This is a genomic window from Salipiger sp. PrR003, from assembly GCF_010500785.1.
Taxonomy (GTDB): Bacteria; Pseudomonadota; Alphaproteobacteria; order Rhodobacterales; family Rhodobacteraceae; genus Salipiger; species Salipiger pacificus_A.
Genome location: NZ_JAAGOV010000053.1, coordinates 1 through 46288, shown reverse-complemented (window position 1 = coordinate 46288; position 46288 = coordinate 1). Strand labels below are relative to the sequence as shown.

Below are 46288 nucleotides of genomic sequence, written 5' to 3'. Positions count from 1 at the left end.
TCTGCAGGAAACCCGCGCCGCGCTGCGCGGCGTGGCGCCCGAGGGGCTGCGGGCGCTGGAGAATGCGCTCGCCGCCCTGCCCGCCCCGCGCGAGATCGTCGGCGCGCCCGATCCCGAGAGCGCCGCAGAGGCGCTGCGCCGGGCCGAAGACGCGCTCGCCGCCGCCGAGACCGCCTTCGAGAGCGCCCGGGGCCGCGACGAACAGGCCCGGCTCGCCGAGATCCGCGCCCTCACCACCCGCGAGGCCGCCGCCACGCGCCTCGCCGAACTGCGCGAGACGCTCCCCGAGGACCCCGATACCGCCGCCACCGCGCTCGCCGAAGCGCAGGCCGAGGTCGAGACCGCGCTCGCGACCGCCCGCGAAGCGCTCGCGGCTCTGCAGGGCGAGGCCCCAGACCTGACCAGTGCCGAGGCCACGCTGACCCGGGCGCAGGCAGTGCTGGATCAGGCCGCGAAGCGCCAGCGCGAGCTCTCTGAACGCAAGGCGGCGCTCGACACCGAGATCACCTTGCGCGCTGGCGAAGGTGTCGAGGAAGAGCTTGCCGCCACCGAGGAAGCCCTGACCAAGGCCACCGAGCGGGCAGCGCGCTACGGCTTTGAGCGCGACACGCTGGTGCTGCTGAAGGAGACGCTGGAAACCGCCCGCTCGGAGGCGCGCGAGCATTACTTCGAGCCGGTCACCCGCGAGCTTGCGCCGCTGCTGCGCCTACTCTGGCCCGAGGCCGAGCTGGTCTTCGATGAGGACAGCGCCCTGCCGCGTGCGCTGTTGCGCGGCGGTCAGGAGGAGCCGATGGAAGTGCTCTCGGGCGGCACCCGCGAGCAGATCGCGCTGCTGGTCCGGCTGGCCTTTGCGCGGCTGCTGGCGCGCGGCGGGCGGCATGCCCCGGTGATCCTCGACGACGCGCTGGTCTATACCGACGACACGCGTATCGAGCGGATGTTCGACGCGCTGCACCGGCAGGCGGGCGATCTTCAGATCCTCGTGCTCACCTGCCGCCAGCGCGCCTTCCGCGATCTTGGCGGGCAGATGCTGAGCTACGAAAGCGGGGAGCTTCCCGAAGAAGCGCGCTAGGCCGTCAGGGTCAGGCGGCCGCGCGCTGCAGCGCCTCGCGCAGAAAGTCGAACTGGTCCTGCCCGTAGTAGCGCTTGCCGTGCAGCAGGTAGGTGGGCGAGCCGAAAATCTGCTTGGAGATGGCGTCGTCGGTCACCGTCTCGGCTTCGTCCCGGACATCTTCGGTCTGCGCCAATGCGAGGATTCGCGCTGCCGGAAGGTCGATGGATTCGAAGGCCTCTTGCAGATCGCCCGGGTCTGCGATGTTGCGGTGCTCGGCCCAGACCCCGCGCAGACAGGCAAAGGTCACGGCATCCTGATCCAGCCCCAATCGCCCGGCGGCAAGGATGCAGCGGCAGGCCAGCCGGGGGTCGGTCGGCCAACTCGGCGGCATGGCGGCCATGCGCAACCCGCGGATCGCCGCCCAGCGGGCCTGATCTTCGATCCGGTAGCTGCGGCGCGGCTCGGAGTGGTCGTAGGGCGGCGTCACCCCGGCGGCCTCGTAGACACGCGCCACCTCCATCGGCAGGAACCGCACCTTCGCTCCGCACCGCCGCGCGATCCCCATCAACTCCTGATGGCCGAGGTAGGCATAGCCCGACATCGGTGCAAAGAAGTAGTCGATCACGGGAGGCAGGCTCATTCGGGACTCCGGGATGGCTTGGTGGGCAGCATCAATGCGATCACGCCCGGCGGGGATCTCGGCTGGCAGGGCCGCGCGGGGCCGGACACTCTGTATCAATGAGGCCAAATGCCGGCGAAACGGTCAACGCTGCTGCCTCATGACGAGCCGGCGACGCGGTGAAGAGACCGCGACTGCCCAAGGCGAGCGGCAAGATCCCGCCAAGACGGCCCCGCGAAAGCCCGCATTCTCCGCAGTTTTGAAACGCTTTGAGCGCGGCCCTGGCCGGCCCTAGCCGAGGTCCTCGGAGGGCAGCGCCGCAAGCGCCTCGCGCAATGCGGCAACACGCTCGGCGACCTCCGGGCTGTGCTGCCCGGCGCGGTCAGACCAGGCGCTGAAGCGATCGAGCAGCGGCAGGAAGAGCGCGATCTCCTCGGCGCCCCAGTCCCTCAGGAAGCTGCCGAGCACGAGGAACTTGTAGGCCCGCACCGCAGAGACGATCTCGGCACCCGGCGGGGTCAGTTCGAGCACCGAGCGGCGGGCATCTTGCTGGCTCACCGCGCGGCGGATCAGCCCCATGCGGATGAGCTCCGAGGCGATACGGCTGGCGCGAGAGGGATCGATCCGCAGCCGCGCGGCGACAGTCGACACCATGGTCTCGGCATCCTCCGCACAGGCAGAGGCATCATCGAACTCTCCCTCGGGAGCACGCACCGCGAGCAGGACGTCGAGCTGCGCAAGGTCGATGGACAGCCCGAGATCGACCAGCGCGCGCTCGCCAAGCTCGCGCTTCATCACCCGCCGCCGCCACTTCTGCAGCGCCACGTCGATCTCGATCGCCGCCTGCGCAGAGGTGTCGTCTATCCCCGCCTGCCGCAGGTGCTCCCGGATTCTCGCGTCCTTGTCCGGCATGGTGGCGCGCTCCAAATTACGTGCTGTTGACATGTATATGCCTTCGGCACATATATGCCCTCAGCAATCATTTTTCGCAAGGTGCCCTCGCGACTCGCCCGACGGTCGATCGTGCGCGCCCTGCTTGCCCTGCCATGCCGCCGGGCCATCCAGCCCTTAGGAGCCCCGCGCATGAGTGACCGCGCCGATCCCGTTGATCTGTCCGAGCCCGGCGCCGCCCCCGCCACGCACGATCCGGCCGTGGTGCGACTTGCGCTGATCGCGGTGGCGGCGACGCTGCTCTTCGCCTCGCTGGGCCAGACCATCGTGTCGACCGCCATGCCGATCATGGTCGCCGACCTTGGCGGCATGGAGCATATAACCTGGGTGATCACCGCCTACCTGATGGCCTCGACCATCGGCGCGCCCATCGCCGGCAAGCTTTCGGACCTCTACGGCCGCAAGGCGGTGCTGCAGAGCGCCATCGGCGTCTTCCTTGCAGGCGCCGTGCTCTGCGGCTTTGCCACGGGCATGGGGATGATCATCGCCGGGCGCCTGATCCAGGGCGCGGGCGCTGGCGCCCTGATCGTGACCTCGATGGCCGTGGTCGGTGATCTGCTGCCCGCCCGCCAGCGCGGCCAGGCGCAGGGGCTGATGGGCGCGGCCTTTGGCGTGTCGACCGTGATCGGCCCGCTGCTTGGCGGCTTCATCGTGCAGCATTGGTCATGGCACTGGATCTTCTTCGTCAACTTCCCCGTCGGCGCGCTCGCCTTCGTGGTGCTGGGCATGGCCCTGCCGTCGCGCACGGACCGCAGCCGGAAGTCGGTGGATTACGCAGGCGCTGTGCTGCTGGCGACGATCCTCGCCTCGGCAGTGCTGATCTCGAACATGGGCGGCAGCGTGCTGGCATGGAGTCACCCCGGCGTGCTGGCGCTGGCCGCGCTCGGCCTTGCCGCGCTTGCGGGCTTCGTGCTGGTCGAGCGGCGCGCGCCCGAGCCGATCCTGCCGCTGTCGCTGTTCCGGAACAACGCCTTCGTGACCGTGAACTCCATGGGCTTTCTCATCGGCATGGCGATGTTCGGGACGATCACCTTCCTGCCGCTCTTCCTCCAGGTGGCCAAGGGCATCTCGCCGACGCAGTCGGGCCTGTTCCTCGTGCCGATGATGGGCGGGCTGCTGGGCGGCTCGATCGGCGCCGGTCGGATCATGTCGAAGCGCGGCACCTACAAGGTGATGCCGATCCTGTCGACGGCGCTGCTCTGCCTGTCGATGCTGGCGCTCACACGGCTGTCGGGCGACACACCGCTGTGGCTGCTGGCGCTCAACATGGTGGGCGTGGGGCTCGGCCTCGGGCCGGTGTTCAGCGTTGGCGTCACGGCGATCCAGAACTCGGTGCCGCGCAGCATGATCGGCGTCGGCACCGCCAGCGCCAACATGTTCCGGCTGATCGGCGGTTCGATCGGCACCGCGGGCTTCGGGGCGATCTTTGGCCTCGGCCTCGCGCGCAACCTCGAGGGGCAGCTGCCCGAAGGCATGGGCGACGGCATCCGAAGCATGAGCGCCGAGATGGTCCACGCGCTGCCCGCGGCGCAGCAGCAGGCGATCATCGAGGGGTTCAGCACCGCCCTGCACCCGGTGTTCTTCATCGCGGCGGCCGGGGCGGCAGTGGCCTGCGCAGTGGGATTCCTGCTCAAGGAGCGCCCGCTCGAGGACTGACGCGCCGAAGCCAGCGCCGCCCCAAATCAGGAGGCGAGGCCCGCAGCCTGCCCACTGGCGTCATCTTCCGTGTCCGCAGACCACGGCTCGTCGGGCGCGGTGCTTTCCAGTCGAGAGCGCAGGTAGTCCACCGCCCGAACCGGCGGGTAGACCGGCGCCCCGGTGCCGGGAAGCGCCGCGATCAGGCTCTCGGGATTGGGATCGAGGAAGAAGGCCACCGAATGGCGCGGGCGGACCGGCGGCAGCACGCGGTGGGTTGTCGAGACATAGATGTCATTGGTCCAGCGCATCAGGCAGTCGCCGATATTGACGATGAGCGCACCCGGCAGCTGCGGCACATCCATCCAGTGCCCGCCTCGGGGGCGCACCTGCAGCCCCGGCTCGCCGTCGGTCGCGAGCAGGGTCAACGCGCCGTAATCGGTGTGGGCCGAGGCCCCGCGCTCGTCCGCGGCCCCGGTGCCGGGCAGATAGCGGAGCAGACGCAGCGTCGCCATCGGTTCGCTGAAATGCGGCGAGAAGAAATCCAGCGGCACCCCGAGGTCCATCGCCACCGCCTCGTGCAGCTTCGCCCCCAGCGCCCACATCTCGGCGTAATACTCCAGCATCGAGTCGCGGAAATCCGGCAACGCCGGCCAGAGGTTCGCCCCGCGGAAGGGCTCCTTTGCGAGCACCCGCGGGTCGTCGGGCGAAAGTTCGAGCCCGATGTTGAAGGCCTCCTTGCGGTCGGGATGATCCGCCCCGTCCTGCTGCTCGGAGCCGATGCGCGCCCAGCCCCGGTTGCGCGGATTGCCCTCGATCGACAGCGGCAGCTTGGCGGACTCGGGCAAAGCGAAGAAGGCGGCTGAGGCGGCAAAGACCCGCGCGAGCAGCTCCGGCGAGATCGGCGGGTTGGCCAGCAGGAAGAAGCCATCCTCGCGGCAGGCCTGCCCGAGTGCGAAGGCAAATCCCTCGGGATCGTCGCTGAGATCTTCGAAATCGAGGACGGGGATCATCGCCGCTCTCCCTCCGTGGACCGAGCCACCCGGTGGCCTCAGGTCGCGGTCCGGGCAGGTTCCGACAATTCTCCACCTTCCGAAGGGCTTCGCAAGCGGTTTGGCTCGCGCGGTTGCGCGGATTTGTGCCAACTCACCCGGACCGGGCCGAGCGATCGGGCCAAACGCGCGCGATGCGCCGCCTGGATGGGCTCAACCGCGTCCCCGGCGGAAAAGCTGCGCCAAGCGGCCGTTCGGTGCTGGCAGGAAGCAGCAGGTCAGCACGAAACGAAACGGATCGATGACCATCATGGCACGTGTCCCCGGGGTTGAAGCGCCAGGGCGTCCCCTTGCCCCGGCGATCTCAGGATGCCCCGGCGGCATCACGGATTCGTGACGCCCAAGTGACGGTACGGTGACGCTGCAACCCGTTGGAAAGAAAGCCCCGAAAGGGCTTTTGCGAGCTCCCTCGAACGACCTCGTCAGTGCCCCTTGATGAGCACCGCGCGGAAGTCGTTGACATTGGTGCCGGTCGGCCCCGGCGCAAAGAGATCACCGATCACGTCGAAAGCCCCCCAGGCGTCGTTGCGCGAGAGCGCCGCCATGGCATCTCCCCCCGCCGCGCGCAGCCGTGCCGCGCTGCTGCCATCGGCAAAGGCCCCGGCATTTTCCTCTGTGCCGTCGATCCCGTCGGTGTCCGCGGCAAGCGCATGGATGCCCTCCACCCCGTCGATGGCATGGGCAAAGGCGAGCAGGAACTCGGTGTTGCGCCCGCCGCGCCCGCCCTTGCCGCGCAGGGTCACCGTGGTCTCGCCGCCCGAGAGCATCACCACCGGCGCGGCAAAGGGCCGGTTTCGCGTCGCCACCTCTCGCGCCATCGCCGCATGCACCCGTCCCACATCGCGTGCCTCGCCCTCCATGGCGTCCGACAGGATCACCGCCGGCAGGCCCGCCGCCTCGGCCTTCGCCGCGGCGGCTTCCAGAGACAGCCGGGCCGAGGCGACGACCTTCACCTCGTTGCGGGCGAAGACGGGATCGTCCGGCTGCGGCGCGGCAGCGGCCGCGCTGCGCATATGCGCAAGGAGGTTGTCGGGCAGCGCGATGTTCCAGGCCTCGACCATCGCCAAAGCCGCCGCCCCGTCCACCGCGTCGGGCACCGTCGGACCCGAGGCCACCTGCGCGGGATCGTCCCCTGGCACGTCCGAGACGATGAGGCTCACCACCCTTGCCGGGGCGCAGGCGGCTGCCAGCCGCCCACCCTTGATCCGGCTCGCGTGCTTGCGGATGGCGTTCATCACCCCGATCGGAGCCCCCGAGGCCAAGAGCGCCTCGTTCAGCGCCTGCTCGTCGGCCAACGTCAGACCCTCGGGCGGCGCGGGCAGCAGCGCCGAGCCGCCGCCACAGACCAGCGCGACAACCAAATCCGCCTCGGTCAGCCCCTCGACCGCCTTGAAGAGCGCCGCGCTCGCCTCGAGCCCTGCCGCGTCGGGCACCGGGTGGGCGGCCTCCATGACCCGGAGCTGCGCGCAGGGCACGGCATATCCGTAGCGGGTCACAACAACCCCCTCGATCGGACCGTCCCAGAGCGTCTCGAAGGCGCGCGCGAGCTGCGCCGCGCCCTTGCCGAGGCCGATCACGACGGTGCGCCCCTCGGGCTTCTCGGGGAGCGCGGCGCGCAAGGCCTGCTCGGGATCCGCGGCCGCCACCGCGGCTTCGAAGAGCCCGGTCAGAAAGGTCTTTTCGTCAGTCACTCGGGGTCCTCCTCCGCGCGTGGTCCGTGTCGCTCCAGGCGCGCAATTCGATGTGCCGGGCCCGGGCCGGACCGTTGTGGCCCAGGTCGAGCGCAATCTCCAGCCCCGCCACCGCCCCGTCCGAGGCGGCGACATGCGCCTGCACCGCGCCCAACAGCCCTGCCAGCGCCTCCGCCTGCCCCGCACCGAGGCCAAGCCGCGCGGCCAGATCGCGGCAGGCGCGCGGGGAGAGCGGCAGGAGGCCCGCTGCGCGCGCACCCGCGGGGGCCGCCAGCTCGGCGAGATAGCCAAAGCCCGGATCGGCACTCAGCCCAAGATGCATCGGCGCGACGCCGGGCTCACCGAGCTGCAGGTCAAGACCGAAAAGCGCCCCCACCGCCGCGCCGCCCGTCACCACCGGGGGCTCCGCCCCCGGGCGCGGCAACAGCAAAGCCTCGCCTCCGGGCGCCAGGCGGCCCGCCTCGATCGCGGCGCGCAAGGCCTCGATCGACGGGCTCAGCCCGGCCAGCGGGATCACCCCCGCCTTCAGCAGCTCGAGCGCGCGCGCCTCGGTCATCTCGGCCCGGTTCGGCGCCAGCAGCGCCAGCGGCATCCCGACATGCTCGCGCGCCAGCGCCGCGGCCTGCGCCGCCCGGGTCCAGCCCCCCTCGCCGACATGGCGGATCACCGCCAGCGAGAGCACCGCGTCGCCCAGCATCATCTCGGTAAAGACCCGGGCCAGCGCCACGGCATCGCCATCGGTCAGCCCGGCGCAGTCGAGCGGATTGTCCACGGCGCGTCCCGGAGGCAGCGCGCGGGCCAGTCCCTCGCGCTGCCGCGGCCCCAGCGGCGCAAAGCACAACCCCTGCGCGGCGGCGAGCCGTTTCGCCCAGTCCACCAGCCCCGGACCGCAGGCCATGGCGGCGAGCGCATTGGCGGGCAGCGGGCCGACCAGATGCAGGATCCACAAGGCCTCGACCAGCGCCGCGGGCCCCTCGACATGCGCGATCCCGGCGCGCTTCAGCAGCGCCGCCGGCCCCGGCCCCAGCCTCCGGCTCCAGTAAATCACCGCCTTGCCGTGCTGGCGCGCAAGCCGGCCAAGCTCGAGGCAGTCCGGCGGCGCTGGCGGGCCGTCCGCCTGGATCGCCAGCACCGTCACCCGCTCGTCCGCCAGAAGCTGCGCGGCCAGCGGCAGCAGCCCCGGCCCCGCGGCCCCGCCCAAAGGAACCGCACAGGCCAGCGGAAGGCCGTGCCGCAGCGACAGAAACCGTGCGAGGCGCCCGGTCTCCGACAGGAGCAGCGCCGGGCCGCGCGCGCTCGGCCGAATGGCCTCCACGCCGGGCCAGAGCGGCAGGCGGCTCAAGGCCGAGAGCAGCCCCCCCGCGAAGACCGGCAGAGGCAATGGGGCGAGGTCGGCAAGGCTCGAGGCGTCGAGATGCGGGCAGACGGCGCCCCCCGCCCCGCGCTCCGCGAGGGCCTCCAGCGCCGCGCGCAGCGGCGCGCCCCGCAGCCCCACATAGGCAAGATCGGGGGCTCCCGGCAAAGCCGCGATTCCGGCCACCGAGGCAAGGCCCGCCACCGCCGTCCCTGTTTCAGTCACGGGCCAGAGGTCCCACGCGTATCCAAAGGCGCGCAGCGCTCCGATCACCGCCGACAGCTCGTCGGCGGGGCCAATCATCGCGATGGACCGTGGCGAAAGGCTGCGGGACAGATCTTCGGACATGATACAAACACCGGCTTCTACTCGGGAAGTGTCACCCGAAACCTTGGCAAATTGCGAGAAAAATCCGGGTTTTACCGCTGCAATCCCGGCGTGGCGCGCAGCGTTGCAGCGCCCCACGCTGGCCGAGGCCGCCTCAGCCCGCGCCCATCCGCGATAGATCGTAGCCGTACCAGTCGAGAATCTCGCGCGCCGCCGCTCTGCGCTCACCGGGAGCGCCGCGGCGATCCATGATCCAGACCCGGCCGCCGCCCGGCTCGCCCATAGCAGCCGTGCGGTTGTCGGCGTCGATCCAGTGGACCCAGAGGACTTCCTGCCCGACCCGAAGACGCCCCGGCATCTCCTCGGTCAGCGGCAGCGCGACCCCGTCGATGCGCAGCTCGGAGCCGCTGATCTCGATCAGCGCCCCCGCGGGCATGCCGGCGCCTTCGGTCACCGTCCAATCCCCCTGCAGCCGGGCCAGACCGGCATCGGCCTGCGAGCCCACGGGCGCCGTCGGATTGCGCAGCGGTATCGCCACCGCCGCGGGCGGCGCCTTGGCCGCGCAGGCGCCCAGCAGCGCCAACGCCAGCAGCGCCGCGAGGGACTTTGAAACACGATGGATGGGCATACCCGACACACTCCCGAAACCTCGGGCGCAGCCTGTCGCGGCCGCAGCCGCAGGGCAAGCGGGCACGCCGCCTGCGGCGGAAATCAGCCCCGGAACCCGGTGGCGACGACAAATTTCTCCGACGAATCCGAACGGCTCGCCGGCGGCTTCACGTTGGCGACCTTGTCGAAACGCTGCTTGAGGATCTGCTGCAACGAGCCCTCGGCCCCGCCCGCCAGCACCTTGGCGACGAAGGTGCCGCCCTCCTCGAGCACGTCGAAGGCAAGGTAGGCCGCCGCCTCGCAGAGCGCGATGATCCGCAGGTGGTCGGTCTGCTTGTGCCCCGAGGAGGACGCCGCCATGTCGGACATGACCACGTCGGCCTTGCCGCCGAGCCACTCCTTGACCTTGTCGTCGGCGCCATCCTCCATGAAGTCGAGCTGGTGGATCTCGGCCCCGGCAATCGGCGTGACCTCCTGCAGGTCAACCCCGAGCACGGTGCCCACCGCCTTGCCCGCCTTCTCGCCGAGCGCGTTGACCCGCGGCACCGCCACCTGGCACCAGCCGCCGGGGGCGCAGCCGAGATCCACGACCCGCGCGCCGGGCACGAGGAAACGGTACTTCTCGTCGAGCTCGAGGATCTTGAAGGCTGCGCGGCCCCTGTAGCCCTCGGTCTGCGCGCGCTTCACGTAGGGATCGTTGAGCTGGCGTTGCAGCCAGCGGGTCGAGCTGAGCTTGCGCCCGCGCGCCGACTTCACCTTGACCTTCAGATCGCGCTGGCCACGTCCCGAAGTGTTCTTTCCGTCCGGTTTCTTCGCCATCGTCCCGCTCTTCTTGCAGCCAAACTTATCGTCAGGGGTCGTTTCTACAGATATTTTCCCGGCCCGCGTATCCCGGGAGTGTCTGCCACGGGCAGACGGGGGCAGCGCCCCCTTTTCCGGGCATGGACCACGAAGTCAAGCCGCTCCTATAGCGGCCCGTCCTCCAGAACACCATCCACCGACATCTGCGCGTAGAGCAGCCCCTCGCGCAGCCCCCTGTCAGCCACCGACAGCCGGTCGGTCGGCCAGATCCGCAAGAGCGCCTGCAGGATCGCCGCGCCGGACATGATCAGCGCCTGCCTGTCATGGCCGATCCGCGGGTCGCGCCGCCGTCCCGCCGGACCCATCTCGAGGTACTTGCCGATCACCGCCTCGATCTGGTCCGAGGACATGCGCAGCCCGTCCACCTTGGTCCGGTCGTAGCGCCGCAGCCCAAGGTGCGAGGCCGCCACGGTGGTCACCGTGCCCGAGGTGCCGATGATCTGGAAGCCCTCGCGGCTCTGCGCATCCTTGTAGGGCGCGAATTCCGACAGGTTCTCTTCGAAGAACCAGCTCATCAGCGCGTAGCGCGCGGCGTCGTCCTTCACATCGTTGAACTGGTCGCGCAGCGTCGCCACCCCAAGCGGCACCGAGATCCAGTCGACCACCTTGGCGGCGGGAAACGGGCTTTCCGGCGGATGGAATCCTGAATGCAGCCGCATGATGGCGCGCGGCCGGTCGCGGTTGGGCACCGACGACAGGTCGATCCACACCAGCTCGGTCGAGCCGCCGCCGATGTCGACCACCAACAGTTGCTCGGTGCGGGTCGAGACCAGCGGTGCGCAGGAGATCACCGCGAGACGGGCTTCCTCCTCGGGCTGGATGATCTCCATCTCGAGGCCGGTCTCGCGCTTGATCTGGCGGATGAAGTCGCGGGAGTTCTTTGCCCTCCGGCAGGCCTCGGTCGCGACCAGCCGCATGCGCACCACCTCGTGGCGGCGGATTTTCTGCTGGCAGACCCGCAGCGCGGCGACGGTGCGCGCCATTGAGGCACGCGACAGCCGTCCGCTCCGCTCGAGGCCATGCCCGAGCTGGACGGATTTGGAAAACGAGTCAATCACATGGAACTGGCTGCCCTTTGGCTGGGCAATCAGCATGCGACAACTGTTGGTCCCCAGATCCAGCGCCGCATAGAGCGCATTCGGATCGGGTTTGTTCGGCGCGGGGCTCTCTACCGGTTTCGGGAAAGCGCCCGCACCTCTGGGACGCCTTGGCGCCATGTTCTGCGCCTTTCCGTATATATAGTTGTGCTCAGGATACGCGGCGCAAGGAGGCGGCGCAAGAGAACCTTCCGCCCGGTTTGAACGGGTTGTTGAAGCGGGCGTTCACATATTCGTTCGCGGGGACAAGAGGCGGGACGCGCGCGGCACCTGCGCCCCGCGCGGGATCGTCTTGCGTCGCTCCCGGCCCTCATGCCGTCGAAAACCGACCGCGTCGCCGGGCGCGCGCATCCTAGACTGATGGCAACAGGCCTTGCGGACCCCGGCGGTATGACCGAAATCACCCTCCTCTACTGGCGCGACATCCCTGCGCAGGTGATCGTCGGCTCCGGTCGCCGCGCGGCAAAATGCGTGCTGCCCGCCCGTTTCGAGGCCGCCATCGACCGCGCTGCCATGCGCAGCGGCGCAAAGGGAACCGACTCCTACCTGTCGGCCTGGCGCCGCGTCCCGGCACCGCCACAGCAGGGCGACGCACAGCAGATCGCCGCGGCGCTCGCTGCCCGGCTGGACAAGGACTTCGGCCCCGAGCGTCTTGCCACGCTGGTCGATCAGGACGGCTGGGCAGACCGCCCGACCGAGGGGAAAGGACCCAGATGACGCTGCTGAACTTCCGTCGCCGACGCCCCTCCGCCCCGCAGCTGCCACCCTCGGCGCTCGAGGGCTACTCGATCGAGGTCATGCCGCGCACCGCGGCGCAGATCGGCGACTTCCGCGCCCTGCTGCCCGAATCCACCCGCATCTACATCGCCCATATCGACGGCACCCCGATCGACGAGATGGTGGCCACCGCCGCCCGTCTCGTCGCCGAGGGCTTCAGCGTCATGCCGCATTTCCCGGCCCGCTCGATCCCCGATGCCGCCACGCTCCAGGACTGGATCGCCCGCTACCAGGGCGAGGCCGGGATCACCGAGGGTCTGATCCTCGCCGGCGGCATCCCCGCGCCGCGCGGCGACTTTCACGCCTCCATGCAACTGCTCGAGACCGGGCTCTTCGACCGCGCCGGCTTCACCCGGCTGCACGTCGCCGGCCACCCGGAGGGCAACCGCGACATCGACCCCGACGGCTCGGACCGCGCGGTGATGCAGGCACTGCGCTGGAAACAGGCCTTCTCGGAGCGCACGGATGCAACGATGGGGCTGGTCACGCAATTCGCCTTCGACCCTGCCCCGGTGCTGGACTGGGCGCGCCGTCTGCGCGCCGAGACCATCTCGCTTCCCGTCCATCTCGGCATCGCCGGGCCTGCCAAGCTCCAGACCCTGATCCGCTTCGCCGTCACCTGCGGCGTCGGACCCTCGATGAAAGTGCTGCAGAAGCGCGCCCGCGACGTCAGCAAGCTGCTGCTGCCCTACGAGCCCACCGACTTCGTCGCCGAGATCGCCCGCGCCTGTGCCGCCGAGCCCGACCTGCCTATCGCGCGGTTGCATCTCTTCCCGCTCGGGGGCATCCCTGCTGCGACGGACTGGGCCGCCCGCCACGGCGGCGCCGCCGCGCAGCCGGCCGCACGCGCCGTCTGAGGGGCCTGTCCGCCGAGCCACATAACGCGCAAGGGACAGGCATGATCAAGGCACTCCTCTTCGACCTCGACGGCACGCTGCTTCACTCGGACCCGCTGCATTTCGAGGTCTTCGCCGATCTCTACGCCGAACGCGGACGCGAGCTGACAGAGGCGGGGTACCTGTCGGACATCCACGGGCGGCACAATCTCGAGAGTTTCCCCGAGATTTTCCCCGGCGAGGATGCCCACGCCCTGTCGAACCTCAAGGAGGCCCGCTTCCGTGACCGGCTCGTGGCCGGCCATGCGCCGATGCCCGGGGCAGAGGCGCTGCTGGATCACGCGCAGGCACGGGGCTGGCGCATCGCCGTGGTCACCAACGCGCCGCGCGCCAACGCCGAGGTGATGCTGGACGCCATCGGGCTGCGGGACCGGATCGAGCTTCTGGTGATCGGCGACGAATGCCGCCGCGCCAAGCCCGACCCCGAGCCCTATATCGCCGCCATGCGCGCCTTCGACGTGGCTCCCCGCGCCTGCATCGCCTTCGAGGACAGCCCCTCGGGCATGCGCGCCGCTTCCGCCTCGGGCGCGCACACGGTCGGGATCCGCTCGTCGGGCCTGAGCGTCTCGCAGCTGCGGGACGCCGGGGCGCAGACCGTCATCACCGATTACACCGACCCGGCGCTCGCCGAGCTGCTGAGCAAGCTAGAATAGGACACACCCGAGGGAGGAGAGCCCATGACCCGCACCGTACTCGAGTCGAAGGCCCGCACCGTGATCATGGGCTTCGACGAGCCCTTCTGCGTGATCGGCGAGCGGATCAATCCCACCGGGCGCAAGAAGCTGGCGGCCGAGTTGGAGGCCGGCGATTTCTCCACCGTTGTCGCCGATGCGCTGGCGCAGGTGGCGGCGGGCGCGGCAGTGCTCGATGTGAACGCGGGCGTGGTCTACAACTCCAACCCCGACCCGAATGTCACCGAGCCACCGCTGATGCGGCAGGTGATCGAGCTGGTGCAGGGCGTGGTGGATGTGCCTCTCTGCATTGACAGCTCGGTGCCCGGTGCGCTCGAGGCCGGGCTCGAGGCCGCCGAGGGCCGCCCGCTGCTGAACTCGGTCACCGGCGAGGAGGAGCGGCTCGAGCGCGTGCTGCCGCTGGTGAAGAAATACGGCGTGCCGGTGGTGGCGATTTCGAACGACGACACCGGCATTTCTGAGGACCCCGACGTGCGCTTCGCCGTGGCGCGCAAGATCGTCGAACGGGCGGCGGATTTCGGCATTCCGGCGCAGGACATCGTGGTGGATCCGCTGGTGATGCCGGTGGGGGCCATGGCCAGCGCCGGGCAGCAGGTTTTTGCCCTTGTCCGGCGGCTGCGCGAGGAACTCGGGGTGAACACCACCTGCGGCGCCTCGAACATCTCTTTCGGTCTTCCCGACCGGCACGGGATCAACACCGCCTTTCTGCCCATGGCGATCGGCGCGGGGATGACCTCGGCGATCATGAACCCCGTCGCCATGCCGGTGACCCAGGCGAAGATCGCCGCGAAGAAAGCCGAACTGGAGGCCGCCGGGGTGATCCTGCCGCCGCTGGAGGATGCGGCGTTCGTGCGGCTTTTCGGGCTGGGGGCGATGAGCGCCGGTCCCGGCGCCGAGATGCGGGCGATACGTGCGGCGAACTTCCTGATGAACAAGGACCCGCACGGCACCGCCTGGATCGCGATGAACAAGGGCGAGGAAGGCGCCGGCGAGCCCCGTGGCGGTCGGCGCGGCGGGCGCCGGCGGCGGGCCTAGCCCAACGCGAGCCGGGCGGCTCGGCGCCGAGCGCCCTCCGTCACGGCCAGGCCGCGTAAGAGGTCGCCGGCGCGCTGCGCTTGGCCATGCGGCGCCGGAATCGGCTCGGAGGAACGCCCTCCATCCGTTTGAAAAACCTGTTGAAATAAGCAGGGTCGGTAAACCCGAGCCGAAACCCCACCTGCGCCACCTGCAGCCCCGAGTTCGTCAGCAACTCCGCCGCCTCGCGGTGCAGCGCCTCGTGCAGCCAGGTCTGCGGTGAGCGTCCCGTGGCGCGACGCACCGCCCCCGCCAGCCGGTCCCGAGACACGCAGAGGGCCCGCGCGTAATCGCCCACCTCCCAGTGCTCGCGCAGGTGCAGACCCGCGAGTTGCACGAAGCCCTGCACCAGCCCGCCCGTCGCCACATCGGGCCGCGCCCGGCCCTCCTTCACCCCGCGCCAGAGCTGAATCAACAGCATCGACAGCATGTGCCCGGCCATGATCTCGACCCCCGGCGCGCTCTCCGCCAGTTCCTCGCGCAGTTCGGCCATGCGCCGGGCAACGCGCTCGCGCTGCGCAGCCAGCGCCACCGAAAGGTCTGCCGCCAGGACTTGGCTCAACTCGTCACCGAAGGCAGACCCGGGCAGCACCCGCGCCAGCGCCCCCTTCGACAAGATCACCAGCTCGCCGCGGCTGCCCGGCGAGAGCTTCAACGCCCCGTCCCGCCCCGGGGCCAGCCAGACAAATCGTGGCGCCTCTATTCCCATGTCGCGCGCGCCGATCAGCACCCGGCCGCGCCCCGATTGCAGCGCCAGCAAACAGGCGTTTCCGGCCCGCAGCCCATAGGTCGTCTCGGCCAGAGGGCTGCGGATCTCATGCGCGGTGATGCCGTGATGCGCCGAGGGCCGAAGCGGGAAGGTTTTCATCGTGCTCATGATTTGTGCGCGTAAAGGGACTGATGCGTCCAATTCATCCCCGCATACGTGCATTTTATCAACAGATTTTTCGGATAGTTTCTTCATCACCGCCACAGGACGCCTCGGGGAGAGGGCTGCCCGTGGCGCAACAGGATGCTTCGAAGGCATCGGCCGGGAGGACCACATGACACAGAACACCCGGCGCGCCCTGCTGCGCGCTCTGCCGCTTGCAAGGGTGTCCGCGCTTGCCCCTCGCGGCCACCGCCAGAGAAGCGGAGCGCGTGGTGGGCGGCGGCAGTGCCGACGCGATGCGCAATGATCCGGCGGTGCAGCGCGCTTTGCTCGCCGGCACGACAGAGCCGCTTGAAACCGAATTGACCTGACCAAGGAGACGTGAAGTCATGGACAGCCTGAACCTCTTTATCGACGGCGAGCATGTGCCCGCCGAAGACAGCCGCGAGTTCGAACGCGCCAACCCGGTGTCGGGCGAAGTCGCCACGCGCGCCGCAGCGGCCAGCAAGGCCGACGCGATCCGCGCGGTGGATGCCGCTGCCGCGGCCTTCCCCGAGTGGGCCGCCGTCGCCCCCGGCCAGCGCCGCAAGCTGCTGATCAAGGCCTCGGAAGCACTGACCGCGCGTGGCGACGACATCGTTGCCGCGATGAAGGCCGAGATCGGCGCGACCGAGGCCTGGGCCCGGTTCAACGTCATGCTCGCCGCAGACATGCTGCTGGAAGCGGCCAGCCTGACCACCCAGATCAAGGGCGAGATCGTGCCCTCGAACCGCCCCGGATCGACCGCCTACGCGGTGCGCCAGCCGGCGGGCGTGGTACTCGCCATGGCGCCCTGGAACGCGCCGGTGATCCTTGGCGTGCGCTCGATCGCGACGCCGCTGGCCTGCGGCAACACCGTGGTGATGAAAACCTCGGAGCTCTGCCCGCGCACCCATGCGCTGATCCTCGAGGCCGTGTCCGAAGCGGGCCTGCCCAAAGGCGTGGTCAACGCCATCTCCAACGCGCCCGAGGATGCGCCCGAACTGGTCGAGACGCTGATCGCCCACCCCGCCGTGCGCCGGGTGAACTTCACCGGCTCCACCCGCGTCGGCCGGATCGTCGCCGAGCTCTCGGCACGGCACCTCAAGCCGTCGCTGCTCGAACTGGGCGGCAAGGCGCCTTTCATCGTGCTCGATGACGCCGACATCCCCGCCGCCGTCGCGGCTGCCGGTTTCGGCGCCTACATGAACCAGGGCCAGATCTGCATGTCGACCGAGCGCATCATCGTCATGAACGAGATCGCCGACGCCTTCGTCGCGGCCTTTGCCGAGAAGGTCGAGAGCCTCACCGCGGGCGACCCGACCGAGGGCAAGGCCCCCCTCGGCAGCCTCGTCAACATCGGCGCCGCCGACCGCATCCGCGACCTCATCGAGGACGCCGTGCAAAAGGGCGCGCGGCTGATCGGCGGCGGCGGCGAGGGCACCATTCTCAACGCAGCGGCACTCGACGGGGTGACCCCGCAGATGCGGCTCTATTCCGAAGAGAGCTTCGGCCCGGTGTCCTCGATCATCCGCGTGGGCTCGGTCGACGAAGCGGTGCGCGTCGCGAATGAGAGCGAGTTCGGCCTGTCCGCGGCGGTCTTCGGCCGCGATCAGGCCCGCGCCATGGCGGTCGCGCGGCGCATCGAAAGCGGGATCTGTCACGTCAACGGCCCGACCGTGCACGACGAGGCGCAAATGCCCTTCGGCGGGGTGAAGGATTCAGGCTACGGTCGCTTCGGCGGCACGTGGGGAGTCGCCGAGTTTACCGAATTGCGCTGGCTGACCACGCAGGACGGCGATCTGCACTACCCGATCTAAATGGACGCGATCGGATCGACTTAAACGGGAGGAACCGTCATGAAAACCAAACTGGCAAGAACCGCAGTCGCGGCCCTGGCCCTGAGCGTCGCCGCTGGCGGCGCATGGGCGCAGGACTACACCTTCAAGCTGCACCATTTCCTGGGGGCCAAGGCCCCGGCGCAGACCGACATGCTCGAGCCCTGGGCAAAGGCGGTCGAGGAGAACTCGGGCGGCAAGGTGAAGATCGAGATCTATCCCTCGATGACCCTCGGCGGGCGCCCGCCCGAGCTGATCAACCAGGTGCGCGACGGCGTGGTGGATCTCATCTGGACGGTGAACGGCTACACGCCGGGCCTGTTCCCGCGCACCGAGGTGATGGAGCTGCCCAACGTCTTCATCAACGACCCGGTGGCCACGAACCTCGCGATGCTCGACATGTACGACGCGTATCTCAAGGATGACTACGCAGGCGTCGAGCCGATGTTCCTGCACGTCCACGCGGGCCAGGCCATCCACACGGTCGACAAGGACATCCGCAAGCCGGAGGACCTCGCAGGGCTCAAGATGCGCATTCCCACCCGCACCGGTGCCTGGGTGATCGAAGCCCTCGGCGCAACACCGGTCTCGATGCCGGTTCCGGACCTGCCGCAGGCCCTGTCGAAGAAGGTCGTCGACGGCGCCTTCATCCCCTGGGAAATCATCCCGGCACTGAAGTTGCAGGACCAGACCGAGTACCAGATCGAGGGTGCGGACAAGACCCGCTTCGGCACGACGACCTTCCAGGTCTCGATGAACAAGGCGCGCTGGGACGGTCTTCCCGAGGACATCCAGAAAGCGTTCCGCGACGCGTCGGGCCGTGACTGGTTGATCGAGGTCGGCAACATCTGGCGCAGCATCGACGAGCGCGGCATCAAGGTCGCGACCGACGCTGGCAACACCCATGTGACGCTCACCGAGGAAGAGACCGCGGCCTTCCAGACCGCGCTCGAGCCGGTGGTCGACCGCTGGGTCGAGGATGTCTCTGCCAAGGGTATCGACGGCGCCGCCATGGTCGCCACGGCCCGCGATCGGATCAAGGCCAATGCCGAAGAGAGCATGAGCAACTGATGTTTGCCGCAGAAGTTCAGAACCGCAGCGGAGTTTCCGCTGCGGTCGCACGGCTTGTCACCTTCTGGGCGCTGCTGGGCGGCGCGCTTTTGCTGGTGATCGTGCTGATCAACGTCGCCTCGGTCGTCGGGGCCGTGGTGCTCAAACCCTTTCCGGGTGATTTCGAGCTCACCGAGATGGGCGTGGCGGTGGCGGTCTTCGCCTTCCTACCCTACTGCCAGCTCACCGACTCCAATGTCACCGCCGACATCTTCACGGCGAACGCCCCTCGCCCGGTGCTGGCGGTGCTGCGGGCACTCGCCTCGCTGATCGCCTTCGGCTTCGCCGGCATCCTCGTCTGGCGCATGTATCTCGGGATGCTCGACCAGAAGGCCTACAATTATACGACGACGATCCTTCAGGTGCCGATCTGGTGGGCCTTCATGCCGATCCTCGCCTCGCTGGCGCTGCTCATTGCCGCCGCCGCCGTCACCTTCCGCGAAAGCCTCTTGGAGGCCCGGACATGAGCGATCCCATCACTCTTGGCATCCTGTCGCTGGTCGTCCTTATTGTGCTGATCGCAATCCGAATTCCCATTGCCTACGGGATGATCCTCGTCGGCGGCGTCGGCATCGCGCTGGTCAATGGCCCCATGCTGCTGATGAGCCAGCTGAAAACCCTCGCCTACGGTCAGTTCTCGATCTACGACCTCTCGGTCGTGCCGATGTTCGTGCTGATGGGCGAGCTGGCCACGGTCGCGGGCCTGAGCCACGCGCTCTTCCGCGGCGCCAATGCCTGGCTCGGCTGGATGCGCGGCGGCACCGCCATGGCCGCCATCGCCGGTTGCGCGGGCTTCGGCGCGGTCTGCGGCTCGTCGCTGGCCACCGCCTCGACCATGGGCAAGGTCGCCCTGCCCGAACTCAAGCGCTACAACTATTCGGGCGCGCTGGCCACCGGCGCGCTTTCGGCCGGCGGCGTTCTGGGCATCCTGATCCCGCCCTCCGTGGTGCTCATCGTCTACGCGGTGATCGTCGAGGCCAATATCGTCACCATGTTCGCCGCGGCCATGCTGCCCGGCATCCTGGCGGTGCTCTTCTTCATCCTGACCATCGCGATCTACGTCCGCATCCGCCCCGCTTCGGGCCCCGCGGGCGGCGCGGCGAGCCGTTCCGAGTTCGTCACCGCCACGCTCGGCCTGCTGCCGGTCATGGTCATCTTCGGCCTTGTTCTGGGGGGCATCTACGGCGGCTTCTTCAACCCCACCCCGGCCGCCGCCGTCGGCGTCTTCCTCGTTTGGGTCTACGGTCTGGCCAAGCGCCGCGTCGGGCTGGCCGAAATGGTCGTCGCGCTGAAATCCACCGCCCGCACCTCGGGGATGATCTACGTGATCCTGCTGGGTGCGGAGCTGATGAAGATCTTCATGTCCCGCATCGGCCTGCCGCAGCAGGCGGCGCAATGGATCGCCGAGAGCGGCATGGCCCCGATGATGGTCATGGTGCTGATCCTCATCGCGCTGATCCTGCTCGGCTGCCTGATGGACAGCATGTCGATGATCCTGCTGGTGATCCCCTTCTTCTGGCCGATGCTGGTCGAGCTGAACGGCGGGCTCTACGCCACGGCTGACGGCGCGGGATTCGGGATGAGCACCGAGGACCTCAAGGTCTGGTTCGGCATCCTAGCCCTCATCGTCGCCGAGCTGGGGCTGATCACCCCGCCGGTGGGGATGAACGTCTTCATCATCTCGGCACTGGCCAAGGACACGCCGATGATCGAGACCTTCAAGGGCGTCGCCCCCTTCTTCTGCGCCGAGCTGGTGCGGGTCGCGTTGATCCTCGCCTTCCCCGCACTCACGCTCTGGCTGCCAACCCTGCTGGGAGGCTGAACAATGAAAGACCAATCGACCGTCACCGCCGGGGGCGCGATCTTCCCCCGGCTGAAGGCGCTTGGCGTGGACTACGTCTTCGCCAACTCCGGCACCGACTTCCCGCCGATCATCGAGGGGCTGGCCCAGGCGGCCGCCGAGGGCATCGAGCTGCCGCAGGCGCTGGTCATGCCGCACGAACACGCCGCCATGGGCATGGCGCATGGCTACACCCTGATGACCGGCAAGGCGCAGGCGGTGATGCTGCACACCAATGTCGGGCTGGCGAATGGCGCCATCGGCGCGATCAACGCCGCCTGCGAGCATATCCCGATGATCCTCATGTCGGGCCGCACCCCGGTCACCGAAGAGGGCCGCTTTGGTGCCCGCACCGTGCCGATCGGCTGGGGACAGGAGATGCGCGACCAGGCCGCGCTGGTGCGCGAGGCCTCCAAGTGGGAGTATGAGCTGAAGTTCCCCGAGCAGGTCACCGGCCTGCTGGACCGCGCCCATGCCATCGCGACCTCCACCCCGAAGGGACCGGTCTACCTGTCGATCCCGCGCGAGGTGCTCTGCGAGCCCGTGCCGACCGAGGGCCTCGACGCGGCCCCCTCCATTGCCGCCTCCGAGACCGCGCCGAACCCCGAGGCGATTGCCACCCTCGCCCGCTGGCTGTCCGAGGCGGAAGCCCCGCTGATCATCGCCCAGCGTGGCGCCGGCGATGCGGCAAGCTTCGAGGCCTTCTCGGCATGGGCCGAGGACTGGGGCATCGCGGTTTGCTCCTGGTGGGCGACGCATCTTGCCATCGCCACCGACCATCCCTGCCACGTCGGCGCCGATCCCGGCCCATGGCTGGCCGGTGCCGACGTGGTGCTGATCCTTGACTGCCTTGCCCCCTGGATGCCCGACGCCCATGCGCCGCGCCCAGGGGCAAAGGTGGTCAACATGGGTCCCGACCCGATCTTCTCGCGCTTCCCGGTGCGCAACTTCCGCTCGGACCTGTCGATCACCGGCGAGAACGCCCGGACGCTCCCCGCGCTGATCACCGCCATGGAGGGCCTGCCCAAGGGCGATCACGTCGCCCCCCGCCGCGCCCGGCTTGCCGAGACCACGGCAAAGGCCCGCGAGGCGCAGCGCAAGGCGGCCCAGCCGCAGGGAGACCTGCTCACCAAGCCCGCCGTCAGTCGCATCCTCGGCGAGGCCCTCGACGCGCAGGACGCCCCCAGCACGGTCTTTTCCGAGCTCGGGACGATGCTCGGCGCGCTGCCGCGCCGCGCGCATCGCGCCTGGTTCCAGGAGCCGCATTCCGGTGGTCTGGGCTGGTCCTTCCCAGCGGCGCTCGGTGCGCAACTCGCCGAGCCACAGCGCATTTGCGTCGCCACGCTCGGCGACGGCAGCTACATGTTCGCCAACCCCGTGGCCTGTCACCAGATTGCCGAGGCGCTGGCCCTGCCGATCCTGATCGTGATCCTCAACAACGCCGAATGGGGCGCCGTGCGGGCCTCGGTCACCGGACTCTATCCCGAGGGCGCCGCGGGCAAGGCCAACGTCATGCCGCTCACCGGTCTCGCGCCCAGCCCCGACTTCTGCAAGGTGGCCGAGGCGAGCAACGCCTTCGCCCGTGCCGTCGAGACCCCCGAGCAGCTCCGCCCTGCCCTCGACGAGGCGCTGAGGGTGATCCGCGAAGAGCGCCGCTGCGCGCTGCTCAACGTGCGCATCGCCGGCTGAGACCGCGCAATTCCTGCCCGGCGGCGCGCGCGGACCCGCCGCCGGGTCTGCGTATATGAAAAGAGAAGAAGGGCCCGGGTCGCACCTCGGGCCCTTCTTCTCTTGCAAAACACGCCGGGGGTGAGCCGCGTAGCAGAGAGGGGCAGCGCCCCCACTTCGGCCCTCCACGGGCCTTGCACGGCACCAGAAACGCAGAACGGCGCCCGAATGGGCGCCGTCCACAACTCCGGTCAGGAGTCGGAAAAGCTCAGGAGGCTTCCTTGATGAACTTCACCGCGTCGCCGAAGGTCTGGATGGTCTCGGCTGCGTCATCGGGGATCTCGATGCCGAACTCTTCTTCGAAGGCCATAACCAGTTCCACGGTGTCGAGGCTGTCCGCGCCCAGATCGTCGATGAACGAGGCGCTCTCGGTCACCTTGTCTTCTTCAACGCCCAGGTGCTCAACCACGATCTTGCGCACGCGATCAGGGATATCGCTCATTCTTCTGTCCTCACAATGTGTCTGGGTCTCTCGACCCGTCTTTGCCCTTGCCCTAGCGGGGTGGCTGCTCAATCCGCCCGGAACCGGGCAACGTAACCCCGGAAGACCCGGGAAAGACCAGAACGGCACGACTGCGCCGACCCGATCCAAGTTCCTGCGCGCCTATAGCATAAGCACGCAGGATGGCAAACGCTTTCCGCCGTGCCCGAAGGCGCGGGGTCAGAGCATTGCCATACCGCCGTTCACATGCAGCGTCGCGCCTGTGACATAAGCAGCTTCCTGGCTGGAAAGATAGAGCACCGCAGCGGCAATTTCATCGGCGGTACCCATGCGGCCCGCGGGGATCTGCCCCATGATGCCGGCTTTCTGGTCATCGTTGAGCTTGTCGGTCATCGCCGTCTCGATGAAACCGGGCGCCACGGCATTGGCGGTGATCCCGCGAGAGGCGACCTCATAGGCCAGCGACTTGGTCATCCCGACAAGGCCCGCCTTGGCCGCGGCATAGTTGCCCTGGCCCGGGTTGCCGGTGGCCCCAACGATCGACGAGATGTTCACGATGCGACCCCAGCGCGCCTTCATCATGCCGCGCAGCACGCCCTTGCAGAGCTTGAAGGTGGCGGTGAGGTTCACGTCGAGCACCTGCTGCCATTCGTCATCGGACATGCGCATGAAAAGGTTGTCACGGGTGATGCCGGCGTTGTTCACCAGGATGTCGACCGAGCCCATCGCATCCGCCGCCTGTTTCGGCAGCGCCGCCACGGCCTCGGGATCCGAAAGGTTGCAGGGCAGCACGAAAGCGCGATCGCCGAGCTCCGCGGCCAGTTCCTGCAGCGGCGCCTCGCGGGTGCCCGAGAGCCCAACCGTGGCCCCCGCCTCGTGCAGCGCCTTGGCGATGGCGCCGCCGATGCCGCCCGAAGCGCCGGTGATCAGCGCGTTTTTTCCCGTCAGATCGAACATAAGGCCCGTGCCCCTCTGCTTTTCCGTAACTCGTTCCGGGCGATATGGCATCCCAGCGTCTTTCGGGCAAGGGCCAGTGCCCAGGACCCGGCCCGGTCTTGTCTCCCTGACATGTCTCCCTGGCGCGGCGCTGTCCCGCGTGCCGGCGCCATGCTATGCCCGCCGCATGGAACCGCATCCGCCCGTTTTCACCTGCCGGCTGACCGGCGAGACCGCCGAAGTGTTCGGCGGTACCGGCGACGAGGTCTTCCCCTACTGGAGCTTCACGAAGACGGTCCTGGCGATCTGCGCGCTTAAGCTGGTCGAGGCCGGGGCGCTGCGCCTCGACACGCCCCGCCCCGTCGAGGGTTTCACCCTGCGCCAGCTTCTGGACCACACGGCAGGGCTGCCCGAGTATTGTGCCCTGCCCGCCTATCGCGCTGCAGTCGCCTCGGACGAGGAGCCCTGGCCCCGCGACCAGATCTATGACGCCACCATGGCGCAGGGTCCGCGCTTCGCCCCGGGCCAGGGTTGGGCCTATTCCAACCTCGGCTACATGCTGGTGCGCGAGCGCATCGAGGAGGCCGCGGGTCGGCCCTTTGCAGCCCTGCTCTCCGAAGTCATTACCCGGCCACTCGGCCTGCAGAGCATTGCGCTCGCCAGCCGCCGCGCCGATTTCGCCCGCGTACACTGGCGCGAGGCGCGGGGCTACCACCCGGGCTGGGTCTACCACGGCTGCCTCACCGGTACGGCGGCGGATGCCGCACGCCTGTTGCAGGCGCTCTTCTCCGGCGCCCTGCTTGCGCCTGCCACGCTGGCACAGATGCTGCGGCGCCACCGCCTCGGCGGCGCGCTCGACGGGCGTCCCTGGACCGATTGCGGCTATTCGCTCGGGCTGATGACCGGAAGGACCGGCGCTGTCGGGCGGGCGCTCGGCCATTCCGGCAGCGGTCCCTTCTGCGTCAACGCAGTCTACCACTTCCCGGACGCGAAGCCGCCAGTGACCGTCGCAAGCTTTGCCGGGGGCGCGGCAGAAGGCGTCGCGGAAAGCGCAGCCGTGCACCACGTCTGCGCGTGACGGCCTGTCGAGATCCAAGCGGCGCTGGACGCGCAAGTCCTTGGCAAGCCCCCAGATCCGGTCGCGCTTCGCGGAGGGCCAAGACCCGAGATTGCCGGGAGCGCCCCAACCGAACGAACCCGACGAAAACTATCAACTATATGATTTCCTGATATTTTTCCGCTTTGCCTCTTGCTCCGCGCTCGAGGGGAGGCTATTCATTCTCCAAGACAGCGAGCTAGCCCGAACGCCAGCCAGCTATCGGTATCCTCCCCCGCCAGATGACGTCGCCACCCGGTCTTTTTCCCGAGGCAGCAAGGCAAACGCCGCCAGCGTCGCGGAGGTCACACTCCAAGGAAAGCCTGTGCCTGACGCCTTCCAAGTCGATGGAGGCCAACCCATGAAGCAAATCCCCTTGGTCTGAAACTTTCGCCGGGTCGGGCGACCACTCTGGGCCTTTGCGGTGAACTCGCGGGAAGCGCGCAGCGTCACCAAGCGCGGAAGGATGGGCGGCCCGCCGAGCTGAAGCTCGTCTTGGAAGGGACCCAACCAATAGCCCCGGAAAATGGAAAGATTTTCCAAACCCGGGGCAACTGGTATTACAAAAGGACTTTTGTATATGTAACGCCCTCCCCTTCGGCACCGGGAAATTCCGGCTCTTTGCACCGCAGGATCATCAGGCATGTCAGCCCACTCACGGACCAAATGTGACGTTGGGTCATGCAGATGATTCCGTCCAGCGTTCTCACCTCTCGGTTGCCGAGATTTCTGCGAGAATCAATCGTGGGAAAGTCGAAGGACTAGATGATGTGGCGGCGCTTTGGCCTCTGCATAGGCCGCCGCCTGCTCTGCGCTCGCAAAGCAGGCAAAACCTGCGCTGACTCCGAACACACCGATTCTGCTCCGGAAGGGAGTCTCCCCGCTGGCCGGATCCAAGATCACAGATTCTCCGCGGCAAACCCGGCCCTCAACCCGCTGCGGCCAGCCGCCGCGACGCGCCTCCTTTCCACCGCAACGCCGGCGCTTCGATCAGGTGCCAAGACAACGCCGCAAGGACGAGCGTAATGGGCAGCGCACAGGCCATGTTCCAGAGCGGCCACGTTAGGCCTGCCCAGGCCAGGAACTGCTGCACCGGGAAGGCGTAGAGATAGGTTCCATAGGAATAGTCCCCAAGGCGGTTGTAGATCTGAAGGCGTGGCAGCCGCGCGTAGCCAAGGACGAAGATCGCATAGCTCACTGCCAAGATGAGAAGCGGGTGGAACAGCGGCGTCGACCAGGACGCCGCGGCGATCGCGCCGCCGAATGCGGCCTGCCACGGCGAGAGCGGAATTTTCTCGCGATAGACCCATAGCGACATTCCGGCGGCAAAGGGCAGCGCCAGTTTCGCCAGCGCCGCCAGACGTGGATGCAGGTCACTCGCCTCGGTCACTGCCCAGGCCACGCAGAGGCTGACGCATGCGAGGCCGAAGAGACGAGGGCGCACGAGCAGCCCCAGCAGGCCGCAAAAGACGACTGCGAGATAGCACAGGACTTCGTAGTTGAGCGTCCAGAGCGAGCCGTTGATCGCCGGCCCGTAGGGATTGGCCATGAAGACGCCAGGCAACTCATAATGAGGGAAAACCAGCGTCAAGTTGTACAGCATATAGCCCGGCGTTGCGGCCAGGTAGACGTCGACCGGAACCTGGCTCAGCCCGGCGCAAGCAAGAACCGTCAGGGCCAGCATGACGATCAGCGCCGGAAAGAGCCGCAGCGCCCGGGCCCGCAGGAAATCGCTGACCGACGCCTTCGTGGCAAAACTGCGCGCGATAAAGAACCCCGAGATCGCAAAGAAGATCATGACGCAGAGGCTGCCCAAGGACCACCCTCTCAGCGCGAGCGCCAGGGGCTCTTCGGCGCCGGGGCCGAGGCTGATCGGATAGGCATGCGAAATAAGGACCCCGATCGCGGCCAACATCCTCAGGAGATTGAAGTTGTTGTCGCGGCCCGCAGCGCGGTCGGCGATCGTTGGGATCCTCAGTCCTGACACATAAACCTCTTTCACCATTCTATCGCCGGGCGGTGGGCACCAAAGCGCGGCATGGACTGCCACAAGCCCCAGATCCCTGCGCCCGCCGGACGGCGCATATGGACCTGCCGCCGATATCGAACACCGCCGGATCCATCTTTGGCAGAAGGAAGGAAAATATTTTCTTAACGCGCCACCGCGAGTGCGCCACCCGACACCTGCGGAGATGATCCACAGAGCCGTCACGCTGGCCGCTCATGCCTGAAGGTCGAGAAAAATGGTGCGGGTGAAGGGACTTGAACCCCCACGCCTTGCGGCGCCAGAACCTAAATCTGGTGCGTCTACCAATTTCGCCACACCCGCACGCAGGTGCGCGCGGCACCCGGATCGGCTGGATATCTAACAAAGTGCCTCGGGCGACGCGAGAGGAAAAATCGCCCCAAGGCTTGCGGTGCCCCTACGGTCATTTTTACGCAGGGCCCGCTAGGGCGGGGCAGCGCCCCCAGCCCCCAGATCGCGCAGGACTGACGGGAGCGCCTCGGCAAGATCCTCGGCGATCAGCCCGGGACCGAAGTGGCGTGCCGCTTCGACATGCACGAAGGCGGCGGTCTGCGCGGCCTGCAGCGGCGCGGCGCCCCGCGCCAGGAGCCCGCAGGTCAGCCCGGCCAGCACATCGCCGGCCCCGGCGGTGGCGAGCCAGGGGGCGGCCCGCCCATAGGCCGCGGCATGGACCGAAGCCGGACCTCCCGGAGCGGCGATCACCGTGTCCGGGCCCTTCAAGAGCAGGGTGCAGCCTGCCCGCTCTGCCGCCGCCCGCGCCGCATCGACCCGCGAAAAGGCCGGCCCATGCTGCGCAGGCGCAGGCAGGCGCGCGGCAAGGTCCGGGAAGAGCCTGGCAAACTCGCCATCATGCGGGGTAAGAACGACGGCCGGATGCAATTGGGAAAAGAGCGTTTCGGGGGCGTCCGAATAGGCGCTCAGCGCGTCCGCATCCAGCACGGTCGCCCGGCCTGCGGCAAGCGCGACGGGCACCAGGTCGCGCGCGCGCTCGATCCCAAGGCCGGGCCCGAGGCAGAGCGCGTTGAGGCGCCCGTCCTCGAGGACTGCGCTGAGGTCTTCCCCCGCCTCCACCCGGCGCAGCATCAGCGCGGTGATCTGCGCCGCGACCTCCATCTGCGCCGCGCCCGGCACGGCGAGCGTCACCAGCCCCGCGCCGATCCGCAGCGCCGCGCGCGCGGCCAGACGCGCGGCGCCGGTCCGCCCGAAGCCGCCCCCCAGCACCAGCGCGTGACCATGGCCGTACTTGTGCCCGGCGCGCTTGGCGAGCGGGAAGGTCGGCGCCTCGATCAGCGCCGCGGGATCTGCGACCAGCCCGTCCGGTAGGCCGATCTCTGCCACCTCCAGCGCGCCGCAGAGCGCGGGCCCCTCCCCCAGGTAGTGCCCCAGCTTGGCGGCGTGGAAACTGACCGTGAGGTCCGCGCCGAAGACCGCGGCATCGTCACCGCCGATGCGCCGCCCGGAATCCGCGCAGAGCCCCGAGGGCAGATCCACTGCCACCCGCTGCCAGCCAGCGAATCCCGGCGCGTCCAAGCAGGAGAACACCTGCGCCACCTCCGGTCCGAGCCCGCGGGTGAGCCCCGTGCCGAAGAGCGCGTCGATCAGAACCCCCTTGGGTCCGGCGGCCACGGGCGGCGCATCGAAGGGCAGCCGGCCCACCGGACCGAGCGCCGACCAGCGGTCGTGGTTGAGCCGCGCATCCGGCGGCAGCCGATCGGCATCGCCCAGCAGAAAGACCTCCACCTGCCAGCCGAGCCCGGCCAGAAGCCGCGCGATGACGAAGCCGTCGCCGCCGTTGTTGCCCGGTCCGCAGAGCACCAGCGCATGCGCGGGAGCCATTGCAAGCTGGGGCCATCTTGCCAGCAGCGCCGTGACCACGCCCTGCCCCGCCCGCTCCATCAGATCGGCGCCACTGCCAGCCCCGCGGGCCATTCCTGTCCGCTCGGCGCTGCGCATTTGTGCAGCCGTCAAAAGGATGCTCATGCGGCGCACATGCGCGATTCAATTCTGCTCATTTCACAAGCGACTTGCGCAAAAAATAACCACATGCCAAAAATCGCCTCATATTTCCTTGCCCGGAAACCCTATCCGATTGTCGCGGTCGATGAGAAGTGGTCTGGCAGGGTCCGACACGGGAAAACGAGGAGACAGGGCCATGAAGAAGGTCGAGGCGATCATCAAGCCGTTCAAGCTCGACGAGGTTAAGGAAGCGTTGCAGGACGCAGGCATCCAAGGCCTCTCCGTGCTCGAAGTGAAAGGTTTCGGTCGTCAGAAAGGCCACACCGAGCTCTACCGGGGCGCGGAGTATGTGGTTGATTTTCTTCCGAAAGTGAAGATCGAAGTCGTCTTGGACGACGATCAGGTCGACGCCGCGATCGAGGCGATCATCTCTGCCGCGAAAACCGACAAGATCGGTGACGGCAAGATCTTCGTCAGCCCCATCGAGCAGGCCATCCGTATCCGCACCGGCGAATCCGGCTCCGACGCGCTCTGAGTCGAAACCGCCCTGCGTCATCTCCCGCGCGTCACCGGACGCGCGGCGAGCTGAAACCATCAGAACACACCGGACCCAAGTACAGAAAGGGAAGAAGGGAATGAGCAAGGACGCAGTTCTCAAGCTTATTAAGGATGAGGACGTAGCCTACGTCGACATCCGCTTTACCGACCCGCGCGGCAAGCTCCAGCACGTGACCGTCATCGCCGACCTCGTCGACGAAGACTTCCTCGACGAAGGCTTCATGTTCGACGGCTCGTCCATCGCCGGCTGGAAGTCGATTGAAGCTTCCGACATGAAGCTCATGCCCGACACCGAAAGCGCCTACATCGACCCGTTCTACGCCGAGAAGACGCTCTGCCTGCACTGCTCGGTCGTCGAACCCGACACCGGCGAAGCCTATGACCGCGACCCGCGCGGCACCGCGGCCAAGGCAGAAGCCTACCTGATCTCCTCGGGCATCGGCGATGCGGCCTACTTCGGCCCGGAAGCTGAATTCTTCCTGTTCGACGACGTGAAGTACTCGGTCGCCCCGAACAAGGTGTCCTACGAGGTCGACGCAGACCACGCTGCCTGGAACACCGACGCCGACTTCGAGATGGGCAACCTGGGCCACCGTCCGACCTACAAGGGCGGCTACTTCCCGGTGAACCCGATGGACGACGGCCAGGACATCCGTTCCGAGATGCTCTCGACCATGAAGCGTCTGGGCATGAAGGTCGACAAGCACCACCACGAAGTTGCGACCTCGCAGCACGAGCTGGGCCTGATCTTCGGCACGCTGACCAAGCAGGCTGACGAGCTCCAGAAGTACAAGTACATCATCCACAACGTGGCACAGGCCTACGGTCGTTCGGCAACCTTCATGCCGAAGCCGATCAAGGGCGACAACGGCTCGGGCATGCACGTGAACATGTCGATCTGGAAGGACGGCAAGCCGCTCTTCGCAGGCGACAAATACGCGGACCTGTCGCAGGAAGCGCTGTACTTCATCGGCGGCATCCTGAAGCACGCGAAGGCGCTGAACGCCTTCACCAACCCGGCGACCAACTCCTACAAGCGTCTGGTTCCGGGCTACGAAGCGCCGGTTCTGCGCGCCTACTCCGCACGCAACCGCTCGGGCTGCGTCCGTATTCCGTGGACCGAATCGCCGAAGGCAAAGCGTGTGGAAGCTCGCTTCCCCGACCCCTCGGCAAACCCCTATCTTTGCTTCGCGGCTCTGCTGATGGCTGGCCTCGACGGTATCAAGAACAAGATCGATCCGGGCGAAGCCATGGACAAGAACCTCTACGACCTTCCGCCGGAAGAGCTCGCAGAGATCCCGACCGTCTGCGGCTCGCTGCGCGAAGCGCTCACCGAGCTGGAAGCCGACATGGACTTCCTGCTGGCCGGCGACGTGTTCACCAAGAGCCAGGTCGAAGGCTACATCGCCCTGAAGATGGAAGAGCTCGAAGCCTACGAAATGACGCCGCACCCGGTGGAATTCGCACTGTACTACAGCTGCTGATCCGACTTTCACGGACAGCACGGAAAGGCGCCCCACGGGGCGCCTTTTTCATGCCGAAATTCTGCCCTGCATTCTCCAGATTGCCTTAGGAGTGTGGGCGACGAGGGAATTTCTACCTCGCGAGACACAGAGGACTTTTCAGTATGAACAAGGATTTCGCCGGGCGCTCCGAAACAGCCTCGCGGCCAAACGCGGTGCGGAACTTCGCCGCCGAGCCGGGAACGCCGTTCGCGGCCTACCCCGAAGACGACGCCCGCGCCCGAAGGCGGCGGATCCAGCGGCTGGTCCTGCTGAGCTTCAGCCTGGTCACGCTGCTGAGCCTCGCCGGTATGATCATCACCCGCGCGATGGAGATCGCATCGCTCTGACGCGCCCGACGCGCGGGGGCGGCTGGGCAAACTCCCGCCTTGTGACCTCACGTCTGGGCCGCATCCCTTTCCGCAGCCGGGGCCGCGCACTAGGTTGCTGCGGCACATGCGTTTGTTCGGAGTCCCAAGAATGCGCCGCACCTTTATGAATATCCTCGCAGCCGCCTCGCTGTCCCTCTCGGCCGGAGCCGCCATCGCGGCGAGCTGCGGCAACACCGCCTCGGGCTTCGATGCGTGGAAACGCGAATTCGCCGCCGAGGCGCAGCGCGCGGGCGTCGGCGAACGCGGCATTCAGGCGCTGATGGGCGCCCCCTACTCGAGCTACACGATCAAGGTCGACCGCAGCCAGAAGGGCGTCAAATACCCGCTCGACGAGTTCATCCGAATCCGCCTCGGCTCGGTCGATGGTTTCGCCGCACAGGTCCGCAAGCGCCGCGACCAGAACCGGCAGTTCTACAATGCCCTCGAGCAGCGCTACGGCGTGCCCGCCGGTATCCTGCTGGCGATCCACGGCATGGAAACCGGGTTCGGCCGGACCATGGGCAACGTGCCAGTCGTCTCCTCGATCACCACCGTGGCCTACGACTGCCGCCGCTCGGCCTTCTTCACACCGCACGCGATCGCGGCGCTGCAGATGGTCGACCGCGGGATGCTCTCGCCCAGCCAACAGGGCGCCGCCCATGGTGAGCTCGGCCATACCCAGTTCCTGCCGGGCAATGCGCTGCGCTACGGGGTCGACGGAAATGGCGACGGGCGGGTCGATTTCTACAACCAGTACGACGCTCTGGCCTCCACCGCCAATTTCTTGCGCCAGAAAGGCTGGCAGCCCGGTCAGCCCTTTGGCGAGGGCACAGCGAACTTCCGCGTGCTGAACGAATGGAACGCCGCGACCGTCTACCAGCAGGCCATTGCCTTGGTTGCGCAGAAAGTCGGCTAGTTTACATTTATGCAACCCGGGGTGGTCTGATTTTTTTCAAATCGTCCTCCCCGGGACCCGTTTGAGACAAAGTTCTTCCTCATTTGGCGCGCAAAACTGGCATCCAAGACCCTTGAGAAGGAACATGTGGATGACGGGCAAAGCCCCCTACGCGGCCCTCTACCTGCCCGACACGGCACGCCCGGATCTCGTCCAGTTGCTGAAAATGGCGGGCAAAACCCTGCTTGCGCATGACAATTCCTCGGGCCGCCCGCTTCTCGTCTCGCGCCGGCGTCTGGCGCTGATGGGTGACTGCATGGGGCTCTGCCTGACCCATTTCGACGGAACGCGCGGCACACCGCGCATCGTGCTGCGGGTGCTCTGCCGCGAAGGCGGTCTCGCCAGCGGCCCCAAGGCCATCGCGCTGCTGCTCGAGGCGGTGCGCCGACTCTCGCCGCTGTGTGCGGCAACCGAGATCGAGTGGCTCTCTCCCAGGACCCGGCTCTCGCCAGAGACCCTGCCCGACCAGCTCACCCGCCCGCCGCGCAAGCGGCTTGCGCCGATCGATCCCGCAGCCGAGAAGCTGCTGGCCGAGGGAATCCGAGACGCCATGGCCGAGACGCTGACCGATCCCGCCGAGCCGACCATTCCCAGGGCCTCGGGGCTGCCCATGGTCGTTGCGGTGTCCGATCCGGCGCAGACGCGGCTGTCGCTGGCGGCCTGGGCGATGACCGGGCTGCTGGCGATGATCAACCTGCCCGTCGCCTTGGTGCTGGCCGCCGTCGCTCTGTCACGCGGGATGGACATTCGCCTTGCGACGCAATTTCTCAGCTTCACCGTCCTCGGTGTCTTCCTCGACAATGCCGGACTGCTGAACCTGCCGCTCTAAGGCGTGCCTGGCCCGCGCTCGACAACGAAGGTGTGGATCGAGAAGACCACCGCCGCCGTTTCGGGCAGCCGCACGAGGCACTGACGCTCCGAGCGCAGATAGGGCGCGGTCGCGGGGTTGGCCCGGTCCGTGTTGCTGCGGCGCGGCCCCGGCTGGAACAGCGTGGGATCGTCGTGGAACAGCCGGTTGAATCGCACCAGCGGTTTGCCCGGGCGCACCCCGTCGAAGAGCCTCTGCACCCGGCGGCCGATGTTGTCATCATACTCGGGAATCGGAACGTGGATGACACTGAGCGGGCGCGAGATCTTGTCCGCCAGCCGCCAGCCCGCCGGGAAGCAGAGCACCGCCGCTGTCAGGACGTGCTCGTCGCCGCGTTTCTGCAGTAGGCACAGATCTTCCTGAACCAGCACGCCGAGCGTGCCCATGGGGTCGTTCCGGTCGAGCGTCACCTCGACGCCGTCGGGCCGGGTCACCACCTCGCCTTTGCGCGTGAAGGACTCGGGCAGATGCGCCAGAACCACCTCGAGCAGTTCCTGCGCCGCGGGCATCGCCTCGGGCTCGATCGCCAGCACCGCCGCGCGCTGCGTCGCCAGCAGGCGCTCGCGTTCTGCCATCTGCGCGGCATAGGCATCGTCGACCTGCAGCCAGGCCGCCGGATCGAGCGGAGCGATCCCCGGCAGGGGCTTCATCTGCGTCAGGTCATGGGGAATCCGTGCCTGCAGGATCATCACGTCATTCTCCGCTCTCGGCCCTCCAGAGGGGCAGCTTCTCGCGCAGCACGCAGACAGGGCGCTGCGGCGCGTAGCGCGGCAGATCGTCCAGGGCCACCCAGCGAAGGTCGTGTGATTCCGCGTTCCCAAGCAAGGGGTTCGCAGGGTCAGCCTCGAAGAGAAACCGCAAATCGTAGTGAAAATGTGCGGGCTCATCAGCGCGGGCGGGGATCTCGTGGATGTCGATGTCGAAAAGTCGCGGCGATAGCAGGCGGGCGGACAAACCGGTCTCTTCGACAATCTCGCGCGCGGCCACCCCCGCCACGTCCGGATCGCCGTCGCAATGTCCGCCGGGCTGCAGCCAGCGGCCCAGCTTGGCGTGATGCAACAGAAGCGTGAAGCCCCGGCAGGGAGAGACCACGAAGCCCGAACCGGTGACGTGATCCTTCATCGGGTCTCGGCCATAAGGATCGGCCTCGCGCGTCATCAGCGCCCCAAGAGCCGCCCAGTTCTGCCGATCGCGCGCGTCGCGCAGCTCCATGGTCCACGGCAAATCGGACATTTTCGCTCCTTGCGCGCCAAGGCCGGGAGCGATGCCCCCGGCCCTGTCATCGTCTCCATGGTCCACGCGCTCAAGGCTCGAGATCACGCCCCAGCGCCTCTTCCAGCGCAGGCAGGAAGTCCTCGGTGTAGAGCGTGCCGGCCAGAGGGCCGACGTGCTTGTGCAGCACCGTGCCGTCGCCGCCGAGGATGAAGGTCTCGGGCGGGCCGGTCACCCCCCATTCGATCGCCGCGCGGCCCTGCGGATCAAAAGGCACACCGATAAAGGGCGAGCCGTCTTCGGTCAGGTAGCCCGAGGCGGCCCCGGTCTTGTCCTTGTAGTTCACGCCCACGATGCGCACGCCCTGCTCCTGCAGGTGCAGCAGCACCGGATGCTCGGCGCGGCACGGGGGGCACCAGCTCGCCCAGAAGTTCACCACGGTCACCTCGCCAGTGCGCAGATCGGCATCCGCCACCGGGGGAAAACCGTCGAGCGTCGCCGCGGGCAAGGCCGGAGCCGGCTTGCCGATGAAGGTGGACGGCAGTGAGTTGGGATCGCCGCGCTGCATGCCGAAATAGGCCATCACCGCGAATCCGGCGAAGATCAGCGGCGGAATCACCATCAGCGGCGAGACCTTAGCCATGGCGTTTCACCCTCTGTTCGATCTTTTCGAGTTCGGCCCGGACGCGGCGGGCACGGCGCAGGCTCACGGCGACCAGCGCGCTGATCAGCGCCAGGCTCACCCCGTAGGAGGCGAGCACGGCAAAGGCGTATTTCCCCAGATCGGGCATCATGTCCGGCCCTCCCGTGCCAGCAGCGCGCGCGACCGGCGGGCGCGGATTTCGGTCTGCGTGCGCAGGAAGACCAGCGCCACGAAAAGCAGCACGAAACCGGCGATGCAGACCAGCAGCGGATACCAGAAGACGTCGGCGACGTTCTCTTCCTTGTCCAGCGACAGCGAGGCGCCCTGGTGCAGCCCCTGGTTCCAGAACAGCACCGCGTAGCGCGACAAGAGCGCGAAGACCGAGCCGACGAGGCAGAGGATCGAGGTCAAATCCGCCGCGGTGTCATCGTTTTCGATCGCCGACCACAGCGCCATGTAGCCAAGGTAGAACAGGAAGAGGATCAGGAAGGAAGTGAGCCGCGGATCCCAGGCCCACCAGGTCCCCCACATCGGCTGTCCCCAGAGCGCGCCGGTGGCCAGCGCGATGACGGTGAAGGTTGCCCCGACCGGCGCGGCGGCGCGCGCCGCCAGCGCCGAGACGTGGTGGCGGCGGACGATCCAGATCAGCGAGGCGACCAGCATCATGATCCAGGCATTGATCGCCATCAGCGCGGCGGGCACGTGCAGGTAGATGATCTTGACCGTGGCGCCCTGCCGGTAGTCGTCGGGGGTGAAGAAATAGCCCCAGACCAGCCCCACCCCGAGGCACACCACTGCCGCGACCGACACCCAGGGCAGGATGCGGTCGGTGGTGCGGATGAACTTCACCGGATTGGCGTATTCCCAGATCGACATGCGGCTCCCCTAGCCCAGCTCGCGCCTCTTTACACTTCAAATATTCGGCAGCGGCAATGCTTGCCGCCGCCCTGTGACCTCTCAGCGCAGGTTGATCCTCAGAACCGCGGCGCTGGCGAAAGGCAACAGCGCCAATGTGCCGAAGCTGATCCCGGCCAGCATCAGCAGCGGCGTCTGCACCGCCAGCCCCTCGGCCCCGCGCCGCGCGACCTCTGCGCCGAAGATCAGCGTCGGCACATAGAGCGGCAGCACGAGGATCGACAGCAGCAGCCCGCCCCGTTTCAGCCCCACCATCAGCGCCGCGCCGAAGGTGCCGATGACCGAAAGCGCCGGTGTGCCGAGTGCCAGCGAGACCAGCACCCAGAGGTATCCCGAGGGCGGCAGGCTCAGCAACACGCCGAGCGCGGGCGCTGCAAGCACCAGGGGCAGGCCGGTGGTGATCCAATGGGCCAGCGCCTTGATCGTGACGATCCCCTCCATCGGCAGCGGCGCCGTGGCCAGAAGGTCGAGCGAGCCGTCCTCCCAGTCGAGCGCGAAGATGCGGTCGAGCGACAGCAGGCAGGCCAGCAGCGCGCCGATCCACAAGACGCCCGGCGCAATGCGGCTCAGCAGGCCGGTTTCGGGGCCGACGCCGAAGGGGATGAGGACGGTGACGACGAGGAAGAAGGCAAGCCCGAGGCCAAAGCCCCCACCCGCGCGAACCGTGAGCCGCAAGTCCCTGAGAAGAAGCGCAATCACAAGAAGGCCTCATCTTCCAGAGACACCCGGGGCGCGGCCTTGAAGGGGGTGACGTCAAGCACCTCTGCCTCGTCCAGCCCCAGATCGATATGGGTTGCCAACAGCGCCGAGCCGCCCGCCGCCAGATGGCCGCGCACCGCCTCGGCAAAGCGCGCCACCGAGGCCGTGTCAAGCGAGACCGTCGGCTCGTCCAGCACCCAGACCGGGCGCCCGGTGACCATCAGCCGGGCCAGGCCCAAGCGGCGCTTCTGCCCGGCAGAAAGAGTTCCGGCCATGCGCTCCTCGAGCCCGCGCAGGTCGAAGGCCTCGAGAGCGGCCTCGATGTCGGTCTGCGCGAAGACCTGCGCCCAGAAGCGCAGGTTCTCGGTGACCGAGAGCATGGATTTCAGACCATCGGAATGAGCGGCATAGGCGATGCGCTCGCCCGCCCCCTCGATCTTGCCCTCGAAGGCCGGTTGCAGCCCGGCGATGGTGCGCAGCAAGGTGGTCTTGCCCGAGCCGTTCGGCCCGCGCAGCACGAGTGCGCGCCCGGAGGACAGCGTGAAGCTGAGCCGCTCCAGCACGGGCACGCCGCCCCGGGCGACGGCCAGATCGCGAACTGTCAAGGTCGTGGGCAGGGTCATGCCACGGGCTTACCCCAGCCGAATGGCCCGGGAAAGCGCGAAAGCCGCGCCGCGACAAGCTGTTGCAGGGTCATGGCTGGTCCGGCACAGGCGCCGCGGGCGCGGCCGGATTGGCTAAGGCTCCGAAGATGCCAGGTCAGACGGGCATGGCCGCCAGAGCCACCCGGCGTCCCTCGCCCAGCAGCACGTTGTAGGTGCGGCAGGCCGACGGCGAGTTCATCACCTCGACCCCGACGCCCGCTTCTTCGAGCCGGCTCGACAGCGTCTTGGGCAGCAACGCGATGTCGCCCCCCGTGCCGACGAAGAGCACGTCGATCTTGCCCGCGAGCGAGACCAGCGTGTCCTCGTCCGACAGTCCCGCCCAAGGCTTCATGCCATCGGGAGAGAGGCAGACGCCGCCATCGACAGGACGCCCGCCAATGCGGAAAAATCCCGGGCCGTAGCCTTCGACCGGCATCGCGTCGCTGAAGTTGATTTCATTCATCCGCATGGTTCTTCCCCTGGTCCCATACAGGCGGCCCGAAGCGGACCGCGGTCCCTGTGATCGCGCCGATCCCGCTGTGCACCCCCTCCCGAAACGATGCACGAAGCATGATCATGCCGCGCTGCGGCAGCATAAGGCCGAAACATGAAAAATCAAAGCTAATTACCCCGCGCGACCATTGCCCCGCTGCTTGGGGCGGGCAGCGGGGGGCGCAGGTGGAGGGCCAGCATAGCGGGGATATACGAAAGCGACAAAGCCCTAGACCAAAGTCTAGGGCCTTGCTCGCGCACCGGCGCAAAAACCGGCAGTCCGGCCCGAGGTTGCACGTCTCGGGGCGCGCCGGGGCTGGTTTCCCGGCCCCGGAAGCCGGCTCAGACGCTGCTGCCGGTCTTCTTGGCCTCGGCCTCTGCCTCGGTCTTGCTCCAGTCGCGTTTGACGCCGAGCCAGAGCAGCACGGTCGAGGCGACGAAGACCGAGGAGTAAGTCCCCACGAAGACGCCCCAGATCATCGCGAAGACGAATCCGCGGATCACGTCCCCCCCCAGCGCGAAGAGCGCGAAGAGCGCCAGCAGCGTGGTGAAGGAGGTCATGAAGGTCCGGCTGAGGGTCTCGTTGATCGAGAGGTTCAGCACCTCCTTGAGCTCGGTTTTCTTGTACTTGATGAGGTTCTCGCGGACTCGGTCGAAGACCACGACGGTGTCGTTGAGCGAATAGCCGACGATGGTCAGCAGCGCCGCGATGGTGGTCAGGTCGAACTTCATCTGGAGCTCGGAGAAGACGCCGATCGTCAGCACCACGTCGTGCACCAGCGCCAGCACCGCGCCGAGCGCGAACTGCCATTCGAAGCGCAGCCAGATGTAGATCAGCACCGCGCCGATGGCCAGAACCACCGCCTCGACCGCGGTCCAGATCAACTCGCCCGACACCTTGGGGCCGACGGATTCCACCGAGACGAACTCGATGTCCGGCGCGACGCCCTGCAGCGCCGCCTCGACCTGAGCGATGGTCTCGGGGGTGACGGCCTCTTCCTCGTCCTGCGCCTGGATGCGGACCATGGCGACGTTCTGATCCGGCCCGAAGGACGGGTCGAATACTTCGGAGATCACCACGTCGCCCAGCCCCAGCGTGCCGAGCGCGTCGCGGTAGGCGCCGACGTCCACCACCTCGGCGCTCTGCGTGCGGATGGTGGTGCCGCCGCGGAAGTCGATGCCGTAGTTCAGGCCGCGCACGCCGAAGCTGACCAGCGCCAGCACGATCATCAGGCCGGAGATGCCGAACCACAGCTTCCAGCGCTTGAAGAAGTCGAAGCTCGTATTGTCGGGAATGACACGAAGACGCATGGCTCAGACCTCGATGGTTTTGGGACGGCGGCGTTCGAACCACATCGCGATCAGCAGCCGGGTGACATAGATCGCGGTGAAGACCGAGGTGACGATGCCGAGGCCGAGGGTGATGGCGAAACCGCGCACCGGACCCGAGCCCATGACATAGAGGATGATCGCCGTGATGATGGTGGTGATGTTGGCGTCGACGATGGCCGACAGCGCCTTTTCATAGCCAAGCTCGATGGCCCGTGCCGGCCCGCGCGCGGTCTTCAGTTCCTCGCGGATACGCTCGAAGATCAGCACGTTGGCGTCCACCGCCATACCGACGGTCAGCACGATGCCGGCGATGCCGGGCAGCGTCAGCGTCGCGCCGATCATCGACAGCAGGCCGAAGATCAGCCCGACGTTCACGATGAGCGCGATATTTGCGAAGATGCCGAAGAGCCCGTAGCTCGCCCACATGAAGCCGAGCACCGCGACGAAGGCCACGCCTGTCGCCAGCTTGCCCGCTTCGATGCTGTCCTGTCCCAGTTCCGGACCGATGGTCCGTTCCTCGAGGAAGTCGAGCCCGGCGGGCAGCGCCCCGGCGCGCAGCAGCACGGCGAGGTTTGTGGATTCCTCGACCGAGAACTGGCCGGTGATGATGCCCGAGCCGCCGGGGATGTGGCTCTGGATCACCGGGGCCGAGATCACCTCGTCGTCGAGAACGATGGCGAAGGGCGAGCCGATGTTGGCGGCGGTGTAGTCGCCGAACTTGCGCGCGCCGCTCGGGTTGAAGCGGAAGGTTACCGCCGGACGGCCGTTCTGGTCGAAGCTCGGCTGGCTGTCGGTCAGCTCCTCGCCGGTGACGACGGGCGCCTGCTCGAGCACGTAGTAGACCCCCTCCTCGTTCATCGCGGGCAAGAGCTCGTTGCCCACGCCGGGGGTGGTGTCGGCGTTGGTGGTGCGGCTGACGACCGGCTGGAAGGTCAGCTGGGCGGTGGTGCCGATGATGTCCTTGAGCTCGGCGGCCGAGCCGATTCCCGGCACCTGGATCAGGATGCGGTCGCTGCCCTGCCGCTGGATCGTCGGCTCGCGGGTGCCGACCTCATCGATCCGGCGCCGGATGATTTCCAGCGACTGCTGCATGGTGCGCTCGTCGGTGGCCTGTTTCTCGGCCTCCGACAGGGTCACGACGATCTCGTCGCCCTGCCCGCTGACCTCGAGGTCGTTGGAGCCGGCGCCGGTGAGCGAGGTCACCGGACGCGCGAGACCGCGCACCAGCTCCAGCGCGCGGGCCATGCCGTCGGGGTTGGAGATGCGCACGCGCAGCTCGCCGGCCGGTGAGGGCTGCAGGCGGATGGTGCCGACCGTATCGCGCTCGGGGCGCAGGATGTCGCGCACGTCGGGCCAGAGCGCCTCGAGCCGCGAGGCGTAGACGTCGGCGACCTTTACCTCGGCGAGCAGATGCGCCCCGCCGCGCAGGTCGAGGCCGAGGTTGACCAACCCGGAGGGCAGCCAGCTCGGCCAGCTCGCGGCGGCCGCCTCTCGCTCGGGCGTGGCACCCGACTTTTCGATGGCGGCAACCGCGTCATTGTGGGATTCTACCCTGTTGTAGAACAGGTTAGGGCTGGCCAAGGCCAGCCCTACGATCACGAGCGCCCAGATGGTCAGGCGTTTCCAAAGATCGATCTGAAGCATTGTCTGGGGCGCTTTCGCGTTGGGATCAGGACTCGGCGGGCTCGGTCTTCGACAGGACCTGAGCAACTGTGCTCTGGATCACGCGGACCTTGACGCCCTCGGCGATCTCGACCTCGACCTCGCCGCCTTCCTTGACCTTCACCACCTTGCCGATGAGGCCGCCTTGGGTGACAATCTGATCGCCGCGACGCAGGGCGCTGACCATCTTCTGGTGCTCTTTCACTTTCTTCTGCTGCGGACGGATCAGCAGGAAGTACATGATGCCGAAGATCAGGATCAGGGGGACGAACTGGGCGACTGCGCTGCCATCCATGGGCGGGCTCCTCTTGGTGTTATATGGGGGACACCCCCCGCAAAATTTGGCCGGAACCTATGTGCGATCCTCCGCCGATGCAAGGCGCGATGGGACGGGGCACACCGCATGCGCGGGCGATGCGCGCGCCATGCACACACGTGTGCGTGATGGACGTGCGCCCGGCGGACCTCTACCTTCCGCTGCGCCCCCAGCGGAAGACGCCCATACTCCGATGACACGATCCCGCAAAGCGCGGCTCCCGCGCCTCCTTGCTGCCCTCCTCTTTCTCGCCCTTCTCTTCCTCGCCCTGCCTGCCGCCGCGCAGGCCCCCCTGCCGCTGCCGGCCGAAGACCACGCCGGGTGGCAGGCGATCGGCCGGGTCAACACCCGCGGCTACAACCGGCGCGGCATGTGTTCGGGCACGCTTGTCGCGCCTGCCCTCGTGCTTACCGCCGCGCATTGCGTGGCCGGCCCCGAGGGCGACCCGGTGGACCCCGCACGGCTGCATTTTGTCGCCGGGTGGCTCGGCGGCGCCTACGCCGATCACGCGCAGGTGGCCTCCTACGAGGCGCACCCCGAGGCCTACAGGGGCCACCGGCTCGACATCGAGCACGACCTTGCCGTGCTCACCCTCGCCCGCCCGCTGACGGTGGCCCCGTTGACGCTCGGCAGCACATCCGCCCCACCCTTCGCGCTTCTCGGCTACCATGACACGCAGCCCAACCGGCTCTCGGCGCGCTTTGATTGCGACGGGGCGCGCGAGCATGCCCTGCTGCGCCTGGGCTGCCCGGTGCGGCCCGGCAATTCCGGCGGGCCGGTGCTGGCGCGCGAGCCCGGTGCTCCCGATGCCCCGTGGCGCGTCATCGGCGTTGTCAGCGCCACCAACGCGCGCAGCACGCTCGCCGTGCCGGTGGATGACTGGCTCCGGACGCGTCTTACGCGCGGCTCCCCCTACACTCCCTGAGCTTTTCAGGGCATAACCCGCGCGAGTCGCACATAAAGAGGACGAGACCGATGCACGACATCCGCGCCATTCGCGAAAACCCCGCCGCCTTCGATGCGGCGCTCTCGCGCCGGGGTGTGGAGAATGCCTCGGCCCCCGTGCTGGCGCTGGACGAAGAGCGCCGCGCCGCGATCCATGCCGCCGAGACCGCGCAGGCCGCGCAGAACGCCGCCTCCAAGGACGTCGGCAAGGCAAAGGCCAGCGGCGACGAGGCCGAATTCGAGCGCCTGCGCGCGCTGGTCGCCGAGAAGAAGGCCGAAGTCGCCCAGATGCAGGGCCGGGCCAAGGAGCTCGACGCGCAGCTGACCGACATGCTGATGGGCATTCCCAACCTGCCCTTCGACGACACGCCCGACGGCGCCGACGAGGACGACAACGTCGAGATCCGCCGCTGGGGCACGCCGAAGAGCTTCGACTTCACCCCCAAGGAGCATTACGAGCTGCCCTCGGTGGTGCCCGGCATGGACTTCGAGACCGCGGCCAAGCTCTCCGGCTCGCGCTTCGTGCTGCTCTCGGGCGCCGTGGCCCGCGTGCACCGCGCGCTGGCGCAGTTCATGCTCGACACCCACGTCGAGGAGAACGGCCTGTCGGAGACCTGGACCCCGGTGCTGGTGCTCGACGAGATGATGTACGGCACCGGCCAGCTGCCGAAGTTCGGCGAGGACAGCTACCAGACCCGCGAGGGCTGGTGGCTGGTGCCCACCGCCGAGGTGACGCTGACCAATATCGTCAATGGCGCGACGGTCGAGGAAAGCTACCTGCCCCGCCGCTACGTGGCGCACACGCAATGTTTCCGCTCCGAGGCGGGCTCGGCCGGCCGCGACACCGCGGGCATGCTGCGCCAGCATCAGTTCGAGAAGGTCGAGATGGTCTCGATCACCCATCCCGAGAAAAGCCGCGACGAGCACGACCGGATGACGAAATGCGCCGAGGGCATTCTCGAGAAACTCGGCCTGCCCTATCGCACCGTGGTTCTGTGCACCGGCGACATGGGCTTCGGCGCGCGCCGCACGCATGACATCGAGGTCTGGCTGCCCGGCCAGAATCAGTACCGCGAGATCAGCTCGGTCTCGGTCTGCGGCGATTTTCAGGCGCGTCGGATGAACGCCCGCTTCAAGCCCGAAGGGGGCGGCAAGCCGGAGTTCCTGCACACGCTGAACGGCTCGGGGCTCGCCGTTGGGCGCTGCCTGATCGCGGTGCTGGAGAACGGCCAGCAGGCGGACGGCTCGGTCGATCTGCCCGAGGCGCTGCATCCGTGGCTGCGCGGCAAGACCCGCATCGCCGCCGACGGCACGCTGGTCTGAGGGGCGGGAACCAAGATGATCTGGGTCCGGCCGCTCTTGCTGTTTCTCGCGGCGATCGCCTTCGCGGCCTCGCCGCTGGTGTTCCCCGGGTTCACCGGATTCGCGCCGGACGCCTTTCCGGTCCCGCAGGTCGACCCGCCGGTGCAGCCCGCGGGCTACGCTTTCGCGATCTGGGGGCTGATCTATCTGTGGCTCATCGCCGGCACCGGATTCGGCCTCTTTCGCCGCTCGGACGATTACGACTGGATGGACCATCGCGACCCGCTGCTGATCAGCCTTGCGGTGGGCATCTTCTGGCTTCCGGTGGCGCAGGTCTCTCCGATCGCCGCCACCGCGATGATCTGGGTCATGCTGGTGACCGCCCTTCTGGCGCTCTTCCGCGCCGGCGACATGGACCGCTGGTGGCAGATCGCCCCCATCGCGATCTACGCGGGCTGGCTGACGGCGGCCTCCTGCGTCTCCGTAGGGCTTTTGCTGGCAGGCTACGGGCTGCTGCCCGAGACCCCGGCGGCGCTGCTGGCGCTGGCCCTGGCGCTGGCGATCTCGGTCATCGCGCAATACCGGCTGCACCGCGCGCCGCTTTACGGGATCACGGTGATCTGGGCGCTCATCGCGGTGATCGTCGCCAACGCCAGCCCGCTGAACTTCGCGGTGGCCGGGCTCGCCGCAGCGGGCATCTTCGCGATCCTCGCGCTGCGCGGCACCGACACCGAGTAGGCGGCTTTTCGCCACCCGAAAACGATCACCTCCGCGGAGCGACCCGCGGAGGTGACGGAGGATGTCGAAAGATCGACCCGAGGATCAACCAGAGCCGCAACGATCAGGAGTATCGAGATCTCCCCCCAATCGGCCATGGCCTCCCCTTCGGCGAGGGCTGCTGTCAGTCGGTCGGGATCATGACCACTGTGGTGCGGATCTCGTAGGGCAGGATCACAATCTCATGCACTTCGGGATCGTCGCCCGAAACCGAGATCTGCGTTGCCGCTTCGCAGATATTCGCCTCTGCCTCGGTTGCGGACCCCGCCTTTTCTTCGGCCGCGGCGACGATTCCCTCTTCGACCGCGATGATGAAACCCTGGCATTTCACCTGCTTGACGTTGGCGAAAGCCGCGGTCGAAGACAGGGCGACCACGGCTGCGATGGCGGAAAGATGAGTCAATTTCATGTCAAATACTCCAAATCAAAGTGAATCGAACTTTACCTAGCGTCACTTATCCTTGCAACCTTATGTTGAAGCTCAGGTACCGAAGATAAACCAAGCTGCGGGCGCGCAATCTTCGCGGGAAATCTTCTCGTAAAGGGTGAACATCTCGGGATTGCCACCCGCAATGCCGGGCGTCCCGCCCAAACGCAAAAGCGCCGGAGCATCTGCTCCGGCGCTTGCCCGCGTCACGGGGTCGGCTCAGCCCTTCTGCTTGGGCAGCTTGCCGAGGTGCTTCTTGAGCGCGCCGGCGTTTTTCTCGCGGCGGCCCTTGTAGGGGTTCTTGTCGCCCTGCCCGCGCAGTGTCAGGCGGATCGGCGTACCGGGCATGTCGAAGGCTTCGCGCAGGCCATTGACCAGGTAGCGCGTGTAGCTGTCGGGCATGTCCTGCGGCCGCGAGCACATCACCACGAAGCCCGGCGGCCGGGTCTTGGCCTGGGTCATGTAGCGCAGCTTGATGCGGCGGCCCTGCGGTGCGGGCGGCGGGTGGCTCGACACCATGCCCTCGAGCCAGCGGTTGAGCTGGCCGGTCGAAACCCGCCGGTTCCAGGTGGTCCAGGCCTTCATGATCGCCGCGTTGAGACGGTCGAGCCCGCGCCCGGTCTTGGCCGAGACGGTGACCAGCGGCGCGCCGCGCAGCTGCGGCAGCAGCCGGTCGAAGGCCTCCTTGAGGTCGCGCAGCTTCTCCTGCTTGTGCTCTTCGACGTCCCACTTGTTGACCGCGACCACCACCGCCCGGCCTTCACGCTCGGCAAGGTCCGCGATGCGCAGGTCCTGCTGCTCGAAGGGGATGGCGGCATCGAGAAGCACCACCACGACCTCGGCGAACTTGACCGCGCGCAGACCGTCCGAGACCGAGAGCTTCTCGAGCTTTTCCTGCACCTTGGCGCGCTTGCGCATGCCAGCCGTGTCGAAGATGCGCATCGGAACGCCTTCCCAGTCCAGCCGGACCGAGATCGCGTCGCGGGTGATCCCCGCCTCGGGGCCGGTCAGCAGCCGGTCCTCGCCGAGGATCTTGTTGATCAGCGTCGACTTGCCGGCGTTGGGGCGGCCGACCACGGCGATCTGCATCGGCTTGCCCGCGGTCGGCATGACCAGCTTGGCCTCGCCGTCCTCATCGTCGCCCAGCTCGTCCTCGTCGAGCTCCAGCTCGGTCTCGGGCGCCTCCTCGGCAGCCCGCTCGGCAAAGGCATCGGCCAGCGGCATCAGCGCACTGTAGAGTTCGGGCAGACCCTCGCCATGCTCGGCCGAGAGCCGGATCGGCTCGCCGAGGCCAAGGCTGTAGGCCTCGATCACACCGGCGTCGGCAGCCGAGCCCTCGCCCTTGTTGGCGGCAAGGATCACATGCGCCGAGCGCTTGCGCAGGATCTCGGCGAAGACCTCGTCGGTCGGGGTCACGCCGACGCGCGCATCGATCATGAAGAGGCAGATGTCGGCCATGTCCACCGCACGCTCGGTGAGCTTGCGCATACGGCCCTGCAGCGACTCGTCGGTGGCCTCCTCGAGACCCGCCGTGTCGATGACGGTGAAGCGCAGGTCGCCGAGCTTGCCCTCGCCCTCGCGCAGGTCGCGGGTGACGCCGGGCTGGTCGTCGACCAGCGCGAGCCGCTTGCCGACCAGGCGGTTGAACAGGGTGGACTTGCCAACGTTGGGGCGGCCGACGATGGCGAGGGAGAATGTCATGGCACGCACCTCTTGCGGATTCAAACCCCGCCTTTAACGCAAAGCTCGGGCAGGAGAAAGGGATCTCGAACGTGGCCCTGCTTATGGGCGCCGCCGGGACAATCAGTTCCTGAAGATAGGACAGGCCGCACCCCGTCCGTCGCCCCTTTCCAAATACGCGTGCCCCAACGCAAACGCCCGCGCCGCCGGTCGGGCAGCGCGGGCGCGTCTCGGGGGCGGCGCGGCTTACGTCAGATCGCCGGGCAGCAGTGCGTCGGGCAGGTTCTGGTAGCTCACCGGGCGCAGGAAGCGGCGGATCGAGAGCGTGCCCACCGAGGTGGCGCCGAAGTTGGTGCTCGCGGGGTAAGGCCCGCCGTGGACCATCGCGTCGCAGACCTCGACGCCGGTCGGGAACCCGTTGACCAGCAGCCGGCCGGC

At 67.8% G+C, this 46288-nt stretch carries 47 protein-coding genes, 1 tRNA gene and 1 pseudogene; 21 read left to right on the top strand and 28 right to left on the bottom strand.

What is annotated here, in order from left to right; translation table 11 throughout:
- Window positions 1–1072, top strand: a 1072-nt coding sequence (locus G0D83_RS19465) for an ATP-binding protein (protein ID WP_370457278.1), incomplete at its 5' end; no start/stop codon positions are given.
- 10 nt (window positions 1073–1082) lie between these two features.
- On the opposite strand, the gene G0D83_RS19460 is transcribed toward G0D83_RS19465, so the two are convergent.
- Window positions 1083–1694, bottom strand: coding sequence for a 2-hydroxychromene-2-carboxylate isomerase (locus tag G0D83_RS19460; RefSeq protein ID WP_235940180.1), 612 nt, complete (start codon window positions 1692–1694; stop codon window positions 1083–1085).
- A gap of 270 nt (window positions 1695–1964) precedes the next feature.
- Window positions 1965–2585, bottom strand: a complete 621-nt coding sequence (locus tag G0D83_RS19455) for a MarR family winged helix-turn-helix transcriptional regulator (protein WP_235940177.1) — start codon at window positions 2583–2585, stop codon at window positions 1965–1967.
- A gap of 171 nt (window positions 2586–2756) precedes the next feature.
- Between G0D83_RS19455 and G0D83_RS19450 the strand changes: the two genes are divergently transcribed.
- A complete protein-coding gene (locus G0D83_RS19450) occupies window positions 2757–4280 on the top strand; it encodes an MDR family MFS transporter (RefSeq protein ID WP_164196415.1) in 1524 nt (507 codons plus the stop codon).
- Window positions 4281–4306: 26 nt separating this feature from the next.
- On the opposite strand, the gene G0D83_RS19445 is transcribed toward G0D83_RS19450, so the two are convergent.
- The 6 genes from G0D83_RS19445 to G0D83_RS19425 all read right to left on the bottom strand — a co-directional run bounded on the left by G0D83_RS19445 (window position 4307) and on the right by G0D83_RS19425 (window position 11370).
- Window positions 4307–5272, bottom strand: coding sequence for an isopenicillin N synthase family oxygenase (locus G0D83_RS19445; protein ID WP_164196414.1), 966 nt, complete (start codon window positions 5270–5272; stop codon window positions 4307–4309).
- A gap of 461 nt (window positions 5273–5733) precedes the next feature.
- Complete coding sequence (locus G0D83_RS19440) at window positions 5734–7002, bottom strand: glycerate kinase (protein WP_370457277.1); 1269 nt, start codon at window positions 7000–7002, stop codon at window positions 5734–5736.
- Window positions 6995–8704, bottom strand: a complete 1710-nt coding sequence (locus G0D83_RS32295) for a hypothetical protein (RefSeq protein WP_235940176.1) — start codon at window positions 8702–8704, stop codon at window positions 6995–6997. The genes G0D83_RS19440 and G0D83_RS32295 overlap by 8 nt, the downstream gene beginning before the upstream one ends.
- 133 nt (window positions 8705–8837) lie before the next feature.
- Window positions 8838–9311 (bottom strand): lipocalin, encoded by a 474-nt coding sequence (locus tag G0D83_RS19435; RefSeq protein ID WP_164196412.1) that lies wholly within the window; start codon window positions 9309–9311, stop codon window positions 8838–8840.
- A gap of 83 nt (window positions 9312–9394) precedes the next feature.
- A complete protein-coding gene (locus G0D83_RS19430; protein WP_108965173.1) occupies window positions 9395–10111 on the bottom strand; it encodes an RlmE family RNA methyltransferase in 717 nt (238 codons plus the stop codon).
- A gap of 146 nt (window positions 10112–10257) precedes the next feature.
- On the bottom strand, window positions 10258–11370 hold the full coding sequence (locus tag G0D83_RS19425; protein ID WP_164196411.1) for a Ppx/GppA phosphatase family protein: 1113 nt from the start codon (window positions 11368–11370) through the stop codon (window positions 10258–10260).
- Window positions 11371–11640: 270 nt separating this feature from the next.
- Between G0D83_RS19425 and G0D83_RS19420 the strand changes: the two genes are divergently transcribed.
- From G0D83_RS19420 to G0D83_RS19405, 4 genes are read left to right on the top strand one after another with little or no spacing between them, the layout of a single operon-like run.
- Entirely contained in the window at window positions 11641–11967 is a 327-nt protein-coding gene (locus G0D83_RS19420) for a virulence factor (RefSeq protein ID WP_164196410.1), read from the top strand.
- Window positions 11964–12884 (top strand): methylenetetrahydrofolate reductase, encoded by a 921-nt coding sequence (locus G0D83_RS19415; protein WP_164196409.1) that lies wholly within the window; start codon window positions 11964–11966, stop codon window positions 12882–12884. The genes G0D83_RS19420 and G0D83_RS19415 overlap by 4 nt, the downstream gene beginning before the upstream one ends.
- A 41-nt stretch (window positions 12885–12925) precedes the next feature.
- Window positions 12926–13576 carry an HAD family phosphatase gene (locus G0D83_RS19410; protein WP_164196408.1) on the top strand — a complete coding sequence of 217 codons (651 nt, stop codon included), beginning with the start codon at window positions 12926–12928 and terminating at the stop codon, window positions 13574–13576.
- 24 nt (window positions 13577–13600) lie between these two features.
- Window positions 13601–14650, top strand: a complete 1050-nt coding sequence (locus G0D83_RS19405) for a dihydropteroate synthase (RefSeq protein ID WP_164196407.1) — start codon at window positions 13601–13603, stop codon at window positions 14648–14650.
- 40 nt (window positions 14651–14690) lie between these two features.
- Here the strand turns inward: G0D83_RS19405 and G0D83_RS19400 are convergent, their stop codons facing one another.
- On the bottom strand, window positions 14691–15566 hold the full coding sequence (locus G0D83_RS19400; RefSeq protein WP_164196406.1) for an AraC family transcriptional regulator: 876 nt from the start codon (window positions 15564–15566) through the stop codon (window positions 14691–14693).
- A 227-nt stretch (window positions 15567–15793) separates the two neighbouring features.
- On the opposite strand from G0D83_RS19400, the gene G0D83_RS19395 reads away from it, so the two are divergent.
- The 6 genes from G0D83_RS19395 to G0D83_RS19370 are packed head-to-tail and all read left to right on the top strand — an operon-like array spanning window position 15794 to window position 22055.
- On the top strand, window positions 15794–15931 hold the full coding sequence (locus tag G0D83_RS19395) for a hypothetical protein (RefSeq protein WP_164196405.1): 138 nt from the start codon (window positions 15794–15796) through the stop codon (window positions 15929–15931).
- Between the two features lie 18 nt (window positions 15932–15949).
- The gene (locus tag G0D83_RS19390) at window positions 15950–17398 is read left to right on the top strand and encodes an aldehyde dehydrogenase (protein WP_164196404.1); all 1449 of its coding nucleotides are present in this window, start codon (window positions 15950–15952) and stop codon (window positions 17396–17398) included.
- Window positions 17399–17437: 39 nt separating this feature from the next.
- Window positions 17438–18487: a TRAP transporter substrate-binding protein gene (locus G0D83_RS19385; RefSeq protein ID WP_164196403.1), complete on the top strand. Its 1050-nt coding sequence runs from the start codon at window positions 17438–17440 to the stop codon at window positions 18485–18487.
- A complete protein-coding gene (locus G0D83_RS19380; protein WP_164196402.1) occupies window positions 18487–18993 on the top strand; it encodes a TRAP transporter small permease in 507 nt (168 codons plus the stop codon). The genes G0D83_RS19385 and G0D83_RS19380 overlap by 1 nt, the downstream gene beginning before the upstream one ends.
- Entirely contained in the window at window positions 18990–20348 is a 1359-nt protein-coding gene (locus G0D83_RS19375) for a TRAP transporter large permease (protein WP_108965163.1), read from the top strand. The genes G0D83_RS19380 and G0D83_RS19375 overlap by 4 nt, the downstream gene beginning before the upstream one ends.
- A 3-nt stretch (window positions 20349–20351) precedes the next feature.
- A complete protein-coding gene (locus G0D83_RS19370) occupies window positions 20352–22055 on the top strand; it encodes a thiamine pyrophosphate-requiring protein (RefSeq protein ID WP_164196401.1) in 1704 nt (567 codons plus the stop codon).
- A gap of 247 nt (window positions 22056–22302) precedes the next feature.
- On the opposite strand, the gene G0D83_RS19365 is transcribed toward G0D83_RS19370, so the two are convergent.
- Window positions 22303–22536, bottom strand: coding sequence for an acyl carrier protein (locus G0D83_RS19365; RefSeq protein ID WP_007800270.1), 234 nt, complete (start codon window positions 22534–22536; stop codon window positions 22303–22305).
- Window positions 22537–22755: 219 nt separating this feature from the next.
- On the bottom strand, window positions 22756–23493 hold the full coding sequence (gene fabG, locus G0D83_RS19360; RefSeq protein ID WP_164196400.1) for a 3-oxoacyl-[acyl-carrier-protein] reductase: 738 nt from the start codon (window positions 23491–23493) through the stop codon (window positions 22756–22758).
- A gap of 166 nt (window positions 23494–23659) precedes the next feature.
- On the opposite strand from fabG, the gene G0D83_RS19355 reads away from it, so the two are divergent.
- A complete protein-coding gene (locus G0D83_RS19355; RefSeq protein ID WP_164196399.1) occupies window positions 23660–24550 on the top strand; it encodes a serine hydrolase in 891 nt (296 codons plus the stop codon).
- 946 nt (window positions 24551–25496) lie between these two features.
- Here G0D83_RS19355 and G0D83_RS19350 read toward each other — a convergent pair.
- The 3 genes from G0D83_RS19350 to G0D83_RS19340 form a co-directional block, all read right to left on the bottom strand.
- Complete coding sequence (locus G0D83_RS19350; protein WP_164196398.1) at window positions 25497–26780, bottom strand: acyltransferase; 1284 nt, start codon at window positions 26778–26780, stop codon at window positions 25497–25499.
- Window positions 26781–26812: 32 nt separating this feature from the next.
- A tRNA-Leu gene (locus tag G0D83_RS19345) sits at window positions 26813–26897 on the bottom strand.
- Window positions 26898–27017: 120 nt separating this feature from the next.
- Window positions 27018–28574: an NAD(P)H-hydrate dehydratase gene (locus tag G0D83_RS19340; RefSeq protein ID WP_164196397.1), complete on the bottom strand. Its 1557-nt coding sequence runs from the start codon at window positions 28572–28574 to the stop codon at window positions 27018–27020.
- A gap of 172 nt (window positions 28575–28746) precedes the next feature.
- Here G0D83_RS19340 and G0D83_RS19335 point away from each other — a divergent pair, with 172 nt between their 5' ends.
- From G0D83_RS19335 to G0D83_RS19315, 5 genes are all read left to right on the top strand, one after another.
- Window positions 28747–29085, top strand: a complete 339-nt coding sequence (locus G0D83_RS19335; protein WP_108965157.1) for a P-II family nitrogen regulator — start codon at window positions 28747–28749, stop codon at window positions 29083–29085.
- A 100-nt stretch (window positions 29086–29185) separates the two neighbouring features.
- Window positions 29186–30592 carry a type I glutamate--ammonia ligase gene (glnA, locus tag G0D83_RS19330; RefSeq protein ID WP_108965156.1) on the top strand — a complete coding sequence of 469 codons (1407 nt, stop codon included), beginning with the start codon at window positions 29186–29188 and terminating at the stop codon, window positions 30590–30592.
- Window positions 30593–30735: 143 nt separating this feature from the next.
- Window positions 30736–30960, top strand: a complete 225-nt coding sequence (locus G0D83_RS19325; RefSeq protein WP_164196396.1) for a hypothetical protein — start codon at window positions 30736–30738, stop codon at window positions 30958–30960.
- Window positions 30961–31090: 130 nt separating this feature from the next.
- Entirely contained in the window at window positions 31091–31897 is an 807-nt protein-coding gene (locus tag G0D83_RS19320; RefSeq protein ID WP_370457275.1) for a lytic transglycosylase domain-containing protein, read from the top strand.
- A 130-nt stretch (window positions 31898–32027) separates the two neighbouring features.
- Entirely contained in the window at window positions 32028–32765 is a 738-nt protein-coding gene (locus G0D83_RS19315; protein ID WP_164196395.1) for a hypothetical protein, read from the top strand.
- Here the strand turns inward: G0D83_RS19315 and G0D83_RS19310 are convergent.
- The 11 genes from G0D83_RS19310 to yajC form a co-directional block, all read right to left on the bottom strand.
- Window positions 32762–33493, bottom strand: a complete 732-nt coding sequence (locus G0D83_RS19310; protein ID WP_164196394.1) for a DUF3445 domain-containing protein — start codon at window positions 33491–33493, stop codon at window positions 32762–32764. The two genes, G0D83_RS19315 and G0D83_RS19310, sit on opposite strands and share 4 nt — an antisense overlap.
- Before the next feature lie 4 nt (window positions 33494–33497).
- Window positions 33498–34037, bottom strand: a complete 540-nt coding sequence (locus G0D83_RS19305) for an NUDIX hydrolase (RefSeq protein WP_164196393.1) — start codon at window positions 34035–34037, stop codon at window positions 33498–33500.
- Window positions 34038–34107: 70 nt separating this feature from the next.
- Entirely contained in the window at window positions 34108–34659 is a 552-nt protein-coding gene (locus G0D83_RS19300; protein WP_235940172.1) for a DsbE family thiol:disulfide interchange protein, read from the bottom strand.
- Window positions 34652–34810 carry a heme exporter protein CcmD gene (gene ccmD / locus G0D83_RS19295; RefSeq protein WP_203595039.1) on the bottom strand — a complete coding sequence of 53 codons (159 nt, stop codon included), beginning with the start codon at window positions 34808–34810 and terminating at the stop codon, window positions 34652–34654. Before ccmD ends, G0D83_RS19300 begins: the two co-directional genes overlap by 8 nt.
- Window positions 34807–35535 carry a heme ABC transporter permease gene (locus tag G0D83_RS19290; protein ID WP_164196392.1) on the bottom strand — a complete coding sequence of 243 codons (729 nt, stop codon included), beginning with the start codon at window positions 35533–35535 and terminating at the stop codon, window positions 34807–34809. The genes ccmD and G0D83_RS19290 overlap by 4 nt, the downstream gene beginning before the upstream one ends.
- Before the next feature lie 81 nt (window positions 35536–35616).
- Window positions 35617–36273 carry a heme exporter protein CcmB gene (ccmB, locus tag G0D83_RS19285; RefSeq protein ID WP_164196391.1) on the bottom strand — a complete coding sequence of 219 codons (657 nt, stop codon included), beginning with the start codon at window positions 36271–36273 and terminating at the stop codon, window positions 35617–35619.
- The gene (gene ccmA, locus G0D83_RS19280) at window positions 36270–36896 is read right to left on the bottom strand and encodes a heme ABC exporter ATP-binding protein CcmA (protein WP_164196390.1); all 627 of its coding nucleotides are present in this window, start codon (window positions 36894–36896) and stop codon (window positions 36270–36272) included. The genes ccmB and ccmA overlap by 4 nt, the downstream gene beginning before the upstream one ends.
- Before the next feature lie 136 nt (window positions 36897–37032).
- On the bottom strand, window positions 37033–37386 hold the full coding sequence (locus tag G0D83_RS19275) for an Mth938-like domain-containing protein (RefSeq protein ID WP_108965148.1): 354 nt from the start codon (window positions 37384–37386) through the stop codon (window positions 37033–37035).
- A 365-nt stretch (window positions 37387–37751) separates the two neighbouring features.
- Complete coding sequence (gene secF, locus G0D83_RS19270; protein ID WP_164196389.1) at window positions 37752–38720, bottom strand: protein translocase subunit SecF; 969 nt, start codon at window positions 38718–38720, stop codon at window positions 37752–37754.
- Between the two features lie 3 nt (window positions 38721–38723).
- The gene (gene secD, locus G0D83_RS19265) at window positions 38724–40385 is read right to left on the bottom strand and encodes a protein translocase subunit SecD (RefSeq protein WP_164196388.1); all 1662 of its coding nucleotides are present in this window, start codon (window positions 40383–40385) and stop codon (window positions 38724–38726) included.
- A gap of 25 nt (window positions 40386–40410) precedes the next feature.
- On the bottom strand, window positions 40411–40698 hold the full coding sequence (gene yajC / locus G0D83_RS19260) for a preprotein translocase subunit YajC (protein WP_092431329.1): 288 nt from the start codon (window positions 40696–40698) through the stop codon (window positions 40411–40413).
- Between the two features lie 214 nt (window positions 40699–40912).
- On the opposite strand from yajC, the gene G0D83_RS19255 reads away from it, so the two are divergent.
- The 3 genes from G0D83_RS19255 to G0D83_RS31930 are packed head-to-tail and all read left to right on the top strand — an operon-like array spanning window position 40913 to window position 43704.
- Complete coding sequence (locus G0D83_RS19255; RefSeq protein ID WP_164196387.1) at window positions 40913–41644, top strand: serine protease; 732 nt, start codon at window positions 40913–40915, stop codon at window positions 41642–41644.
- 50 nt (window positions 41645–41694) lie between these two features.
- On the top strand, window positions 41695–42987 hold the full coding sequence (gene serS / locus G0D83_RS19250) for a serine--tRNA ligase (protein WP_164196386.1): 1293 nt from the start codon (window positions 41695–41697) through the stop codon (window positions 42985–42987).
- Between the two features lie 15 nt (window positions 42988–43002).
- Window positions 43003–43704, top strand: coding sequence for a hypothetical protein (locus G0D83_RS31930; RefSeq protein ID WP_203595038.1), 702 nt, complete (start codon window positions 43003–43005; stop codon window positions 43702–43704).
- Between the two features lie 163 nt (window positions 43705–43867).
- Here G0D83_RS31930 and G0D83_RS19240 read toward each other — a convergent pair whose 3' ends face one another.
- The 3 genes and pseudogenes from G0D83_RS19240 to G0D83_RS19230 form a co-directional block, all read right to left on the bottom strand.
- Window positions 43868–44152: a hypothetical protein gene (locus tag G0D83_RS19240; protein ID WP_164196384.1), complete on the bottom strand. Its 285-nt coding sequence runs from the start codon at window positions 44150–44152 to the stop codon at window positions 43868–43870.
- 237 nt (window positions 44153–44389) lie between these two features.
- Entirely contained in the window at window positions 44390–45871 is a 1482-nt protein-coding gene (gene der / locus G0D83_RS19235; protein ID WP_164196383.1) for a ribosome biogenesis GTPase Der, read from the bottom strand.
- Window positions 45872–46096: 225 nt separating this feature from the next.
- A pseudogene (locus G0D83_RS19230) lies at window positions 46097–46288 on the bottom strand (aldehyde dehydrogenase); the annotation flags it as partial.

Bases quoted from the DNA above. Each gene is read 5' to 3' on its own strand.
- G0D83_RS32295 (WP_235940176.1), bottom strand. From the start codon at position 8,704: ATGTCCGAAGATCTGTCCCGCAGCCTTTCGCCACGGTCCATCGCGATG.
- G0D83_RS19430 (WP_108965173.1), bottom strand. From the start codon at position 10,111: ATGGCGAAGAAACCGGACGGAAAGAACACTTCGGGACGTGGCCAGCGC.
- G0D83_RS19355 (WP_164196399.1), top strand. From the start codon at position 23,660: ATGGAACCGCATCCGCCCGTTTTCACCTGCCGGCTGACCGGCGAGACC.
- G0D83_RS19425 (WP_164196411.1), bottom strand. From the start codon at position 11,370: ATGGCGCCAAGGCGTCCCAGAGGTGCGGGCGCTTTCCCGAAACCGGTA.
- G0D83_RS19305 (WP_164196393.1), bottom strand. From the start codon at position 34,037: ATGTCCGATTTGCCGTGGACCATGGAGCTGCGCGACGCGCGCGATCGG.
- G0D83_RS31930 (WP_203595038.1), top strand. From the start codon at position 43,003: ATGATCTGGGTCCGGCCGCTCTTGCTGTTTCTCGCGGCGATCGCCTTC.
- G0D83_RS19380 (WP_164196402.1), top strand. From the start codon at position 18,487: ATGTTTGCCGCAGAAGTTCAGAACCGCAGCGGAGTTTCCGCTGCGGTC.
- ccmD (WP_203595039.1), bottom strand. From the start codon at position 34,810: ATGATGCCCGATCTGGGGAAATACGCCTTTGCCGTGCTCGCCTCCTAC.
- yajC (WP_092431329.1), bottom strand. From the start codon at position 40,698: ATGGATGGCAGCGCAGTCGCCCAGTTCGTCCCCCTGATCCTGATCTTC.
- G0D83_RS19335 (WP_108965157.1), top strand. From the start codon at position 28,747: ATGAAGAAGGTCGAGGCGATCATCAAGCCGTTCAAGCTCGACGAGGTT.
- G0D83_RS19315 (WP_164196395.1), top strand. From the start codon at position 32,028: ATGACGGGCAAAGCCCCCTACGCGGCCCTCTACCTGCCCGACACGGCA.
- ccmA (WP_164196390.1), bottom strand. From the start codon at position 36,896: ATGACCCTGCCCACGACCTTGACAGTTCGCGATCTGGCCGTCGCCCGG.
- G0D83_RS19275 (WP_108965148.1), bottom strand. From the start codon at position 37,386: ATGCGGATGAATGAAATCAACTTCAGCGACGCGATGCCGGTCGAAGGC.
- G0D83_RS19375 (WP_108965163.1), top strand. From the start codon at position 18,990: ATGAGCGATCCCATCACTCTTGGCATCCTGTCGCTGGTCGTCCTTATT.
- G0D83_RS19290 (WP_164196392.1), bottom strand. From the start codon at position 35,535: ATGTCGATCTGGGAATACGCCAATCCGGTGAAGTTCATCCGCACCACC.
- G0D83_RS19420 (WP_164196410.1), top strand. From the start codon at position 11,641: ATGACCGAAATCACCCTCCTCTACTGGCGCGACATCCCTGCGCAGGTG.
- G0D83_RS19370 (WP_164196401.1), top strand. From the start codon at position 20,352: ATGAAAGACCAATCGACCGTCACCGCCGGGGGCGCGATCTTCCCCCGG.
- G0D83_RS19240 (WP_164196384.1), bottom strand. From the start codon at position 44,152: ATGAAATTGACTCATCTTTCCGCCATCGCAGCCGTGGTCGCCCTGTCT.
- G0D83_RS19320 (WP_370457275.1), top strand. From the start codon at position 31,091: ATGCGCCGCACCTTTATGAATATCCTCGCAGCCGCCTCGCTGTCCCTC.
- G0D83_RS19455 (WP_235940177.1), bottom strand. From the start codon at position 2,585: ATGCCGGACAAGGACGCGAGAATCCGGGAGCACCTGCGGCAGGCGGGG.
- G0D83_RS19435 (WP_164196412.1), bottom strand. From the start codon at position 9,311: ATGCCCATCCATCGTGTTTCAAAGTCCCTCGCGGCGCTGCTGGCGTTG.
- G0D83_RS19255 (WP_164196387.1), top strand. From the start codon at position 40,913: ATGACACGATCCCGCAAAGCGCGGCTCCCGCGCCTCCTTGCTGCCCTC.
- G0D83_RS19365 (WP_007800270.1), bottom strand. From the start codon at position 22,536: ATGAGCGATATCCCTGATCGCGTGCGCAAGATCGTGGTTGAGCACCTG.
- G0D83_RS19310 (WP_164196394.1), bottom strand. From the start codon at position 33,493: ATGATCCTGCAGGCACGGATTCCCCATGACCTGACGCAGATGAAGCCC.
- G0D83_RS19340 (WP_164196397.1), bottom strand. From the start codon at position 28,574: ATGAGCATCCTTTTGACGGCTGCACAAATGCGCAGCGCCGAGCGGACA.
- G0D83_RS19405 (WP_164196407.1), top strand. From the start codon at position 13,601: ATGACCCGCACCGTACTCGAGTCGAAGGCCCGCACCGTGATCATGGGC.
- secF (WP_164196389.1), bottom strand. From the start codon at position 38,720: ATGCGTCTTCGTGTCATTCCCGACAATACGAGCTTCGACTTCTTCAAG.
- G0D83_RS19390 (WP_164196404.1), top strand. From the start codon at position 15,950: ATGGACAGCCTGAACCTCTTTATCGACGGCGAGCATGTGCCCGCCGAA.
- G0D83_RS19400 (WP_164196406.1), bottom strand. From the start codon at position 15,566: ATGAGCACGATGAAAACCTTCCCGCTTCGGCCCTCGGCGCATCACGGC.
- G0D83_RS19300 (WP_235940172.1), bottom strand. From the start codon at position 34,659: ATGGCTAAGGTCTCGCCGCTGATGGTGATTCCGCCGCTGATCTTCGCC.
- G0D83_RS19445 (WP_164196414.1), bottom strand. From the start codon at position 5,272: ATGATCCCCGTCCTCGATTTCGAAGATCTCAGCGACGATCCCGAGGGA.
- G0D83_RS19460 (WP_235940180.1), bottom strand. From the start codon at position 1,694: ATGAGCCTGCCTCCCGTGATCGACTACTTCTTTGCACCGATGTCGGGC.
- G0D83_RS19410 (WP_164196408.1), top strand. From the start codon at position 12,926: ATGATCAAGGCACTCCTCTTCGACCTCGACGGCACGCTGCTTCACTCG.
- glnA (WP_108965156.1), top strand. From the start codon at position 29,186: ATGAGCAAGGACGCAGTTCTCAAGCTTATTAAGGATGAGGACGTAGCC.
- G0D83_RS19385 (WP_164196403.1), top strand. From the start codon at position 17,438: ATGAAAACCAAACTGGCAAGAACCGCAGTCGCGGCCCTGGCCCTGAGC.
- G0D83_RS19325 (WP_164196396.1), top strand. From the start codon at position 30,736: ATGAACAAGGATTTCGCCGGGCGCTCCGAAACAGCCTCGCGGCCAAAC.
- der (WP_164196383.1), bottom strand. From the start codon at position 45,871: ATGACATTCTCCCTCGCCATCGTCGGCCGCCCCAACGTTGGCAAGTCC.
- secD (WP_164196388.1), bottom strand. From the start codon at position 40,385: ATGCTTCAGATCGATCTTTGGAAACGCCTGACCATCTGGGCGCTCGTG.
- fabG (WP_164196400.1), bottom strand. From the start codon at position 23,493: ATGTTCGATCTGACGGGAAAAAACGCGCTGATCACCGGCGCTTCGGGC.
- G0D83_RS19450 (WP_164196415.1), top strand. From the start codon at position 2,757: ATGAGTGACCGCGCCGATCCCGTTGATCTGTCCGAGCCCGGCGCCGCC.
- G0D83_RS19415 (WP_164196409.1), top strand. From the start codon at position 11,964: ATGACGCTGCTGAACTTCCGTCGCCGACGCCCCTCCGCCCCGCAGCTG.
- serS (WP_164196386.1), top strand. From the start codon at position 41,695: ATGCACGACATCCGCGCCATTCGCGAAAACCCCGCCGCCTTCGATGCG.